The sequence below is a fragment of the Vibrio sp. Vb1166 genome, assembly GCF_033338695.1.
Classification (GTDB): Bacteria; Pseudomonadota; Gammaproteobacteria; order Enterobacterales; family Vibrionaceae; genus Vibrio; species Vibrio alginolyticus.
Map to the genome: position 1 here is coordinate 1 of NZ_JAWOTE010000005.1, position 57,671 is coordinate 57,671.

Sequence of the window (57,671 nt, forward strand, 5' to 3'; positions counted from 1 at the left end):
GTTCTTTTAGTTGTTGATTTCATAACACTCTCCAATTTTGGGGGGTGGAAAGTGTCAACCTTATTTAGGACGGCACATAACACGAATAAAAAGGGATGAGCTGAGCTCATCCCTTTTTCTATTGTCTTCAAGCACGGCGATTATAGCTTCTTCAAAATTGCGTCTGATGCCTCTTCGATTAAATCAAGCACCAGTTCAAAGCCATCTTCCCCACCATAATATGGGTCCGGGACTTCGTCGTAACCTGACTCAGAATGACTTAAAAATAACGATACTTTGTGTCGATACTTCAACGGACAAATATCCAATAAATCGGCCAAATTTGCTTTATCTGCGGCTAATATAAGGTCAAACTTTTCAAAGTCATCAATGGTGACTTGGCGCGCTTGCATTCCTTTAAAAGAATAACCTCGCTGCTTTCCTGCTGCCATCGCTCTTGAATCTGGTCGGTTTCCTGCGTGGTAGCCAATTGTACCTGCCGACTCAACCTCTACTTCAACGCCTAGCTTTTGAGCTTTCGCTCTTAACACTGCCTCTCCAGTTGGTGACCGACAAATGTTTCCCATACAAACAACAAGTATTTTCTTCATTTTATTCCCTGAATTATCGGTGGTTTTTCTTCACGATATGTTGGTCTATCATAGCGAGATAAATCAATGAACCCAAATTAGCTTGGGCAGAGCACGAAAAGGAATTGAGGAAGTATTATGTCTATCGAAGAAAATAAAGAAGCACGCCATAAAGCTCGCCAACAAAAAGTCAAAGAACAGGTAGACGCAAAAATCGCTGCTGCTCAAGAGGAAAAAGGTCTGCTACTGATCATTACCGGAAATGGTAAAGGTAAATCGACATCAGGATTCGGTACGATCGCACGCGCAGTGGGTCATGGTTTGAGTTGTGCTGTCGCGCAGTTTATTAAAGGTACTTGGGACAACGGTGAGCGCAACCTACTTGAGAAACTCGGCGTTGAATTCCAAGTAATGGCAACCGGCTTTACATGGGAAACTCAAAACAAAGCCGCTGATACCGAAGCAGCGCAAGGCGTATGGCAAGAATGTAAACGCATGCTGCAAGACGACTCTATCGATGTCATCTTGTTTGACGAGCTAACTTATATGGTGAGCTACGGCTACATCGACTTAGACGAAGTGGTCGAAGCACTGAGCAACAGACCTAAAATGCAGTCGGTTATTATTACTGGGCGTGGCGCACATCGAACCCTGATTGAAATGGCCGATACCGTTTCTGAAGTGAAAAATGTAAAGCACGCATTTGAATCTGGCGTAAAAGCCCTCAAAGGCGTCGATTGGTAACACTCGCAGAGTAATTTAAAAAGGGTTGGCAAAATGCCAACCCTTTTGATTTTCACGCACGGTTAGTTGAAAAGATTCTTCAATAAACCATCGACCGCATCTTTGGTTTTCTCGTCTTTGATTTTGTCCGTTAGCTTCTCTACGCCACGATCGATTTCTTTCTGAGCTTTCTGCTTCAGAACATCATCGAATACGAGCTTGAATTTAGGTTCTGCCCACTTACCAGACACATTGATTGGAATCGTGATGTCTTTCAGCTCATCTATATCTTTACCGCCCTGGCCTTCTAGGCTGCCTACAACTGACGTGCTGATAGTAAAGTCGACTGTTTCATTAATGTAGTTTGCGGTACCTTTACCACGAACACGTAACAATGGAGACTGAGCTTGCATATTATCCGTTGATACAACACCTTTGTTGAGTTTCAATGTCGCCGTCATCGCACTGAAGTCTGTTTTCTTAGCTTCATTGGTGCCTTCAACTTTTTGCCCTTTAAATTTCGCATAGTTTTCACGAATCAACTGAGCAACGTTGATGCCATTCACCGCACCGTCAGCAAAATTGATAACAACCGTACCAGATAGATTCTTCTTGATACCGGTAGGCGTGAGACTCTTACCTGTAACATTCACATCAATGTTACCTGTCCCTTCAAGTTTGTCGTTTTCAGCAACGTCTATAAGTAGCGGTTGAACTTTCACGCCTTTGATTGACTTTTTAACACTGTAAGTCGCTGGTGATTGGCGTGCATCTAACTTCGCTGTCGCTGAGATTGAGCCTTGGTACAACTTCGAACTAAAAGATGTAAGCTCAAACACGCCACGATTTACAGTGAAGCTCGTTTTTACCGCTTCCATCTTCGCATTTGCCGCTTTGAATTTGTCGATGGTAATGTCACCCTTTACATCTAACGTTTTCAACGCAGACAAATCAGGCTCAACCTCAGGTCCGGCAGGAGCACTCTCGCCACCAGAAGCAGGCTTATTACCTTCGGCAGCTTGCTTATCTAACCCTAAGAACTCATCAAGATCGATATTGGGGCTATGGAGAGCAAAGCGTACTTTAGGAATATCACCGAGTGCCACATCAGCCTTACCATCTAAGGCGATAGCATTCGCTGTTAACTTCTCTAGAACAAAACTCAGATGGTTTTTCGTTAGGTCGAAAGACAGATCAGACACCATGTCGACTTTCATCGGGGACTGAGGTAAAGCATCACCCTCAAAAGTCGATTTAAGAGTTAACTTATCCAACTGTACTTTGCTGATAGCCTTGTCCACGCTAAGTTGACCAGCACCCTGCATATCTAACTTCATACCACCAGCGTCACCCTTAATGGCATAAGTCAGGTTATTTACTTTATCGAATTCAAACGTGTCTAAACCGATCGTTGCCGATTCAATTTTATTGGCAGGGTCAGAGTATGTCGCATCAAAGTTGATGTTCTTTAGCGCGTAGTTTGCCAAACCTTTTTCTAGCTTAAAGTCTGCCTGACCTTTCGCGGTGAACTTTTGGTCGTTCATTTCGCCCTTCACGCCAAAATCAGCCGTTGTCCAGTTGTCAAAAGCGAATTCGGAAAGGTTTAATGAAATATCATAAAGTTTGGTGTAACTACCGGCTTGCTTATCCTGCATTTCTAATGAACCGTTAGAAACCGTAACGCCAGCAAGATTAATACTCCAATCAGAACCAGAAGTTTGCGTTTCACCATTTTGCGTAGGCGCAGCATTGTTCTCTTGTTCTGCTTGTTGTGTTTGGGCTTTCGTCAATGCATCAATATTCTTGCTGCCACCTTTCTTGGTTTCAATGTAGAACTCAGCACCATCAAGCGTGACGTTTCCAATTTCAAGCTGTTGACTAAAAAGTGGCATAACAGAGATGTCTACACCAACGGTATCAACTTTGAATAAATTGGGTTTACTAAAGCCTTGTGGGTTTCGCAATTCTGTATGTCCCAACTCAAAGCCAATTGATGGGAAAAATTGCCAACTGATATCCCCTTCAATCACCAACTCTAATCCCGTTTGCTTTTGCGCTTGCTCAACAATAAGGGGTTTAAACTGATTCGGATTGACGAAGATGGTTAACGCTAAAATTGCGACCAAAATGACCACAATCGGTATTGCTAGAATTAAGAGCAGTTTCTTCATTTGTTTTTCCTTGCTCGAGTGTTTTTACAATTATAAGCGCAGACTCCATTTGCCGCTGACAGTTCCACAAAAGCGTGAAAAGTGTCTGGTTTTAACCTGCAACTGACTAATTTAAAAACAAAAAAAGAAGTGGCACTTAAGGTGCCACTTCTTCTCCTAAAAATAAAGCGATATAGCCGTCTATAGGCTTAAGCTTTCAAAAGTCTTGCAATGTGAGCTTTTAATACATCAATTGCGATACGGTTTTTACCACCGCGAGGAACAATAATGTCCGCATATTGCTTAGAAGGTTCGATAAACTGCATGAACATCGGACGTACTGTTTGTTGGTATTGCTTAAGAACAGACTCCATAGTTCGGCCTCGCTCTTCCACATCACGCTTAACACGGCGAAGCAAGCAAATATCTAACGGTGTGTCCATAAATACTGTCGCATGCATCAAATCACGAAGACGAGGGTCTGTAAGAAGAAGGATACCTTCTAGAATGATCACCTTTTTAGGTGTCATTGTGGTGGTGTTAATTGTTCTTGTGTGCTCAGTGTAGCTGTACTCAGGCACTTCTACTGCTTCACCACGTACCAATTTTTCTAGGTGCTCACACAGTAGGTCGTGGTCCAACGCACTCGGGTGATCGTAGTTCGTCTTTACTCGCTCTTCCATGCTTAGGTGGCTTTGGTCGTTGTAGTAGCAATCTTCCGTGATGACACCGATTTGATGATCGCCTACTTTCGCGCGAAGCTCATTATAAATAGTGCTCGCGATCAGACTTTTTCCAGAAGCAGAAGCGCCAGCAATACCTACGATGACGCATTGATTATTATCAGACATTAGTTTGCACCCGATGATGATTTCTAGTCACATAAAAAGATAAACTGCCTGATTATAGGGAGTTCACCCCATAGTTACTAGTTGGAATTAGGGTTTAGTCATAAGTTTCTGCCTGCTCAGAGGATTAACCTCCGAGCAAACGTTAAAATGTGCAATTATCAACCAACAGGCATAGTAAACTTAGTTCACCATTGTAAAGCTAATCGCATCTGGTTTTGCTTTGCCTTGCCAAAACATCGTGCTACATACGCGATCGGCAAGTTGCTTATAATACCCTGCATGCTCACTTTCTGGGCGTCTTGCTACCGTTGGCACACCAGCGTCAATATCTTCTCTCATAGAGATATGAAGCGGAATTTGTCCTAACAATGCTAAGCCAAATTCTTGCGACATTTTTTCAGCTCCGCCCATACCAAAAATATGCTCTTTCGCGCCACATTGACTACAAATGTGATAACTCATGTTTTCCACAACACCAATAACCGGGACATGGACTTTGTTAAACATTGCCGCTCCCTTCCTTGCATCGGCAAGGGCTAAATCTTGCGGTGTTGTGACTAACACGCTACCTGTTACCGGAATTTGTTGTGACAGCGTCAATTGAATATCCCCCGTACCTGGCGGCATATCAATCACCAAATAATCCAAATCTGGCCAATCTGTTTCAGTTAATAACTGCGACAACGCTTTTGAAGCCATTGGACCGCGCCATATCGCCGCTTCTGATTTATCCACCAAATAACCGATAGAATGAGTATAGATGCCGTGAGCAAAAATGGGTTCCATCCACTTGCCATCACGAACTTCTGGTTTAGCATCTTCTTGCCCCAACATCATAGGTACAGACGGACCATAGATATCTGCATCCAACAATCCCACTTTCGCCCCAGATTGAGCAATTGCCAACGCTAAGTTAACTGCGGTAGTAGATTTACCAACGCCACCTTTCGCAGAACTGACGGCAATGATGTTCTTAACACCCTTAACCGAGTTAGCCACTTGAGTTTCTAAAGCTTTAACTCCAAGGCGAATATTAAATGGGAATTCAGATACTTTACCCGAGGCTTGCTGCTGTTTGATCCAGTCATGCAGTACGGTTTGAAGCTCATTACTTGCGAATGGCAACGTTATATCAATAGAACCCTGTGTCGTAATCGAAATTGCGCCATGAATATCTGCCCAGTTTTCCACCAACTGTGGATGTTGGAATTGGTTAAACAAGTGACAAAAATCTTGTTTTGAAGTGAACTGATGCATAAGCCCTCCTTTTAGATGTCATGCTACCACCGTCCAGGCTCAACCAGAACCCCAAAAAAACTAAGGCATTCCGCAGTTTGACACCTTGGAGTTAGTCAGTTCATGGGGTAGTATTATCCATCAAAATTTATTTATACCTATCAAGAAAAGCGAATATTAAGTATGGCAAACGATCCAAAAAACTTTCCGTCAAGGAAAATGCTGGTAACTTGTGCCCTTCCGTACGCTAACGGTTCGATCCACCTTGGTCATATGCTTGAGCATATCCAAGCGGACATTTGGGTTCGTTACCAACGCCTACGCGGCAACACTGTAAACTTCATCTGTGCTGACGATGCTCACGGCACGCCAATCATGCTTAAAGCGCAACAGATGGGTATTACTCCTGAAGAAATGATTGCCGCAGTTAGCGAAGAGCACCAAAAAGACTTCGCTGGATTTGATATCAGCTTTGATAACTACCACAGCACACACTCAGATGAGAACCGTGAGCTAGCGTCACACATTTATCTTGAGTTGAAGAAAAATGGCTTTATCTCTAGCCGCACTATCTCTCAGCTGTTCGATCCAGAAAAAGAGATGTTCTTACCGGACCGTTTCGTAAAAGGTACCTGTCCAAAATGTAAGTCTGAAGACCAGTACGGTGACAACTGTGACAACTGTGGTGAGACTTACAGCCCAACAGAACTGATCAATCCTAAATCTGCGGTTTCTGGTGCGACGCCAGTAATGAAAGATTCAGAGCACTTCTTCTTCGACCTGCCTCAGTTTGAAAGCATGCTAAAAGAGTGGACTCGCTCTGGCTCGCTACAAGCTGAAACAGCGAACAAAATGCAAGAATGGTTCGAATCTGGTTTGCAGCAATGGGATATCTCACGTGATGCACCATACTTTGGCTTCGAGATCCCTGGTGAGAAGAACAAATTCTTCTACGTATGGCTAGACGCGCCTATCGGCTACATGGGCTCTTTCAAAAATCTATGTGACAAGCGCGACGACCTAGATTTCGACGAGTATTGGAAAAAAGACAGCTCAGCAGAGCTGTACCACTTCATCGGTAAAGACATCGTTTACTTCCACAGCCTATTTTGGCCAGCAATGCTAGAAGGTTCTGGCTTCCGCAAGCCTAACAACGTATTCGTACACGGTTACGTAACCGTAAACGGCGCGAAAATGTCGAAGTCTAAAGGTACGTTCGTAAAAGCAAGCACTTACCTAGAGCACCTAGACCCTGAGTGTCTACGTTACTACTACGCTGCGAAGCTAAACAGCCGTATCGATGATCTAGATCTTAACCTTGAAGACTTCACTCAGCGCGTAAACGCTGACGTTGTTAACAAGATCGTTAACCTGGCATCTCGTAACGCAGGTTTCATCGCGAAACGTTTTGAAGGCAAACTGTCTGACAACTTTGCAGAGCCTGAACTTTACAACGAATTTGTTGCTGCTGCTGACCGTATCGCTGAGCTTTACGAAACGCGTGAGTTTGGTCGTGCAATCCGTGAAATCACGGCATTGGCAGACAAAGCTAACCAATACGTTGATGAAAAAGCACCGTGGGTTGTAGCAAAAGAAGAAGGCAAAGATCAGGAACTACAAGACATCTGTTCTGTCGGTATCAACCTGTTCCGCGTACTGATGACTTACCTGAAACCAGTAATGCCATCGCTAGCTGCGCGTACTGAAGCGTTTCTAAACCAAGAGCTAACTTGGGAAAACATCGCTGCTCCACTAACAGGCCACGAGATCACTAAGTTCAAAGCACTGTTCAACCGTATCGATCCGAAGAATGTTGAAGCGATGATCGAAGCGTCTAAAGAAGATGCGGCGGCAGAAATGGCGGCGAAAGAGAAAGCTGAAGCGGAAAAGAACAAGGCTAGCCAAACCGAGCTAGACAAAGAACCAATCGCTGAAGAGATTGAGTTCGATGCTTTTGCCGCAGTAGATATGCGTATCGCTCGCATCATCTCTTGTGAAGAAGTACCAAAAGCCAACAAACTGCTTAAGTTCCAATTGGACATCGGTGGTGAAACTCGTCAGGTATTCTCTGGCATCAAGTCAGCTTACAAACCTGAAGAGCTAGAAGGCAAGCTAACAGTAATGGTAGCAAACCTAAAACCTCGTAAGATGAAGTTTGGTATGTCTGAAGGTATGATCCTAGCGGCAGGCCCTGGTGGTAGCGACCTGTGGATCCTTGAGCCACACGAAGGCGCTCAACCTGGCATGCGCGTAATGTAAGTATCTTTATTGAAAAGGCTTAACTAAATCAGTTAAGCCTTTTCTCGCAGTTAAGCTTATCGATTAAGCTTGATTGTACTACAAAGAGAATTCTTCTGGACCCCAAGTAATAATCGCGCCACATGCAAGGAAAAGTACAAAGCTGATCGTGACTACAAAAGCGAGAACTCGATCAAATGTCGTTGCGTATTTTAGTATTAACTGATCATCTACAAGTGATACTTTCGCAGGCTTGCCTCGCATTAAAACTGTAGTATACATTGGGAATCTAACCCCCCAGGTATCTCTATCCCAACCGACAGGGCCATGACCATCCTTCGACATCTTTTTCTCGATCCGCTTTACCGAAACACGAATGAAAAGCAAAGTACTAACTAACCAAGTACATCCGATAATCATATTTGTCATATCAAAATAAGACACGTTGATCCCTTTAATTCCAATGAATGTTAGAACTAACTTCATAGGCACCTTTGGCTAAATTTTGCCCTGCACTATCAGCCATCTTAGCTGCTGCATAGCCGACACCTAAGCCTACACCAATTAATACTACGACTCCAAATGGGCCAGCAGCCAAAGCGATTCCCATTCCAGATGCAATCACTTTGGATGTGGTCCAAACGCCAGCAGCGTTGCTCGCACCAAACCCTGCAACTTCCATTGCTGCTCTTTTTTGCCAATTTTCTCCGTTATTCTTGGCATTTCGAACATTGTTAAAGCGAACACCAGCATCAATCATGATGATCTTTTTACCCACAATACTAGAGCTTTGTTCAAGAAATCGAATTGAGCGGATGTTAGCTATAGATGTTAAATGTAACTTAGTTATATCCCTGCCACTTCTCGCGATATTGGCAGCTCTATTCGGGTTGCTCCAAATGTTTCCACGGCTACTTTTAACTCGTCCTGCATAATGGGTAAGCTCTTTTGTAAATTTTGCATTCAAAGAATTGTGAGCTTCTTTAACTCTATATCCAAGCTTCACAAGCTCCTTTTTCTGCGCACCATTTCGTGAGGCTGTACGTACATCTAGTAAGGCATTTTGATATTTGAGCAAAGCTTTCCCGAAATTACTCAATCTGACTTGCTTTTCATTAACAGCAGTAGCGGCAGCACCTACTGCAGTATACTCATCGATTTTCCCCCCCATAGTATGATTAGTAGCATCTAAAAAAGGCTTAATCTCTTTTTCATAGAGGAGGGCTACCGCTTGTAAGTTTTCATCGCCAAACTCACTTGTTAGATTGGCTACATTTCTTTTGGTTTCTTGTGACCAACTTTTTACAGTATCAAGAGCACAAGCTATATCAGGTCTCTCGCTACGCAACTTAGCTATGTTGATCACAGAGCCTTCGTTCAGTATGAAAGGAGTACCTGCGGGAATAAAACTACCAAATATATGTGGGTTGTCCTTACGAAACTGAAGGTACCTATACTCATCATTTGTATCGATAGGGAGCGTTATCTTTGAGTGAGTACTGAAGCATAGGTCGAATTTATTAGACAAATTAATTACCTCGAACAATCAACAAAATAGACAACTTATATCATATGAAGTGTTCGAATATTTTAATTTCTAAACATTGTGACTTGAATCAGACTAAAAAGTAATCAATATGTAACTCACAAAGAATAACGCGTACACCAAGCATCGACACCGAATAATCAAACATATTCACAAATTTGGTGAATCCATGCACCAACAACGACCATTCAAAAAGAACATTCAATATAACCAATTGTTTAAATTGAGTTTTTGTTTGGCATCAAAACTGCAATCTTCCTTGTTAGGTCCAAACACTAACAAGGAGTTGGTTATGTTTGTTTTGATTTCCACACTATTGTCCATCGCTATTTTAGCCGGAATATATCACTTATCTTCTAAACGAGAGCAGCAACACGCGCGTAAATATCAGCTGTTAACATTATTGCGAGATGTTGTTCATCTGCTGAGACGCCATCGAGCTGCGACGCACTACTCACTTCAATTTCAACAAAATAACGAACAAGAATTAGAAGTCCTTCATAACGATCTCACCAACAAGCTTCATCTTTTAGTCGAAACCTCACGGTTTGAAAACAAACCCATGTATCGCGTATTACAGATTAAAGTAGGGAAACTACTTGAACAATGGGATGACCATAGTGTTGCAAGAAACCAGATGGAGCATGGTAAGTTGATTCGTCATTGCTTGTTCTTGATGGATGAAGTAACCATCGCATGGCTAGCGGTTGAGCAAAGAGATGACTTGCATAATGAGTATCACATGAACTGGCAAAACATTATGGATAGCTTGGAGACCCTGACTCAGTTACGAATCAGCATTCAAGATTTAGGAGAACAAGGCGGAAATGAGCGTTTCAAAAACTATGCATCTGTCATGATGCGTAAGCTAAACCAACTAGCGGTTATCGCTCCACTTAGCATTACCTCTCCTGCTTCCACGCGCTCAATACAGACGCTAAATGAATACGTGACAGGGAGTCATGTAGACTTAACAGAAGCAGAGCTTTATGGCGTCACATCGGACTTGTCATTGACCATCTTCAATACTTACGACCATGTCCTTTCAGATGTCGTAGAGTCATTATATCTACCGTTACCCAGACTCTCGCTAGCAGGATAAACGTTCCATGCCTTATTATTGGTGCTAGGTCCGTCGCCGACTTATAAATAAAAACAAAAAAACCGCAGGCCTAAGGCACTGCGGTTTTCGTTTATTCAACTTGTCAGCGCTTAGCTGTCGTCTTCCGTGAAGTTCGTTGGTAATTGCTTTTTCATTTCGTTCCAGATCAACGCACTTTCCATACCATAATGACGAATCACTACTGGTAGTTGCTCACGCTGGCCACTTTCACAAGTTTCGAGCAATTGATGGTAAAACTTCAGAGCTAGCTCACGAGAAGCTGGATTTGAGAAGTAGTAGCTACCGACACGATCGTAGAGCTTCTTCAAACCATTAAAGATCAAACCGTAAATTTGATTTCCTGAATGGAATGCTAGGCGCTGGAAAAGCATATAATCGTAAAAGTTGAACGTTTTAGCAATCAAGATTTCTTGACGCTTCGCTTCATCTTTCTCGTTATCTTCTTTCACATTCTGCAGAACTTTTTCGGCATACGGCGAGGAAGCGATGAATTCGTCCCAGGAAGCCGCATTCATTAAAGCTTCACAAGATTCGATTACGTTCTTAATTGTACGCTCAGAGCTCTCTTTGTTCGCTTTAAATGCATAGCGCATAAAGATAGGACTGATGTTAGTACGTGCCGCAAGCAGATCTTCTACAATGTTTGTCGCATTATCAACGTCTAGCGTCATTAAAGTATCCAAAATATGCAGACCAGAGGTCTCCATAAATTGGTTAACTTTCGTAGGTTTGCCGTGCTGGATAGTCAACCATCCGTCACGGGCTAGTCGTTGAAGAACCTCTCTTAAAGTCGTTCGAGTAACACCAATCAGTTCGGACAGCTCGCGCTCAGCAGGTAAAATTGAGCCTGGAGGAAAACGGCCGTTCCAAATGCTCTCGATAATATATTTTTCTGCGAATCCCGCAGGGCTTTTCGCCTTTATGACCATTCTACTTTTTATCCAATATTGATTTCTGAGGGTCGATACTACTCATCATACCACTACTTAGCGGTTTGAGAAAATTTACGATCAATAGTGGAAACGACTCCATAACATAGAGTTAATACTCTATATGTTGTGTCAATTTAAGAGGCTCTAACATGCGAGCGAAAGCAGTAAAATATGAATTTTCATTTAATTAAACAGCTCACAAATCTCGGAGAAATAAAGACAACCGTGTCACATTTTTATATTCAAAATATGAAAAATTACTTTGTATATCACAGTTAATATTCTTTCTTAATTTGCCTTTTCTCGTCACTGACCGTCATTTAAAATCCAAGAGGATTTTTTTAAGACTTTCATGGTATAGTAACGCCGTTTTGATCGCGTTATTACATTTAAAAAGTCATTTTAGTCGGTAGCATCACGTTTTGTTATTGACTAATAAATGCCTGAGTGTAGAGTTTGCGGTCGAAAGTGAGCGGTGCTTGAGTTCAGGGGAAGTAACTTGGCAAGACTACAATAAACAAAGGATTGTTGTTTTACTAAGTTATTGTTTTTAAAGACTAGTTAATAAGTCTAACAAACAGATACTTAAGCACTATTGTAGTGTCTATTCATAATTTTGTTATAAAGAGAATTATCATGCCGATATCGCTCGGAAACGCTTTTATCAAGAACTTCCTTGGTAAAGCGCCTGATTGGTACAAAGTTGCCATTATAGCCTTCTTAATAATTAACCCGATTGTATTCTTCCTAATAAACCCATTTGTAGCTGGATGGTTGTTGGTCGCTGAATTTATTTTCACGCTAGCAATGGCATTAAAATGCTACCCATTACAACCTGGCGGTTTACTTGCTATTGAAGCCATTGCTATCGGCATGACTAGCCCTGCGCAAGTTAAGCACGAATTAGTAGCAAATATCGAAGTACTGCTACTTCTGGTATTTATGGTTGCGGGCATCTACTTCATGAAGCAGCTGTTGCTGTTCATTTTTACCAAAATTTTACTTGGCATTCGCTCTAAAACCCTTCTATCACTCGCGTTCTGCTTTGCTGCGGCATTTTTGTCTGCATTTTTGGATGCCTTGACGGTTATCGCCGTTGTTATCAGCGTGGCGATCGGCTTTTACTCTATCTATCACAAAGTAGCGTCTGGTAACCCTATCGGTGACCATGACCATACACAAGATGACACGATCACTGAACTAACGCGTGATGACTTAGAAAACTATCGTGCGTTTTTGCGCTCTTTGTTGATGCATGCTGGTGTAGGTACTGCCCTAGGTGGTGTAACCACGATGGTTGGTGAACCTCAAAACTTAATTATTGCAGACCAAGCGGGTTGGTTATTTGGTGAATTCCTAATCCGTATGTCTCCAGTGACACTACCTGTATTTTTCTGTGGTCTCATCACTTGTGCTTTAGTTGAAAAGCTTAAAGTGTTTGGCTATGGCGCGAAGCTTCCTAATAACGTTCGTCAGATCCTCGTCGATTTTGACCGTGAAGAGCGTAAAACGCGAACAAATCAAGATGTCGCAAAACTCTGGGTTCAAGGTCTTATTGCGGTTTGGTTGATCGTTGCACTCGCTTTGCACTTAGCGGCTGTCGGCTTAATTGGCCTTTCTGTGATCATTTTAGCGACCGCATTTACTGGTGTCATTGAAGAGCACTCCATGGGGAAAGCGTTTGAAGAGGCCCTGCCCTTCACTGCACTGCTTGCTGTATTTTTCTCGATCGTTGCTGTAATCATTGATCAAGAGCTGTTTAAACCAGTCATCGATGCGGTGCTTGCCGTTGAAGATAAAGGTACTCAGCTAGCTCTGTTCTATGTGGCGAATGGCTTGTTATCTATGGTGTCGGATAACGTGTTCGTTGGTACGGTTTACATCAATGAAGTAAAAACTGCACTCATTGAGGGCCTCATTACTCGTGATCAGTTCGACTTACTGGCGGTGGCAATCAATACTGGTACTAACCTGCCTTCTGTTGCAACGCCAAACGGTCAAGCGGCATTCCTATTCTTACTCACATCGGCTCTCGCTCCATTAATTCGTCTGTCTTACGGTCGAATGGTTATCATGGCGCTGCCTTACACCGTCGTTCTTGCGATTGTCGGTCTAATGGGAATCATGTTCTTCCTAGAGCCTGCAACAGCTTCTTTCTACGAAGCTGGTTGGATTTTACCTCATAGTGGTGATCTGACTCCCGTAGTATCCGGTGGTCACTAAAATTTGAGTTGATTAGGAAACTTATCCACGATAAAAAGCTCTGAGTATTCAGAGCTTTTTCTATTTCAGACAGGAACAAAAACGTGACTATTTTAAATTCACTTAACCAGTTTTCAAAGGGACGTTTATCGTGGCTACTGCTTCTGCTATTCGTCGTTTTCTTTGAAGCATGTGCCCTCTATTTTCAGCACGTCATGATGCTTGCACCATGTGTCATGTGTATTTATGAAAGAGTCGCGATGATGGGAGTGGGCGTCGCTGCAATGGTTGGTATATTGGCACCCAAGAACCCAATTTTCCGCTGGCTAGGTTTGATAGGCTGGGGATTAAGTGCTTACAAGGGTTTGTTACTTGCGATGCAGCACGTTGACTACCAGTTTAATCCATCACCATTCGCGACTTGCGATTTATTCGTCACATTCCCTAGCTGGGCTCCGCTCAATCAGTGGGTTCCTTGGATGTTTGAAGCATATGGTGATTGCTCTAAGGTTGTATGGCAGTTCCTTGATTTATCAATGCCACAATGGTTAGTCGTAATTTTTGCAGGCAATTTAATCGCTTTGGCATTAATTGTAATTGCACAATTCTTCCCTGCAAAACGCGTTAATCCAATTCGTTAATCCTACTGACGCGTAAAAATTAACAAAAAGCCGACCATCTGGTCGGCTTTTTGTTAAGTGGATAGCGCGGCGATTCGATTTAGCCGCGTGATTGACCACAGCACTGCTTGAATTTTTTTCCGCTCTCACAAGGACAGGGATCATTGCGCCCGATACCTTTGAATGGGTTTAGGCTTTGAGCTTTATTGCCTACCATCAACTCATCCGCGCCCAGCGCGACTTCACCGACCATTAAATCAAGCTGATCGACTAAATCTGTCAGGGCCGGTGGCGTTTCAATACCTGCGTCGCGCATCTGTTGCTGCGTTGCTGGCTCATCGATAGCCAGCATCAAAGTGGTCAGTAATGCTTGCAGCATACGCTGTAACCCATCATTGAGCTCAACGTCTTGCCATTGTTCTTCAATCATTGGCCAAACAGACATAAAGCCTTCGGCAAAATCAGCAAGTTGTTCAGGTTCTTTGCCTGTTAGCTCTAGCACGGAATATTCGTTTCGTTGAATTCGGTTATGCTGCTTGTGAATTTGCTCTTCCACAGCTGGTTGAATCGCTTTGAATCCCTCACCTAATAGCGGCTCTAACCACTTTTCAGGAGCGAGTGGTTTTGTCGTCAGATTCGCAGCTAACACTGCGCCTTCGATAAATAGGCAAGATTCATCGACGTGAACTTCACCTTTTTCAATCAATGTGTATTGCATGACATCTGATTTCCCATAAATTTGGCGGCATTATACCTCAGAGCTCAAAAGCACGTAACCTAACGTTGTGTGTTTGACTGCATTGGGCGCTTCGACTCTTTTAATGACAAACTTAACTTACATCGCTACAATCGCCCTCCTTTTTACCACCAAACTGTATTAGGCAAGCTATGCGAGTTGTACTAGGCCCAATGGAAGGCGTTTTAGATCATTTGATGCGCCAAATCCTGACCGAGATAAACGACTATGACCTGTGTGTTACGGAGTTTGTTCGCGTAATCGACCAGCTATTACCCGATCATGTATTTCACCGTTTATGCCCGGAGCTGTTGCAAGGTTCTCAGACTGCATCTGGTGTGCCAGTACATGTGCAATTGTTGGGACAAGAACCAAACTGGATGGCTGAGAACGCAATTAAAGCGGCAAATCTTGGCGCCAGAGGTATTGATATAAACTTTGGTTGCCCAGCCAAAATGGTCAACAAAAGTAAAGGTGGAGCAGCGCTACTCCAACATCCAGAGCTCATTCACCGTGTTGTTAAAGCTTGTCGAGAAGCCGTTCCAGAAGCCATTCCCGTAACTGCAAAAATTCGTCTTGGCTGGGAGAACCCTGAAGATTGCTTTGAAATTGTCGATGCCATTCAGTCTGCTGGCGCAAATGAATTGACCGTACACGCACGTACTAAACAAGGTGGTTATAAAGCTTCTGAGATAAAATGGGATTACATCAACCAAATTCGCGAACGTTTCGATATCCCACTGATAGCGAATGGTGAAATTTGGAATTATGAAGACGGTCAACGTTGCATTGAAACGACTGGCGTTAACTCTTTGATGGTGTGCCGAGGCGCTTTCAATATCCCTAACTTAGGCAATATGGTAAAACATAACCACCAGCCAATGTCATGGCCCGAGGTGGTTGAGTTGCTCATCTATTATTCCAAGTTTGAGATGAAAGGCGATAAAGGCTTGTATTACCCAAACCGCGTAAAACAATGGTTCTCTTACTTACGTCAGGCTTATCCTGAAGCAAAAGACCTATTTAGAGAAATCAGAACGTTCAACAAAGCCGCACCAATTGTTGAGCATATTCAACGCTACCGCGATGACTTAAACTCTCAGGTTGCATAACTCCCGAACACAAAAAAGGACGAATATCTCGTCCTTTTTTGTATCTAAATCCTAGTAACAGATCTTATTTTTGCCGGTACTTTTGGCTTGATATAACTTTTCATCCGCCGCTTTAAACAATTCATCAAAGTTTTCTACTCGGCTCTCTTTACTAAACACCACACCGCCAGAGATCGTAAAGCCTTCTTTCGTTACGCGTATCGAGCGCTCATCTATGGCTTTTTTTACTCTGTCTAAAATGAGTTTAATGCCTTCTGAATCTTCGTCATAAATCGCTAAAACGAATTCTTCGCCACCAAACCTTGAGGCAACATCGGTATGGCGAATATTTTCACGTATACATTTTGCAACAAGCTGAATTGCAGAATCACCGACATCATGACCATAGGTGTCGTTGATCTTCTTGAAGTTATCAATATCGAACACTGCCAAAGCAACCTGTTTTTTTGTCATCTTATTACGCCACACGGTTTGCATACCTCGACGATTCAATAAGCTGGTCATTGGGTCTCTTGCTGCCAGTTCTTTAAAGTAACGTCGCTCGCTATGCATATTCACATAGAACAAGACGACGGTACTCAGCACGTAAATAAATAGTGCGACAATAAGGCTGTATTTTTCAAAAACCGCTAGGTTCTTAGCTTCATCCCAAAGGTTGTACTCGTAGTACATGCTGTGATTCGCACTCAATCGCTCTAATTCGACTGGTTTGATTCGTGTACTGTTTGAAGGAATGGATTGTAAATTGGAAACCAAATGAAACTGACCAACAAGACCTAGCGACGAAGCCATGAGCGTATTGATGTCAAAATCAATAGACAAAACACCTTGATGTTCTCCTTTCTCATAGACGGGTACCGTCATACTAATGACTTGACCTTCCATCGAGTCCAACACAGGCCCTGGTCCAGCCAAGGTAATGTTCACTTTATCTTGCGCGGTTTTTTGCCAAAAAGGTCGGGCTTTTAGCGTTGACAAAAGCTCTCTAGTGAAATTTTTTGCGTAGGTATCGGGTGAGGAGATAACGTAACCGCGCTTGTCAATGTAATGGATTCCAACAATGTGCGATTCAATATCGTGCAGAAATGACAATGACGGCGCAAAACCCGCCTTTTGTTCAGCTAACTGGTTAATCGTTGAACCTTGCTGACATAAGCTTTCATCCCCTACGATCATATAATCAAGGTCAACCGCAGGTAACCCTTCACTATAAACACTTTCGAGTAATAACACATCTATAGGCCAAAGATAACAAAGCCCTTCTTTGACTAAAGAATTATGTTCTTCAAACAGTGGGTTAGCGTAATTGGTATAGTTGGTGAAGCTGTAATCTAAAGCCGTGAGTACTTTAATACCGCGAGACATTGCACGCTCGATACGCGAATACTCAGAATCGATATAGCGGTTAACCGCATCATAGTAATTTTTCGTTGTCACGAGTAAAACCACTACAAATAACGCCAGAGGAAAAAAGATGACAAATGAGAGGCTAAATCGCCTTTGGTTTACCATTGAGTACCATGCATATGAAAGGTCAATAGTCTCTTATGACTGCTATTAAATTGATACTCGTTATCTGGTGACGCATGCAATGCAGCACCAGATAACAAGAGACCAAACAAATGTGTGCGCGCTGTTTGAGACCGTTTATATATTAAAGGAGTTTAATCAATATAGAGTGTGGTGTCACTTTAGTCGCCATAATTTGCAGCTCTGTGCCGACATATTGACAGAGATATGACCTTTATAATCAACCTGTTCTGTGTCATCTAACAACGATATAACTTGGCTAACCTCCAAGCCCAGTTGCCACATAGGTAAATCGATTGAACATTCATTACCACTGAGATTAATCATAACAACGACTGCTTCACGACCCAGTACACGTGCGTACGCCAACTGGTTGTTAGTGCAATGCAGCCATTGAATACAGCCCGACTGTAAAGGCTTACATTGTTTACGTATCTTGACCCATTGTTGGTAAAGCGATAGCCATTGTGAACTTTCAATTTCATTCCAAGGAAAACAACGACGATTATCCGGGTCTAGCCCTCCTTCTAGACCGACTTCACTCCCATAGTAAATACAAGGCGTGCCAACGTAAGTCATAAGCATTGCTAGCGCGATGTTCATTTTACGCTTATCACCATCAACCAATGTGATAAACCGAGCAGTATCGTGACTATCGAGTTGATTTAGCTGCGATAGCTGATTCGAAAATGGGATTTTTGCTCTGGCTTCGTCCAACCATACTTTAAACTCCAAACCATCAATGTTGATTGGATCGTACATAATGTCTTGTCGTGCGATAAAAGCTCGGACTGGATGAGCAAAACCGTAGTAGTTCATCGCCCCATCCTCTTGATCACCTTGCAACCACTGCGTTGCTTCAAAAAAGTGCTCACCTAACACATAAGCATTCGGGTTTACTGACTTAGTTGCATGACGAAACGCTGCCACATAATGAGCATTGTTTTTCGCGCCGTCCCCTTCGCCAAGCATATGGATTACATCAAACCGCCAGCCATCAACCAAGTACGGTGGCTTCAGCCAATACTTGATGACAGAATCTTCACTTTGGTAGATGTAGTCGCGCACCTGTTCATTTTCGAAGTTCAGAACCGGTAAGTTACCAATGCCTTTCCAACCCATGTAGTGATTGGTTTCGCCTTCGAAAAAGTAGTAATCACGGAACTTTGACTGCGGATTGCCATACGCTCCTTCTCCTTTTTGTTCGATATCAAACCAAGGATGATGCACTGACGTGTGGTTAAACACCGCGTCTAAGACAATCTTCATATTCTTACCACGGATTTTCTCACACAGTTCAGCAAACTGATCATTGGTGCCGAACATAGGGTCAACAGTGAAGTAATCAGTGGTGTCGTATTTATGATTACTTGGTGAAGAAAAGATCGGATTAAAATAAAGCGCAGTAACGCCGAGCTGTTCAAGATAGTCCAACTTTTGCTCCACACCTTTGAGGTCGCCGCCAAAGAATTCACGCGCCCCGGTATTTTGGTGAGAGCCTACCGCGTCTCCCCACGGCTTGACGATCGATGCAGAATCATACTGAGCATAAGCGTGGCGAATATCAGACTCACTTTTACTAGCAGAAAAACGGTCAGGAAAGATTTGATAGAAAACTTGCTCTTGGACCCAGCTTGGTGGTTGATGCTCTACATTCAACTTAAAGTGGAACTCTTTGGGTGGAATACGCTTTTGTACGCCTCGTGCATCGAGCCAGTATTGTTGTCCGTCTTTGAGGAGCTTAAACACATAATGTGTGACATCTCGATCTTGATTTGGTCGAAACGATGCCTCCCATAGTAATAATTCACCAGCCGTTCCTACTTGAGCCATGTCGACCAGATATTCTTCATTGTCCGGCTCAATACGCACATAGACGGAATCAAAATCCAATGTCTCGGTTTTCAGTCTGACTGTAACTTGCTCGTCATTAAAAGCTAAACCATCAATAGTTTGACTATGAAAAATAAATGGCAGGTTCATTATGGGCACTCCTCGTCATCGGATATGCCACTATGTTATTGAAGAATTAGAGACAAGAAATCCTCCCTGCGAGTTGACATATCAGCCAATTTTCTCAAGGAGGATCACACTTAGTAGGCGTAGTGACTTGTCGGATACCGCTTAGTTCAACAAAAGACTGTCATCTGCCAGCTCTTCACCACGCACTTTAGAGAACATATCCAGCAAGTCTGGTACTTGCATGTTAGCACGCTGCTCTCCAGCCACATCAAGCACAATTTCACCTTGGTGAAGCATTACGGTCCTATCGCCACATGCTAATGCGTCTTTCATCGAATGCGTCACCATCATCACGGTTAAGTCGAACTCATCGACAATACGTTTAGTTAAGTCGATAACAAACGCCGCCATACGAGGATCAAGCGCAGCCGTGTGTTCATCAAGCAATAACAACTTACTCTCCGATAACGTCGCCATCACAAGGCTAACGGCTTGTCGTTGCCCACCAGACAGCAACCCAATGCTATCGCCCAAGCGGTCTTCTAAACCAAGACCAAGGATGCTAATTCTCTCTTGGAACAGCTTGCGACGTTTAGTAGAGAGCGCCAACCCCCAGCTGCGTTTTTTACCACGCATGTGCGCTAGAGCCATGTTCTCTTCTATCGTCAGTTCACCACAAGTCCCGGCCAATGGATCTTGAAACACTCGGGCACATTGCGTCGCACGTTGGGCTACCGTCTGCTTGGTGACGTCTTTGCCATCAATGATCACCTGACCACCTATCATCGGCGTCTCACCTGTCACCGCACCAAGCAACGTCGATTTTCCTGCGCCATTAGAACCAATCACGGTAAGAAATTGATGCTCTGGAACCTCTAAAGAGACGCCTTTCAATGCACGATTTTCCAAAATCGTCCCTGGGTTGAACGTGACCTGAATGTTATTTAGTTCGATCATAATGCCTCCCCAGAACCATTTTTTGATGCCGCTTGTTTAGCATCAGTAACGCGTTGTTTCGCTCTCATGCTCTGTTTTAGCTTTGGCGCAATAAGCGCCACGGCCACCAATACTGCGGTAACCAGGTTGAGGTCTGAAGCTTGTAAACCAAACATGCCAGAACTCAAAGCGAAAGCCACTGCAAGACGATAAAGTACCGAACCGATGATGACCGCAAATACCGCAACCCAAATCTTGCGCCCGGGAATGAGGGTCTGGCCCAAAATCACAGCAGCCAAACCAACGACAATGGTGCCCACGCCAGAGGTCACATCCGCAAAGCTGTTCGTTTGTGCAAACAACGCGCCTGCGAATCCCACAAACCCGTTGGATAAAGCCAAGCCAAAGTAGGTATAAAAGCCAGTGCTAGCCCCTTGCGCAGAAACCATACGCGCATTCACACCCGTGGCTCGTAAACCAAGACCAAAGTCGCTGTTCAGCAGGCGAATGACAAAGAAAGCGGACAGAAGAACTAAGACCCCAACAACCAGAGGGCGAATAAACATCGCATCGCCCAATGCTTCAAACGGAGTGAGAATAGTATCCTCTCCAAGCAACGCCATATTAGGTTTGCCCATAATACGAATATTAATTGAAAATGCAGCGATCATGGTAAGAATGGAAGCTAACAGGTGTAAAATACCACACCGAACAGCCAGAAAAGCGGTTACCCACCCCGTCATACTACCAGCTATCATCGCCATTATTGTCGCAAACCAAGGATTAATACCTGCGACAATCGCCGTTGCAGCCACCGCAGCTCCCATTGGAAAGCTGCCATCCACACTCAAATCGGGGAAATCTAGAACACGGAACGTAAGATACACACCCAGAGCGACTAGGCCATAAATCAAGCCAATTTCGAGTGCGCCAAAAAAAGCAAATGCAGACATAACTGCTCCTTTCTGCATACTCAGGCTGGCTAATACCAACCTGAACGTAAGACTTCTAACGTATACTCCCCTTCTTCTCTAGCAGAATGCTCTACACGAGAAATCCGGCGAGTATCAATTTTGGGGCAAGCCTCTATCAACCAACGTGACAGGCTTAACCCCAAAAAGCGTTACTTATTGCATGCTTGTCGCACGTTCAATCACAGAACTTGGCAGCTTGATACCGAGCTTAGATGCTGCGCTTTCATTAATTACAAGGTCAGAGCCCGTCGCGACTTTTACATCCAGCTTGCCTGGTTCTTGACCATCAAGAATCGCCGCAACGTAATCCGCGGTTTGTACACCAACCTGGTAGTAGTCAAAACCTAAGCCTGCAATCGCACCTTTTTCGACATATGACGTCGCGCCACCAAATACAGGTTTCTTCGCTTGATTCGCTGCCACAATCATCCCTTCAATCGCACTTGCAACTGTATTGTCTGTTGGGGCGTAAAGAATGTCTGATTTCGCTGCAATCGCTTGAGTCGCAGACTGAACATCAGCACTTTTTAGTGCGGTCGCTTCAACCACTTGTATGCCTTTTGCTTTTGCGCTTTCTTTTAGTAATTCAACTAAAGTCACGGCATTAGCTTCACCGGGATTAAATACAACCCCGATGCTTTTCACCTGAGGAAGAATTTCTTGGATGAGATCGACATGCTGAGCAACGGGTGAAAGATCAGACAGGCCAGTTACGTTTTTGCCTGGTTGTTCCATCGACTTAACCAATTTCGCACCAACCGGATCTGTTACCGCAGTAAATACAACAGGAATAGAGCGAGTAGCCGACACCAAGGCTTGTGCCGAAGGTGTCGCGATGCCAACTAACACATCAGGATTTTCGCCGACGTACTGACGGGCAATTTGCACCGCAATCGCTGGATTACCCTGTGCGGTCTTATAATCAAATTCTAGATTTTTGCCTTCTTCGTAGCCTTTCGCTTTCAAACCATCAAGTAACCCTTGGCGCGTCGCGTCTAACGCCGGGTGTTCGACAATCTGTGAAACTGCGACAGTTGCAGTGGCGGCCAGTACATTGGTAGAAGAGAAAATAGCAGTAGCTGATAGAACGGCAGTGGCTAATAAACGTTTCGTTTTCATCATAACTCCTTGATGTGACTTCGTCCTTGTTTCACGAGCTTTCAATATGTGTATCGACTCGTGAATTCAAATGTTTGAAGGCGGTATTGTTGTGTTCATATAACTGTGCACTTCTTGCGCATCTTGTTTTTATTATTACTACTAAGTCTTAGTAAAGAAAAGAAAGATTTAACACTAAAGCAACATTTGTGATCGGGGGGACTTCTTCATCCGGAAAGAATCTTTGGTAAACAAAGCTTCGCTCGCTTCATCAACGACCGTCAAAGTAGGTAATAGAGGCAGGATCAAAAATGGAGCGGCCAGTGCACACTCCATTTCAAACAATTTAAATTAGAACCAACGCTCTAATGACGATTTATCGAGCTGGCGAAACGCTCGGTTCAGTATTATCGCAAGCTCTTTGTAACGAGGGCGAGCTTTGACAGGCTCTAATGCAAAACCTGTTTCCACAATTTTTTGATGCAACTCCCGATACCAAGAGGCCAAAGAAGGCGGCAATTTCGTGTTGGATCGAGCACCAAGCCACCAAATGCCTTGAAGTGGCAAGCTAATCGCAAACAAGGCGACAACAATGGATTGAGGTAACGCGTGGTAATTGTTGAATGCCATTTGAGTGAGTACGCTGATCGCAGCAACGGCCGGCATGACTTTAATGCCAAAGCGAGTCGCCTTAATGATACGCTGTTCCGGAAATATGGCGCTTAGCTCTTTACGAACCGGCCAGATCTCCATGTAATTCTGGCCATCTTTCAGGCTATGGATCAATCCGACTTTATTACTCATACCGCTCTCTCACTAAAAAATAGTTGAACATTTCAACTGAAGGTACAAAAAATTGATGAAAGTTAATATTCTTTCAAATTTTTTTTGTTATCATTGCTTATTATCGCTATCCTTTGCAGACCCTCAATCTCATTGTTGCTGTTATTTACAATTTAAGCAACTCCGAGATATCTATCTGCACGGATCGCATCATAGTGATGGAAGGGTTCATCACTATTTCTTTATATGGAATTAGAACAATTTTTGACCAGGATTAGTACGCAGCCTTCTGGGTATCGGCTATTCTTGTGATTAATTTTTCATTCTTTAACTGATTTTTTATCAGACGAATAACAGGTAGTCATACATGTCTAAGCTAGTTTTAGTTTTAAACTGCGGTAGTTCTTCTCTTAAATTTGCCGTTGTTGATGCCGAGAACGGCGACGAGCACTTGTCAGGTCTTGCTGAGTGTCTTCACCTTCCTGAAGCTCGCATCAAGTGGAAACTTGATGGCAAGCACGAAGCTCAACTAGGCAATGGTGCAGCTCACGAAGAAGCACTAGCGTTTATGGTAGAAACTATTCTTGCTTCTAAGCCAGAGCTTAAAGCTAACCTAGGCGCAATCGGTCACCGTATCGTTCACGGCGGCGAGCAGTTCACTCAATCTGCACTAATTACTGATGAAGTTCTAAAAGGTATTCAAGACGCTGCAACATTTGCACCTCTTCATAACCCTGCTCACATCATCGGTATCGAAGCGGCTAAGAAAAACTTCCCAGAGCTGAAAAACGTTGCTGTATTTGACACTGCGTTCCACCAAACTATGCCTGAAGAGTCTTACCTATATGCTCTTCCATACAACCTATACAAAGAACACGGTATCCGTCGTTACGGCATGCACGGTACTTCTCACTTGTTCATCACTCGTGAAGTTGCAGGCCTACTAAACAAACCAGTTGAAGAAGTAAACATCATCAACTGTCACCTAGGTAACGGCGCATCTGTATGTGCGATCAAGAACGGTCAATCTGTAGACACTTCTATGGGTCTTACTCCACTTGAAGGTCTGGTAATGGGTACTCGCTGTGGCGACATCGACCCTGCTATCGTCTTCCACCTACACGACGCTCTAGGTTACTCTGTTGATCAAATCAACACGATGCTAACTAAAGAGTCTGGTCTTCAAGGTCTAACTGAAGTGACTTCTGACTGTCGTTTCGTTGAAGACAACTACGGTCAAAAAGAAGAAGCAACGCGCGCAATGGACGTGTTCTGTCACCGTCTAGCTAAATACGTTGCTGGCTACACTGCTTCAATGGAAGGCCGTCTAGACGCAATCACTTTCACTGGCGGTATCGGCGAGAACTCTGGCCCTATCCGTGAAATGGTTCTAAACCGTCTTGGCATCTTCGGTATCGAAGTAGATAGCGAAGCTAACCTTAAAGCTCGCTTCGGCGGCGAAGGCGTTATCACGACTGAAAACAGCCGTATCCCTGCAATGGTTATCTCTACTAACGAAGAGCTAGTCATCGCTGAAGACACTGCTCGCCTGACAGGTCTTTAATTGAATTCCTGGCTAGCCACTCGGCTAGCCAGATTTTCAATCAAACGAATTTCTTAGGGGCTCAACTCCTATTCTTCGAGCTTCATGGAATAAGAGTTGAGCTTTTATCCCCCAAATAGCTAAAGGTACTCTACGAATGTCTCGTACTATTATGCTTATCCCTACTAGCGCAGGCGTTGGCCTAACAAGCGTTAGCATGGGTGTTCTTCGCGCTATGGAGCGTAAAGGCGTTAAAGTTTCTTTCTACAAGCCAATCTGTCAGCCACGTTCAGGTGGTGATCAGCCAGATCTGACTTCAACTATCGTTGGTCGTAACAGCGATATGAAGATCGGTGAACCAATGGCGATGTCTGTTGCTGAAAGCCTAATCGGTAACGACAACATGGACGAGCTGCTAGAAACCGTTGTTGAACGTTACAACCAAATCAACAAAGACGCAGACGTTACGCTAATCGAAGGTCTTGTACCTACTCGTAAGCACCCATTTGCAAACCAAGTAAACGCGGAAATCGCGGCAACACTTGGTGCAGAAATCGTGCTAGTTGCGACTCCAGGTACTGATAACCCTGCGCAACTGAAAGAGCGTATCGAAGTAGCATGTTCTAACTTCGGCGGCACTAAAAACAAAAACATCTCTGGTGTTATCATCAACAAACTAAACGCTCCTGTTGACGAAGCTGGCCGTACTCGCCCTGACCTATCTGAAATCTTTGACGATGCAGACAGCGCGAAACAAAACGAATTGAAAGTGATGGAAATTTTCAACACTTCTCCAATTCGTGTACTAGGTTGTGTGCCATGGAGCATTGATCTGATTGCGACTCGTGCAATCGACATGGCTAAACACCTGAAAGCAGATATCATCAACGAAGGTGACATCAACACTCGTCGCATCAAGAGCATCACTTTCTGTGCACGTTCTCTGCCAAACATGATTGAGCACTTCAAACCGGGTTCTCTACTTGTTACTTCTGCAGACCGTCCTGATGTTATCGTTGCTGCTTCTCTTGCTGCAATGAACGGTGTGGATATTGGTGCAGTACTGCTAACTGGCGGTTACGATATCCCTAGCGAAATCGAAGGCCTATGTAAACCAGCATTCGACACTGGTCTACCTATCTTCAAAGCACAAGGTAACACTTGGCAAACGTCTCTAAACCTACAGAGCTTCAGCATAGAAGTACCTGCAGACGATAAAGAGCGTATCGAGTTCATCAACGAACACGTTGCTGGCCACATCGACGGTAACTGGATCGAGTCTATGACTGAAGGCACTCAGAAGTCTCGTCGTCTAAGCCCACCAGCGTTCCGTTACCAGCTAACCGAACTTGCTCGTAAAGCAGGTAAGCGTATCGTTCTTCCAGAAGGTGACGAACCACGCACAGTTAAAGCAGCAGCAATCTGTGCTGAACGCGGCATTGCAGACTGTGTACTTCTAGGTAACCCAGATGAAATCCGTCGCGTAGCGGCTCAACAAGGCGTTGAGCTAGGTACTGGTGTAACCATCATTGATGCAGATGCTGTTCGTGAAAACTACGTTGCTCGCCTAGTTGAGTTGCGCGGTGCGAAAGGCATGACTGAAGTTGTGGCTCGTGAGAAGCTACAAGATTCAGTATTCCTAGGCACAATGATGCTTGAGAACGACGAAGTTGACGGCCTAGTTTCTGGTGCTGTTCACACTACGGCGAACACTATCGTTCCTCCGTTCCAAATCATCAAGACGGCACCAAATGCGTCTATCGTATCTTCAGTATTCTTCATGCTTCTGCCTGATCAAGTACTGGTTTACGGTGACTGTGCAATCAACCCAGATCCAACTGCTGAACAGCTTGCTGAAATCGCTATCCAATCTGCTGACTCTGCAGCAGCATTCGGTATCGAACCACGCGTTGCAATGATCTCTTACTCTACTGGTGAATCTGGTAAGGGTGCAGATGTTGATAAAGTACGTGAAGCAACAAAACTGGCTCAAGAGAAACGTCCTGATCTTATCATTGACGGTCCTCTACAGTACGACGCTGCTATTATGGAAAACGTTGCTGCTTCTAAAGCACCAAACTCTCCAGTTGCAGGTAAAGCGACAGTGTTTGTATTCCCAGACCTAAACACGGGTAACACGACTTACAAAGCGGTACAACGTTCAGCTGACCTAGTATCTATCGGTCCAATGCTGCAAGGTATGCGTAAACCTGTAAACGACTTGTCTCGTGGCGCGCTAGTAGACGACATCGTGTACACCATCGCTCTAACAGCTATCCAAGCAGACCAAGAAGCTAAATAATCGCTTCTGACATCTAGTTGGATATAGATACAAAGCCCTCGATTCGTCGAGGGCTTTTTCTATTGCTGGCCAGAACACTTATTTGTTTTTTATACCAATCACTGCACAACCTATAATTACTGGTGCACAAAGCTTTTCTTCCTACCGCACCCCATACCTAATCGACATTGCTCGTGCTTGTTCTTACACCGATTGACCCACTCCCCAAAATGCATTGGCTCCAAAGCAGCACGGTCCCTGTTCAATTTATCGACATTATTTACGTTTTAGCTAAACTTTTTTGCTAGGAAATACGTAAAAGCTACTGCAATGCACAAACTCATTGACTGCTAAGGAATATATATGAAGGATTTCATCAATACATCACTGATAAAGTTTGGTTTAGCTGCGTTTCTGATTAGTTTTTCTTCATTCAGCTTTTCCGCCCCGAGTATTAAAGGCGTCGATCAAGATATGTCCGGAGGAACGGTGACCGCTGAAATGGCTCATGCTGATGACAATGGGTGGATGGTTGTCCACCGAACAGACGAATCAATGAAGCCTGGTCCTGTTATCGGCTACGCTCCGTTAAAAATGGGAAAGAATGAAAACGTAAATGCAATTTTGATGGAACCAGTAGAATCAGGCGATATGCTGATGTTAATGGTCCACGGAGAGAAAGGTGGCATGAAGACTGGTGTGTTTGAGTATACGCTCGGCGCTAAAGAGGACGGTCCTGTAAAAGTGGACGGAAAGCTAGTGATGGACATCGTACGCGCTAAGTAAGGTGGCGATGAATGAAAAAGTAAACTTCCTACTCCCGGTATTTAGATGACACAAAAGTACTTAACGGCATTGCTAACCGTTAAGTACTTTTTCATTTGCGATGGAAGCAGCAAACTAGCCAATCCTTTCTCTTCCATGAGGAGTATTTAGGTCTAAATCAGGCCCTTTTGGTACAACTTGCGTCGGATTAATCCCAGTGTGGCTGAAGTAGTAGTGGCGTTTAATGTGATAGAAATCCGTCGTTTCTTCGACGCCTTCGACTTGATATAACTCTTTTAAGTAGCCTTGTATATTTTCGTAGTCTGCGATGCGCTGCTTGTTACACTTGAAATGCCCCACATACACCGCATCAAAACGAATAAGAGTCGTAAACAAACGCCAATCCGCCTCAGTAATTGTGTTCCCTGCTAAGTAACGATGCGTAGCTAGGTGAGCATCGATTTTATCTAACGCATTAAACAAAGAATCAAACGCTTCTTCATACGCCTCTTGCGTAGTCGCGAAGCCACAACGATACACACCGTTGTTGACATTCGGATAAACAAAATCGTTCCACTCATCAATAACGTGTTTTAGATGTTCTGGATAGTAGTCGTCGTGATTCCCTGTTAACGCATTGAACTCCGAGTTAAACATACGAATGATCTCTGACGACTCGTTCGACACAATAGTATTGGTCTTTTTATCCCAAAGTACAGGCACGGTTACGCGGCCCGTGTAATCGGGTTTGGCCTGCGTGTAAATTTGATACATGCGCGTGTGACCAAACAATGGCTCAGGAAGCCCCATTTGCCAACCTTGGCTGAGCATATCAGGGCAAACGACCGTGACATCAATATGTGGTTCTAAACCTTTCAGCTTGCGGAAAATGAGGGTTCGATGTGCCCAAGGACAAGCAAGAGAGACATACAAATGGTATCGACCGGACTCTGGCGTAAACTCCGCATCAGGGTCGTTTTTAACCCAGTTACGGAATCCGGCATCTTCGCGCACAAATTTGCCACCATTTGATTTTGTGTCATACCAGACATCTTGCCAAACACCTTCAACCAACTTACCCATGATTGCTCTCCTCTCGTTCTGTTTGTGTCTATATTAGCGTTTCCTATCAAACAGAGAATCATCGAACTTAGGACATCATGTTCAAGAAATTCGAATGTATAAATCAGACACATAAAAAAAGCGCGACCCGATGAAGGTGTCGCGCTTAAGCCCGTCACAGGCTGAATTTATACACTAACGTGTAAACAAGATACCGCGTGAACGTCATTACCTAAAATGGTTGGCTTCGTCTTCGCACACTCTTCGGTTGCTTGTGGGCAACGAGTGCGGAATACACAACCCGACGGTGGGTTGATAGGTGAAGGAAGATCACCCTCTAGCATTTGGATTTTCTTATTGCGCTCAATATCCGGGTCCGGGATCGGAACCGCAGACATCAGCGCACGCGTATATGGGTGCTTAGGATCAGCAAACAGAGCCTCGGCCTCGCCAAGTTCCACGGCATTACCTAAATACATAACTAAAACGCGATCTGAAATGTGTTTAACGACAGACAAGTCATGCGCAATGAATACCAGAGAAAGCCCTAACTCTTTTTGAATCTCTTTAAGCAGGTTAACAACCTGAGCTTGAATAGATACATCAAGCGCCGATACTGGCTCGTCACAAATGATCATCTTAGGCTTAAGGATAAGCGCACGCGCTATCCCGATACGCTGACACTGACCACCCGAGAACTCGTGTGGGTAACGGTTAATCACGTTAGGTAATAGGCCAACTTTCGCCATCATCTCTTTAACGCGATCTTTCACTTCCTGCTTAGACAGTTCTGGATAGAATGTCTCAAGAGGTTCAGCGATGATATCACCAACAGTCATACGCGGATTCAGCGATGCCAATGGGTCTTGGAAAATCATCTGAATTTCTTTACGCGTCTCACGGCGCTGAACGCTTTTCATTTTAGTAAGGTCTTGACCCAACCAAACTACTTGGCCGTCAGTAGCTTCAACCAGACCAATGATGGCACGAGCAAACGTCGATTTACCACAACCTGATTCACCTACTACACCAAGCGTTTCCCCTTCGTATAGTCGAACGTTCACGCCATCTACCGCTTTCAGGCTCGAAGGCTTTGACCACGGCCATGCCGACTTTGAGGCAATGCTGAAGTGAACTTTCAGCTCAGAAATGTCCAGAATTAGTTTTTTGTCTACTGCGTTCATTTGTTCCAAGCCTCCCATTCAGAAAAACATGCACGCTGACGACCATCACCAAATGGTGTCAGAATTGGCGCCTCGCGCTTACAACGATCCATCACACGGTGACAGCGCTCTTGATAAGGGCAGCCCGGCGGTAGACGAAGCAAGTTTGGTGGATTACCAGGAATGGTCGGCAGAATTTCACCCTCAGTATCGAGGCGAGGAATCGCCTTCAGCAGCCCCTCCGCATAAGGATGGCTTGGATTGTAGAAAATTTCGTTTACGTTACCGTACTCCATAGTACGGCCTGCATACATCACCAGCACCTTGTCACACGAACCTGCAACCACACCAAGGTCGTGCGTGATCATGATGATCGCTGTGTTGAACTCAGATTTCAGCTCATTCAACAAGTCCATGATCTGTGCTTGTACCGTCACATCAAGTGCTGTTGTTGGCTCATCGGCAATAAGCAGTTTAGGACGACATAACAACGCCATCGCGATCATTACACGCTGACGCATACCGCCTGAAAACTCATGCGGGTACATCGTGATACGCTTACGCGCTTCAGGGATTTTTACCGCTTCCAGCATGCGTACTGATTCTTCAAATGCTTCCGCTTTGCCCATGCCTTTGTGCAGCATAAGCACTTCCATCAACTGATCACTCACTTTCATGTAAGGGTTCAGTGATGTCATTGGGTCTTGGAAGATCATTGCGATCTGTTCCGCACGCACTTTGTTCAGTTCTTTTTCTGGTAAGTTTAGGATTTCTTTGCCTTCAAACTTTGCGCTACCAGAAATAATACCGTTCTTAGCCAAAAGGCCCATGATTGCGAATACGGTTTGAGATTTACCTGATCCCGACTCTCCAACGATACCTAAGGTTTCGCCTTGGTTGAGAGAGAAGTTCAAATCGTTTACTGCGGTTACGATACCATCTTGCGTGGTGAATTCGACGCGCAGATCTTTGACATCTAATAAGCTCATCATTGCTTCCTTAATCTTATCTTTTAATTATCTGTCTTTTGGATCCAGCGCATCGCGCAGGCCGTCACCAACGTAGTTGAAGCAGAATAGCGTCACAACCATGAACACTGCTGGGAATGCCAGCTGCCAGATTGCTACTTCCATTGTCTGTGCACCTTCTTGTAGAAGAGCGCCCCAACTTGTCATTGGTTCCTGAACACCAAGACCAAGGAATGATAGGAATGATTCCGTTAGAATCATACTTGGGATAAGCAGCGTAGAGTATACCGCTACAATACCCAGTACGTTCGGTACGATATGACGAGTAATGATTTTCCAGTTGCTTACACCACACACATGTGCCGCTTCGATAAACTCCTTGCTACGTAGACTAAGAGTCTGACCACGTACGATACGCGCCATATCTAGCCATGCGATAGCACCAATCGCAACGAAGATCAGCATGATGTTACGACCGAAGAATGTTACCAGTACAATCACCAGGAACATAAACGGTACCGCGTATAAAATTTCTAGAATACGCATCATTACGCGGTCAACTTTACCGCCGATGAAACCAGATGCTGCGCCGTAGAGCGTACCAATCAGTACCGCTACAAATGCACCCATAACACCTACCATCAACGAAATACGACCTCCAATTAGCGTACGCACGTATAAATCACGGCCTAAGCTGTCAGTACCAAACCAATGGTCAGCATTCGGTGCAACGTGCATCGCGTACCAGTCAGTATCATCAAATGTGTACGGTGCGATCATTGGCAGGATAATAACCGCCAAGGTCATTAGAACAAGAAGGAATAAGCTCACCATCGCCGCTTTGTTGCGCATGAAACGGATACGAGCATCTTGCCAAAGACTGCGACCTTCAATCTCCAAGTTTTCGGAGAATTTCTCAATCGCTTCTAGGTTTTCTTTTTTCGTTAACATAACCAAACGTCCCTGTTAGTAGCGAATTTTCGGGTCAATCATTGCAAGTAAAATATCTACAATCGCGTTGAATAGAATGAATAGGAAACCAATCAGAATGGTTACCCCCATTACTAGCGAGTAGTCACGGTTAAACGCAGCGTTAACGAATAGTTTACCAATACCAGGCAGACCAAAAATGGTTTCGATAACAACGGAACCGGTGATGATACCTACGAAAGCTGGGCCCATGTAAGAAACAACAGGGAGAAGTGCCGGCTTAAGAGCGTGTTTGATAATGATATAACGGTAACTTAGACCTTTAGCACGTGCCGTACGAATAAAGTTACTGTTTAGGGTTTCGATCATCGAACCACGCGTGATACGAGCAAAGGTAGCAACATACAGTAGCGACATACCAATAACAGGAAGCACTAAATACTGCCAGCTACCATCTTGCCAACCGCCCGCAGGGAAGATATTCCAATGAAGCGAGAATATGTAGATAAGCGCAGGCGCTAATACAAAGGATGGCATTACGACACCAAGCATCGCAGTCGACATAATGGTGTAATCAATCCAAGTATTTTGCTTGAGCGCAGCAATGGTACCGACGGTAACCCCCATTATCAAAGTAAAGATAAAGGCGATGAAGCCCACTTTAGCCGAAACAGGTAAGGCAACCGCGATCAGCTCGTTTACTGAGTAATCAAGGTATTTAAATGACGGTCCGAAATCACCTTGGATAACATTGGTCAAATACGTGGTGTATTGTTCAAATACAGGTTTATCCAAGCCATATTTAGCTTCGATGTTTGCCATTACTTCGGGTGGCAATGGACGCTCTGTCGAGAAAGGGTTTCCCGGTGCAAAGCGCATAAGAAAGAAAGATACGGTGATCAAAACCAACATTGTTGGGATCGCCTCAAATATCCTTTTTGCGATGAATTTAAGCATAAACTCACTCTTTCAGTCTGTGACAGTTAAATTAAAGAAGTCGTCCAGTTCTTTTGGACTAAAGATAGGCGCTACATGCAATTTCTCACATGTAGGGCCTCATTTTTATAGTTCTATCGAGTTACGAATTACTCTGTGATGTAGAGATCTTTAGAGTAAATCTTGTCTTCCGCGTTATTTACTGGGAAGCCACCAACTTTCGGTGATAGTAGACGTGATTTCACGTACTGGTAGATAGGTGCGATTGGCATATCTTTTGCCATCAACTTCTCTGCTTCTAGGTAAAGTGCTTGGCGCTCTTCGTCAGAAGTTGAAGCAAATGCTTTGTTCATGATCGCATCGTACTCTTTGCTGTCGTAGTGAATACCACCAGTAGTGTTATTACTCATCATCAGCGTTAGGAAAGATGAAGCTTCGTTGTAGTCGCCACACCAACCTGCACGAGCAACCTCAAAGTTGCCAGAATCTTTGGTAGATAGGTAAGTTTTCCACTCTTGGTTTTCTAGCGTAACGTCTAGACCAAGTGTCTTCTTCCACATTGAACCCAGTGCAACCGCAAGTTTCTTGTGGTTCTCTGATGTATTGTATAGAAGGTTAAATTCAAGAGGGTTGTCTGCGCCGTAACCCGCTTCTTCCAATAGACGCGCAGCTTCTGCGTTACGCTCTTCTTGCGTCATTTTGCCGTATGCAGGAATTTCTGGGTTGAAACCTGCCGTAATTTCAGGTGTTAGGAAGTAAGCTGGCTTTTGACCTTGACCTAAAATCGCATCGGTCACAATGTTACGGTCAATCGCATAAGAAATCGCTTTACGCACACGAACATCATCAAACGGCTTTTTCTTCGTATTGAAGATGTAGTAGTAAGTACATAAGTTACCGGTTACAGACACTTCTTGTGGGTGCTCTTTCTTCAGACGCTTGAAGTGCTCTGTAGGCAGCTCGTTCGTGAAGTCGATTTCACCCGCTAGGAAGCGGTTCATTTCCGCTACTTGGTTCTCGATTGGTAGGAAAGTAACTTGGTCAAGCGTCGTGTTTTCGTTGTCCCAGTACTGTTCGTTACGTTTTAGAACCAAACGCTCGTTTACAACCCAGTTGTCAACAACATAAGCACCGTTACCTACAAAGTTCTCTGGCTTCGTCCATTGATCGCCGAACTTTTCAACAGTTGCTTGATGAACAGGTTTCACTGTCGTGTGGCCCATCATCATTACAAAATATGGTACTGCAGTATCTAACTCAACCACTAACGTGTGATCGTCAACCGCTTTAACACCTAACTCGCTCTTATCTTTTTTACCCGCAACAATGTCTTTTGCGTTCTTCATCTTGGTGTATTCCATGTACCAAGCATATGGAGAGGCGGTTGCTGGATCGACTGCGCGTTGGAAGCTGTAAACGAAATCACCTGCAGTGACAGGATCACCGTTTGACCATTTTGCGTCTTCACGTAAGTGGAAAGTGTATGTTTTGTTGTCTTCAGTTTCCCAAGATTCTGCAACACCAGGGATAGTGTTACCGTCCGCATCTTGGTTTACAAGGCCTTCAAGAAGATCGCGAATCACGTGGGATTCTGGAACACCTTGAGATTTATGAGGGTCTATTGTCGCAACTTCTGTACCGTTACCACGCACCAATTCTTGAACAGCAGCAAGTTTTGGCTCTTTAGAATCAGATTTAGCTTCAGGGGCTGGAGCCGGAGCAGGCTCAGCAGCTTGTTTCTCCGCAGGCTTTTCACCACAACCAGCTAGAGCGAGAGAAAGACCAGCACCAATAAATAAAGCGCGCGTGATTTTATTCTTATACATGCGTAAAACTCCAAATTTTTTCGTTAGCATCCATGACTTCTTTGTAAGGGCCTGGAACGGTCAGAGTTTTAGATTTTTTTAGTGCACTTTCTGAGCACAAAAGTCTAAAACCTTACAAAGACTGCGGCACACATTAGCAATCATTGAAGTAATTTGCCATAAAAATGTAGCAAAAAAACCAATAATGCTGACTAAACCACACATATCTAGCAGTAAACTCTAACCCCAAAGCATTCACCAGCCAAATAAAGACCAGAAGCGACATTTAACAGGCGAAACTTTCGATTAATCTGAGTTTAAACCATTTACTAGCATCTTATGCTAGATATTTACACATCATTTAACATTTATGACAAATCAAGTCTAACAAATAATTGTTTATATATTGGGCAAAAAACTTTTATTGTGAAGAATATCACCAGACAAAAGATAGGAAATATTGAAACAAAGTGAGCAATACAATGAAGATAAATACAAAAAAAGCTAAGTACCATTAGCACTTAGCTTTTTTCACTAGAATGCGGGTTAGTTCTATTTTTCCCAACGCTGTGCAGCTTGATGATCGGTGTCGCGCGACTCAACCCAACGATCTTCATTCGTCGTACGCTCTTTTTTCCAAAATGGAGCTTGGGTTTTCAGATAATCCATGATGAACTCGCACGCATCAAATGCCGCGCCGCGGTGCGCACTGGAAACGCCCACAAATACAATTTGATCACCGCTATCCATGTCTCCGACGCGATGAATCACGCGTACACCTAATAGTGGCCAGCGAGACTCAGCTTGATCGCAAATGTCGCTCAAGCTCTTCTCTGTCATCCCCGGATAGTGCTCTAGATGTAAACCAATCACATTATCCCCAAGGTTCATATCTCGAACTTTACCAACGAATGTAACGACAGCGCCGGCAGCCGTCCCTTCAGATAGACGTTGATATTCTTGCTCAACCGAAAAGTCTTCAATTTGTACAGAAACACGAGAATCCATCTTAACCCCCAGTTACCGGCGGGAAAAACGCAACTTCATCACCTGCTTTTACTTGTGTATCCAGAGGGACGATAGATTGGTTCACTGCAGCAAGTAGCTTTCCTGACTCGAGTGCTAAATCCCACTTGCCATCTTTCTTAGTGCCTTCTTCCACTAGATGTGCACGAATTGATTCAACCGTTTCAAACGGCCCGTCTAACTCAACACTGTCGATGCCAATCAGCTCGCGAGTTTGAGCAAAGAAAAGTACTTTAATCATGATTCCACCTTAAAGTGACCAGATTTACCACCCGTTTTCTCTAATAGACGAACTTGACCAATGACCATGTCTTTTTGTACTGCTTTACACATATCGTAAATCGTTAGAGCAGCAACGGAAGCTGCCGTGAGCGCTTCCATTTCCACACCAGTTTTACCCGCAAGTTTACATACTGATTCGATGCGAACTTTGTTCTCTGCTTCGATAGCTTCCAGTTGAACTTCAACTTTAGAGAGTAGTAGCGGATGACAAAGTGGAATCAAATCCCAGGTTTTCTTCGCAGCTTGAATACCAGCAATACGAGCCGTCGCAAATACATCACCTTTATGGTGCTGGCCAGAGACAATCAGTTGAAGTGTTTCTGGGGCCATGTGAACAAATGCTTCAGCACGAGCTTCACGAACCGTCTCCGTTTTTGCTGACACGTCAACCATGTTTGCTTCGCCAGAAGCATTGATATGTGTAAATTGGGTCATTGTTTTTCCTTCGCTTTTAGGAAAGGTTATACAGATAGGTGTGGCATGAAGTTACAAGGGCGATGACTTGCATCCAACTGCTGTTTAATAATTTTTGTCCAGCCTGTGCGGCACGCACCAGTTGAACCTGGCATTGCGAAGATCACGGTGTGGTTAGCAAAACCAGCAATCGCACGAGACTGAATCGTAGACGTACCGATCTCTTCGTACGACACCATACGGAACAACTCACCAAAACCTTCAACTTCTTTATCAAATAGAGGCTTAAGTGCTTCTGGCGTGCTATCACGTGAGGTGAAACCTGTACCGCCAGTAATCATGATCGCTTGTACGCTTTCATCAGCAATCCATTGAGAAACAATCGCGCGGATCTTGTACATGTCATCAATAACAATTTGCTTGTCTACTACGTTGTGACCCTCTTCTTGAGCATGCTCAGCTAGGTAACGACCAGAGGTATCGTTTTCTTCAGTACGAGTGTCAGATACCGTTAGAACGGCAATATTTGCAGGTTGGAATTTGCTTTCAGCGTGACCCATTTGTTCACCTATTCTCTTAATTAGCTTTGATACGCTTGGTATCGATTCGGAAAAAGTTAGAGCCAGCTTATCACTAAGCTCGCTCTAAAAGTTGAATGAAGTTAGCCGCCGATAGACGCGAGGTGTGGCGTCATACCAGTATTGCCATCATGCAAGAAATGGCTTACCGACTTGGTTTGTAACTGCGCCTGGATACGTTCAATAAGCTCACTCTCTTGCTCATCACGTTCCAAAAGATCACGCAATTCTACACCGTAGTCTCCAAACAGACATAGGTGCAGCTTACCCATCGCAGAAACGCGCAGTCGGTTGCAGCTTTCACAAAAGTCTTTTTCATAAGGCATGATAAGACCTATTTCACCCTTGTAATCAGGATGAACAAATACTTGCGCAGGACCATCATTATGCGAGCGTACTTTCAGCAACCAACCATTTGCAATTAGCTGGTTACGAATTGCCACTCCGGATACATGGTGCTTATTAAATAGCTCATCCATCTCACCCGTTTGCATCAACTCAATGAAACGCAGTTGGATTGGACGATCTTTTATCCAGTTAAGAAACGCTGGCAGCTCGTGATGGTTCAGATCTTTCATCAACACCACATTAACTTTTACTTGCTCATAACCGACCTCGAACGCACGTTCGATACCATTCATGACTTCAGTAAACTTATTTTCACCTGTGATTTGATGAAACATACGCGGGTCAAGGCTATCCACACTGACATTAATGTGGGTTAAACCCGCTTCACGCCAATCTGCGACTTGTTTTGCCATGCGATAGCCATTGGTTGTCGTTGCAACTTTTTGAATGCCAGGCGTCGCCGCTACTGAATGGATAATGTCGGTAAAATCTTTGCGTAAGCTAGGCTCACCACCAGTGATGCGCACTTTTGACGTGCCACAATCAGCGAATGCTTTTACGACCCGTTTGATTTCAGGGAGAGATAAAAAAGACGAGTTTTTATTGCCCGAAGGCTTATAGCCATCAGGAAGGCAATAGGTACATTTGAAATTACATACGTCGGTCACAGACAGACGCAAGTAATAAAACTTACGATGAAATTTGTCTTCGAATTGTTGCGCCACGGAACACCTTTCCAAACACGGGAGGCATGGCCATTTCCAATCATGCCCTTGTGACAGTATGCCACTGGCTCAAAACGCTTATCCAAGGACTTAGCAATAGTGAGCTCGGAGTTATGGCAACCAGAGATATGAAATCTCTGATAGCTTTGCGGTGTAAAATACTTAATATTTGTAATGGAATCCAGACTTGAGTGATAAAAAACTCTCTAGAGACACAATTTACCGCTAAGTGAGTACCTTTAAGACACTCCTTAAGATAAATTGTAGCCGTTTTTTATTAGATTATTAGAAGAACATAATGAATATCTACACAGATAAAAAAGTGGTCGCTGTTGGCGGTGGTCATGGCTTAGGTCGAATGCTGGCCGCATTACGAGATTTTGGCAGCAATGCAACTGGGATTGTTGCCACGACTGACAATGGTGGTTCAACAGGAAGAATTCGTCACTGCCAAGGAGGAATCGCTTGGGGAGACACACGTAACTGTATTAATCAGCTCATTACAGAGCCTTCGATCAGTTCTATGATGTTTGAATATCGCTTCAAAGGCACTGGCGAACTTGATGGTCATAATCTTGGTAATTTGATGCTTACTGCACTCGATAACTTATCGGTCAGACCTTTAGATGCCATTAATCTGATTCGCAATATGTTAAAAGTCGACGTTAACATCCTTCCTATGTCCGAACACCCTTCCGATCTTTCCGCGTTATCCGTAGATGGGAAGTGGGTTACGGGAGAAACAAATGTCGACGAAATGAAAGCAGACTTGCGACGTTTGGATCTTTCACCAGAAGTGCCTGCTACCAAAGAAGCCATCACAGCTTTGGCGGAAGCGGACGCGATTATTCTTGGCCCTGGCAGTTTTTTAACTAGTATCATGCCTCCTTTATTGCTGCCTGAACTCGGCAAAGCGATTGCAGCAAACACAAAAGCAAAAGTCATTTTTGTTGCTAACCTGAGTCCAGAATACGGCCCAGCGGGACGAATGACGATGGCTCAAAAATTAGAATGGTGTGAACGTGCCTGTCAAGGAAGAAAAATAGACGTGGTTCTAGCAGAGAAAACCGAGCAAGACGTCTTAAGTCAATGGAATGTAGTGACGGAGTCACTCGCCTCCTCTAACCGAGACTGGCGTCACGATAGAAACAAGCTCAAACTAGCGATTGAAAATCAGCTACAACTTTCTATTTAAGAGCACGTTACCTGGCTAGCGCCCTCTTTTAAGGTGTTTATTGATAATGAAAACCCTTCTGTCATCGAAGGGTTTTAGTTCAGGCATCCAGTAAAAACAGATGTTTACTAAGAAAAAATGGTTAATAGAAAAAATAGCTACTGTCGCCAAGAGCGATAAGCATCTCGAGTTTCGTGCAAAAGATCGAACATAGCCTCTAACTCCTCAGACTCCGCAGTCAACTCACCGGCTTTCGCTTTTTTGTCTATGGACATAGCCAGTTCACAAAGGCGATCTGCCCCAAAGCTCGCAGCACTACTTTTCAACGCGTGGCTGATTTCTTTTGAGTAAGCTAATCGCTCTGCCCCCTGCAGTTGGGATAAGTTCTCGATATAGGTATCCATTTCTCCTAGGAAGATATCGAACAGTACAGGTACGTTGTCACTGCCAATTTCCATCGACAGTTCATCTATTTTTTGCTGATTTAATACATTTACACTCATACTTTTTGCCGCTCTTCCTTGCCGTTCCATGCCTGTAACTTGCGGTAAATCGTCGACGGACTGACATCAAGATATCCCGCCGCTCGAGGAATATTGCCATCACATGCTTCAATCGCTTGCTCGATTGCCATTTTTTCCGTCATCCATAATGGCATAATCTCAGATGCGGTCATCGCTTTCGGCTCAATTAATTTAGCCACAGACGACGGACGGTCAAGCGGTTGATTCAACGGTGGCGGTAACATGTCCAACGTAATCTCTTTACCGTTGTTTAGAACAACGATATTGCGTAGCACGTTTTGTAACTGACGAACGTTACCCGGCCACTCATAGCTGTTGAATCGCTCGATGACATCAGGCGCAAAACGTATGAAGCTTTTTCCTTCTTCGTGTGACATGTAACCTAGCAGTGAGTATGCAATTTCAATAACATCTTCGCCTCGTTCGCGTAAAGGCGGTAAATGCAAAGGAATGACATACAAACGATAGTACAAATCTTCACGGAATCGACCTTCTTGTACCTCTTTCCAGGGATCACGGTTAGTGGCACAAACAAAGCGCACATCCACGCTCTTCATTTTTGAGGAACCCACTTTTTGGAATGTGCCCGTTTGAATAAATCGTAGCAACTTGGTTTGTAAATCCAAGTCCATCTCACAAAGCTCATCTAGAAAAAGTGTGCCGCCATCCGCTAACTCAGCTGCCCCTTGACGATCATTCGCAGCGCCAGTAAAGGCCCCTTTTACGTGACCAAACAGTTCACTCTCAATCAAATCTTTTGGAATTGCAGCACAGTTAATTGCAATAAAAGGTTTGTCACCACGTTTACTTGCTGCGTGAATAGCCTCGGCACATATCTCTTTACCAGTACCACTTTCACCTGTGATAAAAATACTCGCTTTACTGCTCGCCGCTGAATCTATCGTACGGTAAACCTGCTGCATGGTTTGGCTACTGCCGATAAACCCCTGATAGCTCTGATTGCCTGGATTATCGGCTTCATTTTTTAGCTTGGTCGCTTTACGAATTGCATTGTTAACCGTGACACGTAAACGGTCCGCTTCACACGGTTTAATTAGAAAGTCTTGTGAGCCATGACGCATGGCCTCGACAGCGGTATCGATAGAACCATGCGCTGTCATAAAGATTATAGGTACGTCGGGATGGCTCTTTTTAACGGCATGTAAAACGTCCATCCCCGTCATATCTGGCAGACGGAGATCGAGTAAAATAAGATCTGGAATTCGATGATTTAGGCTCTCAATGGCATCCCTACCTGTGCCTACAATATTGATATCTATGCCAAGCGGTGTCAGGTATGAGCGGTACAGAGCCGCAACAGATGCGGTGTCCTCGACCATTAAAAGGTAACGAGACTTTGGACCTTCGGGTTTTTGTTGCATAACCTAGCTATTATTTTGTTGTGTTTTAAACAATAATCGCATTACGCTTTGCATTTTGCAAATGACATTAGCTAAATTATGGGCAAAGGAAAAAATTCAAAAATAATATCAATTATTTAAAAAGTGGCACAAACCATGCTGTAACGATAGTGACCCCTCGGGTCACCTAGCCAACTGACGTTGTTAGTGAACGATATGTTCACAAAACAAGCCAATAGACCCGACTGCCTATTGGCTTCTTTTTTTTACAAGCGACCTAAAATGCTTGGATAGCTAAATCGGTAAGTTTGTTCAACTATTTGCGATGAACTGCGCTCGTAGTTTTTCAATCTCGTCACGCTTTTGTGCCGCTAACTCAAATTCTAAATCTTGCGCATGCTGATACATCGCCGCCTCCAGTCGACTGATTTCTTTTTCTAGCTGCTGAGGGGACAGTGCCTCGTAAGTTTGCGAAGGCTCCGCCACTTTCGATAATGGTACCTGTTTAGTGTTACGCTGGCGTTTAGACTTAGTGATATCGCCAAGTTCCATGATGTCTTTGATATTTCGTTTGAGCGCTTGTGGCGAAATACCCATTTCTTCGTTGTACGCTTCCTGCTTCTCGCGACGACGGTTAGTTTCATCCATCGCCTTTTTCATTGAGTTGGTGATTCGGTCAGCGTATAGAATCGCCTTACCTTCGATGTTTCGCGCAGCACGACCAATGGTCTGAATGAGTGAGCGTTCAGACCGCAAGAAGCCCTCTTTATCCGCATCCAAAATTGCAACTAACGAGACCTCTGGCATATCCAGGCCCTCTCTCAATAAGTTTATTCCCACCAGCACGTCAAATTCCCCAAGACGAAGGTCACGGATAATTTCCACACGCTCAACAGTATCAATGTCTGAGTGTAAATAACGTACCTTAACATCATGTTCGTGAAGGTATTCGGTGAGATCTTCAGCCATTCGTTTGGTCAGTGTTGTAACCAGAACTCGTTCATCTTTAGCTGCGCGAATACGGATCTCAGACAATAGGTCGTCGACTTGGGTCGCTACTGGGCGAACTTCCAACTCAGGGTCAAGCAAGCCTGTAGGACGAACGACTTGATCCGCTACATCACCCGCCGATTTTTCTAGTTCGTAATTTCCAGGAGTAGCAGAGACGAAAATCGTTTGTGGCGCTAGTGCTTCAAACTCCTCAAACTTCAGTGGACGATTATCCAAAGCTGAAGGTAACCGGAAACCAAACTCCACCAGCGTTTCTTTACGCGAACGGTCGCCTTTATACATGGCACCTATCTGCGGTACTGTCACGTGAGATTCATCGATGATCAACAAGCCATCATGAGGTAAGTAGTCAAACAGGGTTGGTGGCGGCTCACCTTCCGAGCGTCCACTGAGATAACGAGAATAGTTTTCGATACCGGAGCAAAAGCCCAACTCATTCATCATTTCGATATCGAATTGAGTGCGCTGGCTAATTCGCTGCTCTTCCAGTAGCTTGTTGTTATCTAGAAGCTGCTTTTTGCGCACTTCTAGTTCGACTTTAATATTTTCAATCGCTTCAAGAATGCGATCTCTTGGCGTCACATAGTGCGTCTTGGGATAGATGGTATAGCGCGGCAAGTCTCGTTGTTTCACCACGCCTGTCAATGGATCGAACACACTGATGCAATCCACCTCATCGTCAAACATCTCAACGCGCACAGCGTCTTGGTCTGATTCAGCAGGGAATATATCAATCACCTCGCCACGGACACGGAACTGCCCTCGCTCAAAAGCAACATCATTGCGCGAGTATTGGAGCTCCGCTAGGCGACGAAGCATATCACGCTGATCAATCACATCTCCACGTCGCAAATGAAGCATCATTTGTAAGTAGGATTCCGGATCACCCAAACCATAGATAGCTGAAACCGAAGCAACGATAATAGCGTCTTTCCGTTCCAATAAAGCTTTAGTGGCAGACAGTCGCATTTGCTCAATGTGGGCGTTAACCGAAGCGTCCTTTTCAATGAAAGTATCTGTTGTGGGAACGTATGCTTCAGGTTGGTAGTAATCGTAGTAAGAAACAAAATACTCAACCGCATTATTAGGAAAGAATGACTTCATCTCACCATATAACTGAGCAGCAAGCGTTTTGTTTGGCGCAAGTAATATTGCAGGTCGTTGGGCTTGAGCAATCACATTCGCTAGTGTGAAGGTTTTACCTGAGCCTGTGACCCCCAACAAGGTTTGATGTGCTAGCCCAGCATCGAGCCCCTCAAGCAACTGATTGATCGCTCCTGGTTGATCGCCCGACGGCTGATAATCGGAGACCAATTCATAGACTTTACTCATACCCTTCCTCAATTTTACTGCGCTTTGGCTGTATATATATACACCTTAGCTAATGAAATCTACGTCTATCGAGAATTTAACCATCATTGTTAATAAATTTTCTTGTTTGTCTAGAATGCTATAGCCATACAAAAGTGACTCTGATATAGTACTTCGCCCTAGTTGAAGAGCTACGCACATTCTTCACATTATAATTTCCACAACTTTTCCCCAAAAATTAGCTTAAAACTTTCTTATCCCCAAAAGATTGATTTTTATCCACTTTGAATACCTTTTGATTAAGATCGATAAATCTCTGTTTTATTTGCTTATTTTACGCATAACTCCGACTAAAAATTCATTAAATAAAAACTTAGTTGCATATCAATTTTCTTTACCCAGATCTCATCAACATACTTATCCACAAATTTAGTGGATAACTAACCTCGAGCCTTTACTGGCAAGCCATACAGAAAAGTAAAGCCCTTAACTCAATATTTTTTGCTAAAAATGTATTTTTTTACTGTTGACAGTAGTTTGAGTGCTCGGTAAGATTCTTCCCGCTTTCAAGCAAAGCAATTCCTCCTTAGCTCAGTTGGTAGAGCGACGGACTGTTAATCCGCAGGTCGCTGGTTCGAGCCCAGCAGGAGGAGCCAGATTATAGAAAAGCCGTGCCGCAAGACACGGCTTTTTTTGTATCTTAATCGCCATGAAATCTAAGCCAATCTAGGCGTCATAAAATCACACCGAAATAAGTTCAAATTACAGAACTCATAACATTGTCATAGATAGTGTTCTCACAGCACCACACATTTAATTCTGTCTCTTTTCTAGCAAAAAACAATCATAACCAATTGAATCTATTATTAATGCAATTTAATCATTGAAAAAATGAAAAGCATTCATTTTACTCATACCAAATAAATCCATACGATTAAAAGGGTTAAGAATGGTTCCGTCCTACTCGTCGCCTCCATTCTAATTATCAATAACTTAGGGATTTACTTATGACTATTCCGACAACTGACATGCTAGATGCATGGGCTGGATTTACTGCTGGTGAATGGCAAAACTCTGTCAACACTCGTGACTTCATCCAAAAAAACTATACACCCTATGAGGGAGACGAGTCTTTCTTAGCCGAGGTTAGCAAATCCACTTCAGCATTATGGAACCAAGTGCTTGAAGGCATAAAACAAGAAAGCCGCACACACGCCCCTATTGATTTTGACACAGACTTGCCCTCAACAATCACTTCCCACGATGCAGGCTACATCAACAAAGATCTGGAAAAGATCGTTGGCTTACAAACTGATCAACCGCTAAAACGTGCAATCATCGCCAATGGCGGGATTCGCATGGTCAAAAACTCTTGCGAAGTTTATGGCCGCGAGCTGGATCCAACGGTTGAAAAAATCTTCACTGAATACCGTAAAACTCACAACAAAGCGTGTTTCGACCTTTACACCAAAGAAATCCTAGCGTGTCGTAAATCCGGCATCATTACGGGTCTTCCTGATGCCTATGGCCGTGGTCGTATCATTGGTGACTATCGCCGTCTCGCCCTATACGGTATCGACTTCTTAAAAGCAGACAAAAAAGAACAATACAATTCAACACAAACGTTCTTAGAACAAGGCAACGATCTTGAGAAAACACTTCGTCTTCGCGAAGAAATAGCCGATCAAGTTCAAGCACTTGAAGACATTCGTCAAATGGGTCTGAAATACGGCATTGATATGTCGCTACCTGCAAAAACAGCACAAGAAGCGATCCAATTTACCTACTTTGGCTACCTAGCGGCGGTTAAATCGCAAAACGGCGCAGCAATGTCACTGGGCCGTACTTCGACTTTCCTAGACGTCTATCTAGAGCGCGATATCGCAAACGGTTTGATTGATGAATCACAAGCGCAAGAAATGATTGACCACTTCATCATGAAGCTACGCATGGTTCGCTTCCTACGCACACCAGAATACGATTCATTGTTTTCTGGCGACCCAATCTGGGCAACCGAAGCCATGGCAGGTATGGGTGTTGATGGCCGTACACTAGTATCTAAAACGACATTCCGATACTTACATACGCTACATACTATGGGCCCTGCTCCTGAACCAAACATGACGATTCTTTGGTCAGAGCAATTGCCTGAAGCATTCAAACAATATGCTGCAAAAGTGTCGATTGATACCTCTTCGGTTCAATACGAAAACGACGATCTAATGCGTCCTGATTTCGACAATGACGACTACGCGATTGCCTGTTGTGTGAGCCCGCAGGTTGTTGGTCAGCACATGCAATTCTTTGGTGCACGTGCCAACCTTGCAAAAGCGCTGCTTTACACCATCAATGGTGGTATCGATGAAAAATCGAAAGCGCAAGTGGGTCCGGTAGTGGACAAAGTTCAAGATGAAATTCTCGACTTTGACGCTTTGATGCCTCGTTTCGACAACATGTTGGAATGGTTAGCAACGCAATACGTCACAGCGTTGAACATCATCCATTACTCACATGACCGTTACAGCTACGAAGCATCACTGATGGCATTGATGGATCGCGACGTGCACCGCACCATGGCGTGTGGTATTGCAGGTCTGTCTGTTGTCGCTGACTCTTTGGCGGCAATTAAATACGCGACCGTGAAACCTGTTCGTGATGAAGATGGCATCGCCGTTGATTTTGAAATCGAAGGTGATTATCCAAAATTTGGTAACAACGATGCCCGTGTTGATGACATCGCTTGTGATCTAGTTGAGCGCTTCATGAAGAAAATTCAGAAGATGCACACCTACCGCGAAGCAGTGCCAACTCAATCGATTTTAACAATCACATCTAACGTGGTTTACGGTAAAAAAACGGGTAATACACCTGATGGCCGTCGCGCAGGTATGCCTTTTGGACCGGGTGCAAACCCAATGCACGGTCGTGATGAAAAAGGGGCGGTTGCGTCTCTGGCATCGGTTTCTAAATTACCGTTTGCTTACGCTAAAGATGGTATTTCTTACACTTTCTCAATTGTGCCGAGCGCATTGGGTAAAGATGACTTGAGTCAGAAGAAGAACCTAGCTGCGCTAATGGATGGTTACTTCCATCACGAAGCAAGCAACGAGGGCATTGCGATTGAAGGTGGTCAACACCTTAACGTCAACGTTCTAGACCGAGAGATGTTATTGGATGCGGTTGAACATCCAGAGAAATACCCTCAGTTGACGATTCGAGTATCTGGTTATGCGGTACGTTTTAACTCTCTAACGACAGAGCAACAGCAAGACGTCATCACTCGTACCTTCACGAGTAAGATATAAACACAGTCCATCAAGCACTCAGAAAGTTTAAATAATTAGCTTGTAAATATGCATTGCCCGCCTCTCTTTTCTACCTGGGAGAGGCGGGCTTTTTTTAAAATCACACATTAGATGAAAATTAATAGGTAGTATCCTCTCGCTAACAATACATTCAGCAAACGATTCAATTTCTTATTGATTCATCAAAATAGATCAAATAGACGACTATTTTTCCATCGTGTATGTAAAACCACATCGTTCACTGGTTGTTATTGGTGTCACAAAACACGATAATATCAAGATCGGATTTTAAGAACGTAATAACTATGACCGAATATGTTTTGTTGTTGGTCGGCACTGTGCTGGTGAACAACTTTGTACTGGTGAAGTTTTTGGGCCTATGTCCTTTCATGGGCGTGTCCAAAAAACTGGAAACAGCAATAGGTATGGGCTTAGCGACAACTTTTGTGCTAACGCTCGCGTCAGTGTGTGCGTATTTAGTGGAAAGCTACATCCTTCGTCCACTGGGTATTGAGTACCTTCGAACCATGAGTTTTATTTTGGTGATAGCCGTTGTGGTGCAGTTCACCGAAATGGTTGTGCACAAAACCAGCCCGACGCTTTATCGCTTGCTTGGCATTTTCTTACCGCTGATCACAACAAACTGCGCAGTATTGGGCGTGGCACTTCTTAACATTAATGAAAACCATAACTTTATTGAATCGATCATCTACGGCTTCGGCGCCGCTGTTGGTTTCTCATTGGTGTTGATACTTTTTGCATCCATGCGAGAGCGCATAGCCGCCGCCGACGTTCCTGTACCTTTTAAAGGTGCATCAATAGCAATGATTACAGCAGGTTTAATGTCACTCGCCTTTATGGGCTTTACAGGTTTGGTGAAGTAAGCGATGAGTACGATTTTAATTGCGATTATCGCGTTAGCGGTTCTGGCTGCGATTTTCGGCGCGATACTTGGTTTTGCTTCTATTCGCTTTAAAGTTGAAGCGGACCCTATTGTGGATCAAATCGACGCCATTTTACCGCAAACTCAATGCGGTCAATGTGGCTACCCTGGTTGCCGCCCTTATGCTGAAGCAATTGCAAATGGCGACCACATCAACAAATGTCCACCTGGTGGTCAGGCAACAATCGAAAAGCTCGCCGACTTAATGGGTGTTGAGCCAGAAGAATCTGCGCACGATCTCGACAGCAAAATTCCAACCGTTGCGTTTATTCATGAAGACATGTGTATTGGCTGCACTAAGTGTATTCAGGCGTGTCCGGTGGATGCAATTGTAGGCGGAACAAAGGCGGTCCATACCGTAATCAAAGACGAATGTACGGGCTGTGACTTGTGTGTTGCCCCATGTCCGACTGATTGTATTGAAATGATTCCTGTGGCAACGACCACAGAAAGCTGGAAGTGGCAACTTCACTCCATTCCGGTACTTAACATTACGGATGCTGCCGACAATGCAGCGAACGTGAAAGATTCAATTAAGTAAGGTTTCACATGTTGTCTTTGATTGAACAAATTCGTACAGGCGCGCTTTGGGATTTCCCAGGTGGTGTGCATCCGGCAGAAAATAAAAAGCAGTCCAACAAAACTGAACTCGCTCATGCGGCTATCCCGTCAGAAATTGTATTGCCGCTAAAACAGCACATTGGTAAAGCGGGTAACCTACTGGTTGCCGAAGGTGACTACGTATTAAAAGGTCAGCCATTAACGCAATCGGAGACCGGCTTTACGGTTCCAGTGCATGCTCCAACATCAGGTACGCTCACCGCGATTGAGCCACGAACTGTCGCGCACCCTTCTGGGTTAAGTGAGTTGTGCGCAGTCATCACGCCTGATGGGAAAGATGCATGGTGTGAAAGAAACCCCGTCGCAGATTACCAACAAGAAACCCCTGACGCACTGATTGATATTATTCGTCTCGCTGGTATTTCTGGTATGGGTGGCGCAGGCTTCCCTACTGCAAAAAAAATCCAATCAGGTTTTGCTCGTACCGAGATTCTTATCGTTAATGCAGCAGAGTGCGAGCCATACATCACGTCTGATGACAAACTCATGCAAGAACATGCCGAAGAGCTTATTCAAGGTATCGAAATTGTCGAACATATCCTGACACCAAAGCTCACGATTATTGGCATTGAAGACAACAAACCAGAAGCAATCAAAGCGCTAGAAGCTGCGGCTATAAACAAAGATATCGTTATTCGCGTTATCCCAACTAAATACCCTTCTGGCGGTGAAAAACAGCTGATCAAAATTTTAACCAATAAAGAAGTGCCAAGTGGCGCGATTCCAGCCGATATTGGTATTTTGGTCCAGAATGTTGGTTCTCTTTACGCTATAAAACGCGCAGTCATCGACGGTGAGCCGATGATAAAACGCATCGTAACTCTCACTGGTAAAACCTTCAAACAACCACGCAACGTTTGGGCATTATTAGGGACACCAGTACAAGCACTGTTGGATGAGTTTGGCTATAAAGCAGATAAGAAGTTACAGCGTTTAATTATGGGTGGGCCAATGATGGGCTTTACCCTTCCTCACTCCCAAGTGCCGATTACCAAGACAGCAAACTGTATCCTTGCTCCGACTCGTCGTGAGATCTCTCCGCACCAGTATGAGATGGAATGTATTCGCTGTAGCCAATGTGCAGAAGCGTGCCCTGCTTCGCTGCTGCCTCAACAACTGCAATGGCATGCAAAAGCAGAAGAGTATGACAAACTCGAAGAATTAAACTTAAAGGATTGTATCGAGTGCGGCGCTTGTGCGTTTGTATGTCCAAGTGAAATTCCGCTCGTACAGTACTACCGCCAAGCAAAAGCAGAAATTAGAACTAGGACACAAGAAGCGGAAGCTGCAGAGCGAGCAAAACTGCGTTTTGAAGAGAAAAAAGCGCGTATGGAACGCGAAAAAGCAGAACGTGAAAATCGCTTCAAGAAAGCTGCCGATCAGCGCCGTAAAGAGATGAAGTCTTCTGGCGGCGATGATGCGATAGCAGCAGCAATCGCACGAGTGAAAGCTCAAAAGACAGAAACCACAGAAAAAGCAGAGCCAGCAGTAAAACCAGCCGTAGCGGCAGCCATTGCCAAAGCGAAGGCGAAACAAGCGGCAGCAGCTAAAGCAGGCTCTAGTGAACCTGATAACTCAGAAATGGCAAAACTGCGCGAAGAACGCAAACGTCTTGCTCGCGAACGTAAAGCGCAAAAAGAACAAGGCGAAACGCCAGACAATAACGCTGATGATAAAAAATCGGCAGTTGCGGCCGCCATCGCCCGAGCTAAAGCGAAAAAAGCACAACAAGAAGATTCAACTGAATCTGTAGAATCGGAAACGTCTACACAGCAAGACAGCGATCCGAAGAAAGCCGCGGTTGCTGCTGCCATTGCACGTGCCAAAGCACGCAAAGCGAAGCAAGCAGACTCAACTGAAGCGGAAGAAGCTGAAGCACCTGCTGAGCAAACCGACGATCCGAAAAAAGCCGCCGTGGCTGCTGCGATTGCACGTGCCAAAGCACGTAAAGCGAAGCAAGCAGACTCAATTGAAGCGGAAGAAGCTGAAGCACCTGCCGAGCAAACCGACGATCCGAAAAAAGCCGCAGTTGCCGCTGCAATTGCTCGAGCCAAAGCGCGCAAAGCGAAGCAAGCAGACTCAACCGAAGCGGAAGAAGCTAAAGCACCTGCTGAGCAAACCGACGATCCGAAGAAAGCCGCAGTGGCTGCTGCCATTGCACGTGCCAAAGCGCGTAAAGCGAAACAAGCAGACTCAACTGAAGCGGAAGAAGCTGACGCACCTGCCGAGCAAACCGAAGATCCGAAGAAAGCCGCCGTGGCAGCTGCCATTGCACGTGCCAAAGCGCGTAAAGCTAAGCAAGAAACGCAAACAGAGCCTGTTGAAGAAGCAACTTCCGAAGAACCAGAAGTGGATCCGAAGAAAGCCGCGGTTGCCGCAGCAATTGCGCGCGCGAAGGCTCGTAAAGCGAAACAAGCAGACTCAACTGAAGCGGAAGAAGCTGAAGCACCTGCCGAGCAAACCGACGATCCGAAAAAAGCCGCCGTGGCAGCTGCCATTGCACGTGCCAAAGCGCGTAAAGCTAAGCAAGAAACGCAAACAGAGCCTGTTGAAGAAGCAGCTTCCGAAGAACCAGAAGAGGATCCGAAGAAAGCCGCGGTTGCCGCAGCAATTGCGCGCGCGAAGGCACGCAAAGCGCAACAAGAAGCTAATAAAAATAATACTGAGGAGAACGAGTAGTGTCGTTTTTTATTGCCAGTTCACCGCATACCCACAGTCGTCGTAGTACGCCAGACTTAATGAAATGGGTGGCACTTTGCGCACTTCCAGGTTTAGTAGCTCAAACCTACTTCTTTGGCTGGGGTACGCTTATTCAGCTGATTTTTGCCATTGCAGTCGCTGTATCCCTTGAAGCCTTAGTCATGATCTGTCGTAAACGCTCACCAATGAGAGCGCTACGTGATAACAGTGCAATAGTTACCGCTTGGTTATTAGCCGTTGCTATACCACCATGGTCTCCGTGGTGGATTATGGTGATCGGGCTTATTTTTGCGATAGTAATCGCTAAACACCTCTATGGTGGCCTTGGACAAAACTTATTCAACCCTGCAATGGTCGCTTATGTGGTCTTGTTGATCTCTTTCCCAGTACAAATGACGAGTTGGAGTGCACCGACATCACTCATACCTGATCATGTAAATTTTGCAGATACACTCTCTTTAATTTTTACGGGCTATGATTACGACGGCTTATCACTTCAGCAAGTTCGCTCAGGAGTTGACGGCGTGACAATGGCGACACCACTTGATGCATTTAAGACTGGCATTCTTACAGGTGCCACTCCAAGCGAAGTAATGTCGCAGCCAATATTTGATGGCTTAGGTGGTATTGGTTGGCAATGGGTAAACCTTGCTTACCTTCTTGGCGGCATAGTCATGATCAAAAAGCGTATCATCCAATGGTATATTCCAGCAGGTTTCCTTGCGAGTCTGACTCTGTTTAGCCTAGTGTTCACGTTGCTGACGCCAGGGGAAACTGCGTCGCCAGTTTTACACTTGTTATCTGGTGCAACCATGCTTGGCGCATTCTTTATTGCAACCGATCCCGTTTCGGCGTCTACCACCGTCAAAGGACGTTTAATCTTCGGTGCGCTTATTGGTGCTTTGGTCTTTATCATTCGCAGTTGGGGCGGTTTCCCAGATGGTGTTGCATTTGCAGTGTTGCTTGCAAATATGTGTGTGCCACTGATCGATTACTACACCAAACCTAGAACTTACGGTCACTGAGGTAAACATGTTAACCGCTATTAGAAAAAATGGTCTGACACTCGCGATATTTGCCTGTGCAACAACCGGATTAGTCGCCCTTACTCAGTACCTAACAAAAGACCAAATCAAGGTACAAGAGCAAAAACAATTACTTTCTGTTTTGAATCAAGTCATTCCAGAAAATATGCATGACAACGCACTCACGCAAGCTTGTACAATGGTCACGTCTCCAGATCTGGGGACATTACGTGCGATGCCAGCCTACCTCGCCACGAAGAATGGTGAACCAACAGCAATCGCAATAGAATCTATCGCGCCAGATGGCTACAATGGTGAGATAAAAGTAATTACTGGGATTGATAATCAGGGCAATATTTTGGGGACACGCGTCCTAAACCACCAAGAAACCCCTGGTCTGGGCGATAAAATCGATCTTCGTGTCACAGACTGGATCCTGAGCTTTACAGGAAAACAAGTCACGGAAAACAATTGGAATTCGTGGAAAGTTCGTAAAGATGGCGGCGATTTCGATCAATTTACTGGTGCAACGATCACGCCAAGAGCCGTCGTAAAAGTGGTGCGAAATACCGTTAACTACGTAAACCAATCTCGTGAAGACATTCTTAGCCAGCCGTTAGGCTGTGAAGGAGAGCAGTAATGAATGAGAATAAATTACTGATGAAAAACGGTATGTGGAGTAATAACCCCGCTCTCGTACAACTGCTGGGCTTATGTCCACTGCTAGCGGTTTCTTCCACGATAACCAATGCATTAGGTCTTGGTATTGCAACCTTACTCGTGCTAGTTGGATCCAACGTAACAGTTTCTCTTATCCGTAACTATGTGCCAAAAGAGATCCGTATACCTGTATTCGTTATGATCATTGCCTCACTCGTTACCTGCGTTCAGTTGTTAATGAATGCCTATGCGTACGGTTTGTACCTGTCTCTAGGTATCTTTATTCCTCTGATTGTAACGAACTGCATTATTATTGGCCGAGCAGAAGCTTACGCGTCAAAAAATGATGTTGCACCCGCTGCGCTAGATGGTTTGTGGATGGGCCTTGGTATGACGAGCGTCTTGGTTGTTTTAGGTGCCATGCGCGAATTAATTGGTAATGGCACACTATTCGACGGGGCAGATCTGCTATTAGGAGACTGGGCATCCGCTCTACGGATTCAAGTTTTCCAATTTGACAATAGCTTCCTGTTAGCGCTTCTCCCACCTGGTGCATTTATCGGTGTTGGGCTGTTGATAGCGCTCAAAAATGTCATCGATAATTCAATTCAGGCACGTCAACCTAAAGAAGAAAAACCAACCATAGAACGTGCTCGCGTCACCAACGCATAACAAGATAAGGCTCTGTCATAGGAGCCTTTTTCATAAACCGCAGAGACGGTATTGGAAGTCAGCAATGAACAAAATAAAAAGAATCGAAATTCTTGAGCGATTACGAGAAAACAATCCGAATCCTCAAACTGAGCTTAACTGGAGATCCCCTTTTGAACTGCTAATCGCGGTATTACTATCAGCTCAAGCAACCGATGTAAGCGTCAATAAAGCCACCGACAAGCTTTTCCCTGTAGCGAATACACCTCAAAGCATTCTTGATTTGGGAGTCGATGGCTTAAAAGAATACATAAAGACCATCGGTTTGTTTAACTCAAAGGCAGAAAACACAATCAAGACTTGTAAGATCTTGTTGGAAAAACACAATGGTGAAGTTCCTGAAGATCGTGCAGCGTTAGAAGCACTGCCAGGCGTAGGTCGCAAGACCGCAAACGTCGTGCTCAACACCGCTTTTGGTTGGCCAACTATTGCCGTCGATACGCACATTTATCGCGTGTCGAATCGCACTAAATTTGCGATGGGAAAAACGGTTGATGATGTCGAGCAGAAGCTATTAAAAGTTGTGCCAAAAGAGTTCAAACTCGATGTGCACCACTGGCTCATTCTTCATGGTCGTTATACGTGCGTAGCAAGAAAGCCTCGCTGCGGTAGCTGTATTATCGAAGATTTGTGCGAATATAAAGAGAAAGTATACCCAGATAGCTAACGCTATTTGTAAATCAAAGCTAGGAGCAAAAAATGTCAAACGGTCGAATTCTCCACACTATGCTTCGCGTAGGTGATCTAGACAAATCCATCAAGTTTTACACTGAAGTTATGGGCATGCAGCTGCTTCGTACTAACGAAAATAAAGAGTACGAATACACGCTAGCGTTTCTTGGTTATGGTGACGAATCCCAAGGTGCAGTGATCGAACTGACTTACAACTGGGGTAAAACTGAGTATGACCTAGGTACTGCTTTTGGTCATATCGCCATTGGTGTTGACGATATCTACACAACTTGCGACGCTATCAAAGCGGCGGGCGGTAATGTGACGCGTGAGCCAGGTCCAGTAAAAGGCGGAAGCACGCACATTGCATTCGTAAAAGACCCAGATGGTTATATGATTGAGCTTATTCAAAACAAGCAAGCTTCAGCAGGTCTTGAAGGCTAAGCGGCACTTCTAATAATCACTTGTACTGCAAGTTGAACTCCGATTACAGGCAGGTCTGCGATCTGCCTGTCCTTTTATAAACAAAACTCTTTACTTGATAATGGTTATCGTTTAGATTTGTCCGCAACTTCGATATGCGGGATTACGATAATGATCAGTGAATGGGAAAAACACACACTTCTAGCCGATACGGCACTTCAACTAGATGACCCTGTTCGCAGCATTCTTCATTACCAGCAAGCCCTAAGCCTGAGTGAAGATATTAGCGAATGTGTGGAAATTGAAGCAGACGAGCGATTATTAATTTCTGTGATTTCTTGTCATAACTTAGCTCAGTTCTGGCGTTGGGCCGGAGATACTGACTATGAACTCAAATACCTTCAACTGGCCTCTGAGAAAGTCTTAACACTTATCCCACAATGCCCAAATAAAGAGTGTGCAAGCTTTATCGACTCGATAGGATGCTGTACTAAGGCGTTGATAGACTTTATGAAGCGTCACCCTAATCCAGCTATTGCCAAACAGGTTGAAAAAATAGATACCGCAACCAATTGCGAAGTCATTGCCAAATTCCGCTTAAACTAACATTCAAATTATACAGCAGGAATCACCGAAAGGTGCTTGGCAAAATACCACTAAAATATTATTAACAACGTCAGTAAATCAAAAACGCCGAAGCTTTCAGCTTCGGCGTTTTTATAAGCATCACACTTGGGTTCGCCCTAGAGATATCACGACTCGGCGGTTTTTGTCTTTTCCTATTGGCGAACCGTTATCTGCAATAGGACGACGCTTGCCGTACCCTTGCACTTGAATTCGATCTTCCGGTAGCCCTAGAGACTGAAAATAGTCACGAAGTGACTCTGCACGTCGCTCTGATAAACTTTGACTCGCACTTTTACCATCGGTTGAATCTGTGTACGTCGCCACCAGCACGAGATCGATATCTTGATTATGTCGGATATAATCTGCAATTTGTGATAAACGCTTTTTAGAAGCCTTGGTTAACTGATCACCTTGTCTTTCGTAGTGCAAAATCGTAAAAGCAATGTCCTCAAAACTATATTTCAATAAGTTGGAAATACAGTCGCTAAACGCGTTGTACTTGTTTTGAAATAGTACTGATGACAATGCGACTTCAATTCTCTGATCTCGGCTCTGCCAATCTTGGTAACTAAAAGTCGGATAACGGCCTTTTTCCAGCTCAGACAAAATGCCCCATGCTGTTTGCCCTCCGACATAACCATCAAACTGTTTAAAAAACTTTAGGTTTGTAATTCGATCGGCGTGTTCACCTGGTCGCCAAGGTGGCGGCATAGAAATGAGACTGACGTTACGTGTTTCTCCCATCGGGCGACGCATTTTTAACTCAAAGTCTAAATTGATTTTTTTATTTGCACGAGATGAAAATACCGCATCTCCAAAGCTTGGAATGGGGTGTACAAGCTGACATTCTAATGGTGTATTGACCACCATTTCCCATTGAGATTGCTGTGGAGTTGCAGCATAACGTTTGCCCATCAAAGCGAAGCTGCTTGTGCTAAACAACGAAAATACAACACCACTGGTAATCAGCCATTTCTTCATCTAATACTGTCTCTTAAACGGCAGTCTGTTGCCGTCAAATTGCATCAATAAAACCACTTCAACGGGCATGCAAAAATCTCGCCAATATCGGAATATCTGTCACTCTGCCATTAATGTGAGCCATAGTGTTCCAATCACCTTAACCGCCACTTAGCGTTTTACTTCCTCATGTTTTATCGGTTTACATGATGCAAAGTATGGCGAATAAACGTCTACATAATATGCAATACAAACTTATTGATTGGATGCAAAATAGAATTCCGGTTTTCTCTTAAATTGCGGTTTTTCTCATCGGTATAATCTGCAATAATGTAGCCTTCGTCACACAAAAATAAGCCAACATGACACTAGAAAATGAAGCTCTAACCTTGAAAAAACGCTTTCGTGGTTATTTCCCTGTGGTAGTAGACGTTGAGACCGCTGGTTTCAATGCTCAAACTGATGCACTTTTAGAAATCTGTGCCGTTACGTTGAAAATGGACGAACATGGCGTGTTGCATCGGGCCTCCACCATTCATTTTCATGTGGAACCATTTGAAGGCGCTAACTTAGAAAAAGAAGCGCTTGAATTCAATGGTATTCGTGACCCTTTCAGCCCTCTTCGAGGTGCTGTTTCTGAGCAAGAGGCGCTAAAGGAAATTTATAAGCTTATTCGCAAAGAACAAAAAGCCGCAGATTGCTCACGTGCAATTATGGTTGCTCATAACGCAGCATTCGACTTGGGTTTTGTAAATGCAGCAAATGAACGCTGTAAACTAAAAAGAGTCCCTTTTCATCCCTTTGCTACTTTTGATACCGCAACATTAAGTGGCCTTGCTTATGGCCAAACAGTTCTCGCTAAAGCATGCAAAACAGCCGGGATGGAATTTGATAACCGTGAAGCACACTCTGCGCTTTACGATACACAAAAAACAGCAGAATTATTCTGCGGTATTGTCAACAAGTGGAAGGCCCTCGGCGGTTGGCCGCTTGTCGACGAAGAATAATAAGTAAACACAACATATTAGGAAAAGTATGAATCCTGTCGTTATATCAGTGTGCGTCATGCTCGTGTTAGCATTGATGCGCGTAAACGTGGTGGTTGCCCTCACGTTTAGTGCCATCGTAGGCGGCCTAGTCGCAGGCATGAGCCTTGGGGATACGGTTGCCGCATTTGAAAGTGGTCTAGGTGGCGGTGCAACTATTGCGCTAAGCTACGCCATGTTAGGTACTTTCGCTGTTGCCATCTCGAAATCAGGCATCACGGATCTACTGGCCAAAAGTGTTATCAAGCGCTTAAATGGTAAAGAAAACTCGGCGTCAACTACCGGGTTAAAGTACGCGGTGTTAGTCGCGCTCGTTCTTGTCACTATGTCATCTCAGAACGTAATTCCGGTCCATATCGCCTTTATTCCAATTTTGATTCCACCTCTTTTGGGCGTATTTGCGAAACTTAAGCTCGATCGACGTTTGGTCGCGTGTGTTCTTACCTTCGG

51 protein-coding genes, 1 tRNA gene and 1 riboswitch (1 of these 53 running past the window's edge) are annotated in these 57,671 nt (G+C 44.3%); of the genes, 23 read left to right on the forward strand and 29 right to left on the reverse strand.

The genetic code is table 11. The annotated features are described in order from the left end of the window. Positions 1-140: 140 nt before the first annotated feature. Entirely contained in the window at positions 141-590 is a 450-nt protein-coding gene (locus tag R7E51_RS07320; protein WP_130545874.1) for a low molecular weight protein-tyrosine-phosphatase, read from the reverse strand. Between the two features lie 117 nt (positions 591-707). Here R7E51_RS07320 and cobO point away from each other — a divergent pair, with 117 nt between their 5' ends. Next, positions 708-1,313, forward strand: coding sequence for a cob(I)yrinic acid a,c-diamide adenosyltransferase (gene cobO / locus R7E51_RS07325; RefSeq protein WP_062730506.1), 606 nt, complete (start codon positions 708-710; stop codon positions 1,311-1,313). Positions 1,314-1,375: 62 nt separating this feature from the next. Here the strand turns inward: cobO and R7E51_RS07330 are convergent, their stop codons facing one another. From R7E51_RS07330 to apbC, 3 genes are all read right to left on the reverse strand, one after another. Next, on the reverse strand, positions 1,376-3,463 hold the full coding sequence (locus tag R7E51_RS07330) for an AsmA family protein (RefSeq protein WP_182016254.1): 2,088 nt from the start codon (positions 3,461-3,463) through the stop codon (positions 1,376-1,378). A 188-nt stretch (positions 3,464-3,651) separates the two neighbouring features. Further along, the gene (udk, locus tag R7E51_RS07335) at positions 3,652-4,293 is read right to left on the reverse strand and encodes a uridine kinase (protein ID WP_005380833.1); all 642 of its coding nucleotides are present in this window, start codon (positions 4,291-4,293) and stop codon (positions 3,652-3,654) included. Between the two features lie 180 nt (positions 4,294-4,473). Beyond that, complete coding sequence (apbC, locus tag R7E51_RS07340) at positions 4,474-5,550, reverse strand: iron-sulfur cluster carrier protein ApbC (protein WP_054729788.1); 1,077 nt, start codon at positions 5,548-5,550, stop codon at positions 4,474-4,476. 162 nt (positions 5,551-5,712) lie between these two features. On the opposite strand from apbC, the gene metG reads away from it, so the two are divergent. Then, positions 5,713-7,788 (forward strand): methionine--tRNA ligase, encoded by a 2,076-nt coding sequence (gene metG / locus R7E51_RS07345; RefSeq protein WP_005387290.1) that lies wholly within the window; start codon positions 5,713-5,715, stop codon positions 7,786-7,788. A 78-nt stretch (positions 7,789-7,866) separates the two neighbouring features. On the opposite strand, the gene R7E51_RS07350 is transcribed toward metG, so the two are convergent. Beyond that, on the reverse strand, positions 7,867-8,112 hold the full coding sequence (locus R7E51_RS07350) for a hypothetical protein (RefSeq protein ID WP_226975267.1): 246 nt from the start codon (positions 8,110-8,112) through the stop codon (positions 7,867-7,869). Between the two features lie 109 nt (positions 8,113-8,221). Further along, on the reverse strand, positions 8,222-9,133 hold the full coding sequence (locus R7E51_RS07355; protein ID WP_258490986.1) for a hypothetical protein: 912 nt from the start codon (positions 9,131-9,133) through the stop codon (positions 8,222-8,224). A 472-nt stretch (positions 9,134-9,605) separates the two neighbouring features. On the opposite strand from R7E51_RS07355, the gene R7E51_RS07360 reads away from it, so the two are divergent. Further along, positions 9,606-10,415, forward strand: coding sequence for a hypothetical protein (locus tag R7E51_RS07360; protein WP_025767216.1), 810 nt, complete (start codon positions 9,606-9,608; stop codon positions 10,413-10,415). A 110-nt stretch (positions 10,416-10,525) separates the two neighbouring features. On the opposite strand, the gene fadR is transcribed toward R7E51_RS07360, so the two are convergent. Continuing rightward, on the reverse strand, positions 10,526-11,365 hold the full coding sequence (gene fadR, locus R7E51_RS07365; protein ID WP_005380824.1) for a fatty acid metabolism transcriptional regulator FadR: 840 nt from the start codon (positions 11,363-11,365) through the stop codon (positions 10,526-10,528). A gap of 639 nt (positions 11,366-12,004) precedes the next feature. Between fadR and nhaB the strand changes: the two genes are divergently transcribed. Together nhaB and dsbB are read left to right on the forward strand one after the other, a co-directional pair. After that, entirely contained in the window at positions 12,005-13,591 is a 1,587-nt protein-coding gene (nhaB, locus tag R7E51_RS07370) for a Na(+)/H(+) antiporter NhaB (protein WP_005380822.1), read from the forward strand. An 83-nt stretch (positions 13,592-13,674) separates the two neighbouring features. After that, complete coding sequence (dsbB, locus tag R7E51_RS07375; RefSeq protein ID WP_017821379.1) at positions 13,675-14,211, forward strand: disulfide bond formation protein DsbB; 537 nt, start codon at positions 13,675-13,677, stop codon at positions 14,209-14,211. 79 nt (positions 14,212-14,290) lie between these two features. On the opposite strand, the gene R7E51_RS07380 is transcribed toward dsbB, so the two are convergent. Next, positions 14,291-14,908, reverse strand: coding sequence for a YecA family protein (locus tag R7E51_RS07380; protein ID WP_005380818.1), 618 nt, complete (start codon positions 14,906-14,908; stop codon positions 14,291-14,293). 170 nt (positions 14,909-15,078) lie between these two features. Between R7E51_RS07380 and dusC the strand changes: the two genes are divergently transcribed. Beyond that, on the forward strand, positions 15,079-16,038 hold the full coding sequence (gene dusC, locus R7E51_RS07385) for a tRNA dihydrouridine(16) synthase DusC (RefSeq protein WP_017633856.1): 960 nt from the start codon (positions 15,079-15,081) through the stop codon (positions 16,036-16,038). 51 nt (positions 16,039-16,089) lie between these two features. Here the strand turns inward: dusC and R7E51_RS07390 are convergent, their stop codons facing one another. The 6 genes from R7E51_RS07390 to yfbV all read right to left on the reverse strand — a co-directional run bounded on the left by R7E51_RS07390 (position 16,090) and on the right by yfbV (position 23,342). Beyond that, the gene (locus R7E51_RS07390; protein ID WP_005387278.1) at positions 16,090-17,550 is read right to left on the reverse strand and encodes a sensor domain-containing diguanylate cyclase; all 1,461 of its coding nucleotides are present in this window, start codon (positions 17,548-17,550) and stop codon (positions 16,090-16,092) included. 174 nt (positions 17,551-17,724) lie between these two features. Then, complete coding sequence (gene malZ, locus R7E51_RS07395) at positions 17,725-19,551, reverse strand: maltodextrin glucosidase (protein ID WP_206958074.1); 1,827 nt, start codon at positions 19,549-19,551, stop codon at positions 17,725-17,727. Positions 19,552-19,692: 141 nt separating this feature from the next. Continuing rightward, positions 19,693-20,487 carry an ABC transporter ATP-binding protein gene (locus R7E51_RS07400; protein WP_005387275.1) on the reverse strand — a complete coding sequence of 265 codons (795 nt, stop codon included), beginning with the start codon at positions 20,485-20,487 and terminating at the stop codon, positions 19,693-19,695. Then, complete coding sequence (locus tag R7E51_RS07405) at positions 20,484-21,419, reverse strand: ABC transporter permease (protein WP_085569758.1); 936 nt, start codon at positions 21,417-21,419, stop codon at positions 20,484-20,486. Before R7E51_RS07405 ends, R7E51_RS07400 begins: the two co-directional genes overlap by 4 nt. A 174-nt stretch (positions 21,420-21,593) precedes the next feature. Continuing rightward, positions 21,594-22,559, reverse strand: a complete 966-nt coding sequence (locus R7E51_RS07410; RefSeq protein WP_005380811.1) for an ABC transporter substrate-binding protein — start codon at positions 22,557-22,559, stop codon at positions 21,594-21,596. Positions 22,560-22,889: 330 nt separating this feature from the next. Next, the gene (yfbV, locus tag R7E51_RS07415; protein ID WP_005380809.1) at positions 22,890-23,342 is read right to left on the reverse strand and encodes a terminus macrodomain insulation protein YfbV; all 453 of its coding nucleotides are present in this window, start codon (positions 23,340-23,342) and stop codon (positions 22,890-22,892) included. A 346-nt stretch (positions 23,343-23,688) separates the two neighbouring features. Here yfbV and R7E51_RS07420 point away from each other — a divergent pair, with 346 nt between their 5' ends. The 3 genes from R7E51_RS07420 to R7E51_RS07430 all read left to right on the forward strand — a co-directional run bounded on the left by R7E51_RS07420 (position 23,689) and on the right by R7E51_RS07430 (position 27,931). Further along, on the forward strand, positions 23,689-24,885 hold the full coding sequence (locus R7E51_RS07420; protein ID WP_005380807.1) for an acetate kinase: 1,197 nt from the start codon (positions 23,689-23,691) through the stop codon (positions 24,883-24,885). A gap of 136 nt (positions 24,886-25,021) precedes the next feature. Continuing rightward, entirely contained in the window at positions 25,022-27,166 is a 2,145-nt protein-coding gene (gene pta, locus R7E51_RS07425; RefSeq protein WP_005380805.1) for a phosphate acetyltransferase, read from the forward strand. Positions 27,167-27,508: 342 nt separating this feature from the next. After that, positions 27,509-27,931 carry a DUF7282 domain-containing protein gene (locus tag R7E51_RS07430; RefSeq protein WP_005380804.1) on the forward strand — a complete coding sequence of 141 codons (423 nt, stop codon included), beginning with the start codon at positions 27,509-27,511 and terminating at the stop codon, positions 27,929-27,931. 114 nt (positions 27,932-28,045) lie between these two features. On the opposite strand, the gene R7E51_RS07435 is transcribed toward R7E51_RS07430, so the two are convergent. The 11 genes from R7E51_RS07435 to moaA all read right to left on the reverse strand — a co-directional run bounded on the left by R7E51_RS07435 (position 28,046) and on the right by moaA (position 38,147). After that, positions 28,046-28,993 carry a glutathione S-transferase family protein gene (locus tag R7E51_RS07435; RefSeq protein ID WP_206958076.1) on the reverse strand — a complete coding sequence of 316 codons (948 nt, stop codon included), beginning with the start codon at positions 28,991-28,993 and terminating at the stop codon, positions 28,046-28,048. A 167-nt stretch (positions 28,994-29,160) separates the two neighbouring features. Beyond that, entirely contained in the window at positions 29,161-30,174 is a 1,014-nt protein-coding gene (gene oppF / locus R7E51_RS07440) for a murein tripeptide/oligopeptide ABC transporter ATP binding protein OppF (RefSeq protein ID WP_005387265.1), read from the reverse strand. Further along, positions 30,153-31,124, reverse strand: coding sequence for an ABC transporter ATP-binding protein (locus tag R7E51_RS07445; RefSeq protein ID WP_005380792.1), 972 nt, complete (start codon positions 31,122-31,124; stop codon positions 30,153-30,155). Before R7E51_RS07445 ends, oppF begins: the two co-directional genes overlap by 22 nt. 27 nt (positions 31,125-31,151) lie before the next feature. Further along, on the reverse strand, positions 31,152-32,054 hold the full coding sequence (gene oppC / locus R7E51_RS07450) for an oligopeptide ABC transporter permease OppC (RefSeq protein ID WP_017633861.1): 903 nt from the start codon (positions 32,052-32,054) through the stop codon (positions 31,152-31,154). A gap of 15 nt (positions 32,055-32,069) precedes the next feature. After that, the gene (gene oppB, locus R7E51_RS07455) at positions 32,070-32,990 is read right to left on the reverse strand and encodes an oligopeptide ABC transporter permease OppB (protein WP_005380786.1); all 921 of its coding nucleotides are present in this window, start codon (positions 32,988-32,990) and stop codon (positions 32,070-32,072) included. Positions 32,991-33,118: 128 nt separating this feature from the next. Further along, positions 33,119-34,795, reverse strand: a complete 1,677-nt coding sequence (locus R7E51_RS07460; protein WP_017633862.1) for an ABC transporter substrate-binding protein — start codon at positions 34,793-34,795, stop codon at positions 33,119-33,121. Between the two features lie 531 nt (positions 34,796-35,326). After that, positions 35,327-35,782, reverse strand: coding sequence for a molybdopterin synthase catalytic subunit MoaE (gene moaE, locus R7E51_RS07465; RefSeq protein WP_017821374.1), 456 nt, complete (start codon positions 35,780-35,782; stop codon positions 35,327-35,329). A 1-nt stretch (position 35,783) separates the two neighbouring features. Then, positions 35,784-36,041, reverse strand: a complete 258-nt coding sequence (gene moaD, locus R7E51_RS07470) for a molybdopterin synthase sulfur carrier subunit (protein WP_042523112.1) — start codon at positions 36,039-36,041, stop codon at positions 35,784-35,786. Next, the gene (moaC, locus tag R7E51_RS07475) at positions 36,038-36,517 is read right to left on the reverse strand and encodes a cyclic pyranopterin monophosphate synthase MoaC (RefSeq protein WP_005380779.1); all 480 of its coding nucleotides are present in this window, start codon (positions 36,515-36,517) and stop codon (positions 36,038-36,040) included. Before moaC ends, moaD begins: the two co-directional genes overlap by 4 nt. Before the next feature lie 26 nt (positions 36,518-36,543). After that, a complete protein-coding gene (gene moaB / locus R7E51_RS07480) occupies positions 36,544-37,056 on the reverse strand; it encodes a molybdenum cofactor biosynthesis protein B (RefSeq protein ID WP_206958078.1) in 513 nt (170 codons plus the stop codon). A 101-nt stretch (positions 37,057-37,157) separates the two neighbouring features. Continuing rightward, complete coding sequence (moaA, locus tag R7E51_RS07485; RefSeq protein WP_005380776.1) at positions 37,158-38,147, reverse strand: GTP 3',8-cyclase MoaA; 990 nt, start codon at positions 38,145-38,147, stop codon at positions 37,158-37,160. Further along, a riboswitch (molybdenum cofactor riboswitch) is annotated at positions 38,136-38,270 on the reverse strand. (Overlaps the previous gene by 12 nt.) 175 nt (positions 38,271-38,445) lie before the next feature. On the opposite strand from moaA, the gene R7E51_RS07490 reads away from it, so the two are divergent. After that, entirely contained in the window at positions 38,446-39,342 is an 897-nt protein-coding gene (locus tag R7E51_RS07490; protein WP_005388931.1) for a YvcK family protein, read from the forward strand. A gap of 137 nt (positions 39,343-39,479) precedes the next feature. On the opposite strand, the gene luxU is transcribed toward R7E51_RS07490, so the two are convergent. From luxU to uvrB, 3 genes are all read right to left on the reverse strand, one after another. Further along, positions 39,480-39,824: a quorum-sensing phosphorelay protein LuxU gene (luxU, locus tag R7E51_RS07495; RefSeq protein WP_017636054.1), complete on the reverse strand. Its 345-nt coding sequence runs from the start codon at positions 39,822-39,824 to the stop codon at positions 39,480-39,482. Beyond that, positions 39,821-41,227: a quorum-sensing sigma-54 dependent transcriptional regulator LuxO gene (gene luxO, locus R7E51_RS07500; protein WP_318128181.1), complete on the reverse strand. Its 1,407-nt coding sequence runs from the start codon at positions 41,225-41,227 to the stop codon at positions 39,821-39,823. Before luxO ends, luxU begins: the two co-directional genes overlap by 4 nt. 291 nt (positions 41,228-41,518) lie before the next feature. Continuing rightward, complete coding sequence (gene uvrB, locus R7E51_RS07505; RefSeq protein ID WP_017636056.1) at positions 41,519-43,549, reverse strand: excinuclease ABC subunit UvrB; 2,031 nt, start codon at positions 43,547-43,549, stop codon at positions 41,519-41,521. Positions 43,550-44,108: 559 nt separating this feature from the next. Here uvrB and R7E51_RS07510 point away from each other — a divergent pair. The 11 genes from R7E51_RS07510 to R7E51_RS07560 all read left to right on the forward strand — a co-directional run bounded on the left by R7E51_RS07510 (position 44,109) and on the right by R7E51_RS07560 (position 55,194). Beyond that, a tRNA-Asn gene (locus R7E51_RS07510) sits at positions 44,109-44,184 on the forward strand. Between the two features lie 351 nt (positions 44,185-44,535). Then, positions 44,536-46,833 carry a formate C-acetyltransferase gene (pflB, locus tag R7E51_RS07515; RefSeq protein ID WP_206958080.1) on the forward strand — a complete coding sequence of 766 codons (2,298 nt, stop codon included), beginning with the start codon at positions 44,536-44,538 and terminating at the stop codon, positions 46,831-46,833. Positions 46,834-47,138: 305 nt separating this feature from the next. After that, entirely contained in the window at positions 47,139-47,717 is a 579-nt protein-coding gene (gene rsxA, locus R7E51_RS07520; protein WP_005380762.1) for an electron transport complex subunit RsxA, read from the forward strand. 3 nt (positions 47,718-47,720) lie between these two features. Beyond that, complete coding sequence (gene rsxB, locus R7E51_RS07525) at positions 47,721-48,317, forward strand: electron transport complex subunit RsxB (RefSeq protein ID WP_005380760.1); 597 nt, start codon at positions 47,721-47,723, stop codon at positions 48,315-48,317. An 8-nt stretch (positions 48,318-48,325) separates the two neighbouring features. After that, positions 48,326-51,076, forward strand: coding sequence for an electron transport complex subunit RsxC (rsxC, locus tag R7E51_RS07530; protein WP_170893544.1), 2,751 nt, complete (start codon positions 48,326-48,328; stop codon positions 51,074-51,076). Further along, positions 51,076-52,122: an electron transport complex subunit RsxD gene (gene rsxD / locus R7E51_RS07535; protein WP_005390256.1), complete on the forward strand. Its 1,047-nt coding sequence runs from the start codon at positions 51,076-51,078 to the stop codon at positions 52,120-52,122. The genes rsxC and rsxD overlap by 1 nt, the downstream gene beginning before the upstream one ends. Before the next feature lie 7 nt (positions 52,123-52,129). Further along, on the forward strand, positions 52,130-52,762 hold the full coding sequence (gene rsxG / locus R7E51_RS07540; RefSeq protein ID WP_005380747.1) for an electron transport complex subunit RsxG: 633 nt from the start codon (positions 52,130-52,132) through the stop codon (positions 52,760-52,762). Beyond that, positions 52,762-53,454 carry an electron transport complex subunit E gene (locus tag R7E51_RS07545; protein WP_005380745.1) on the forward strand — a complete coding sequence of 231 codons (693 nt, stop codon included), beginning with the start codon at positions 52,762-52,764 and terminating at the stop codon, positions 53,452-53,454. The genes rsxG and R7E51_RS07545 overlap by 1 nt, the downstream gene beginning before the upstream one ends. Before the next feature lie 64 nt (positions 53,455-53,518). Next, on the forward strand, positions 53,519-54,160 hold the full coding sequence (nth, locus tag R7E51_RS07550) for an endonuclease III (RefSeq protein WP_206958084.1): 642 nt from the start codon (positions 53,519-53,521) through the stop codon (positions 54,158-54,160). Between the two features lie 32 nt (positions 54,161-54,192). Next, positions 54,193-54,609: a lactoylglutathione lyase gene (gene gloA, locus R7E51_RS07555; protein ID WP_005380739.1), complete on the forward strand. Its 417-nt coding sequence runs from the start codon at positions 54,193-54,195 to the stop codon at positions 54,607-54,609. A 150-nt stretch (positions 54,610-54,759) separates the two neighbouring features. Beyond that, a complete protein-coding gene (locus R7E51_RS07560; RefSeq protein WP_005384886.1) occupies positions 54,760-55,194 on the forward strand; it encodes a DUF2753 domain-containing protein in 435 nt (144 codons plus the stop codon). A 120-nt stretch (positions 55,195-55,314) separates the two neighbouring features. Here R7E51_RS07560 and motY read toward each other — a convergent pair whose 3' ends face one another. Beyond that, positions 55,315-56,196 carry a flagellar protein MotY gene (motY, locus tag R7E51_RS07565; RefSeq protein WP_005384887.1) on the reverse strand — a complete coding sequence of 294 codons (882 nt, stop codon included), beginning with the start codon at positions 56,194-56,196 and terminating at the stop codon, positions 55,315-55,317. Between the two features lie 341 nt (positions 56,197-56,537). Here motY and rnt point away from each other — a divergent pair, with 341 nt between their 5' ends. Beyond that, positions 56,538-57,182, forward strand: a complete 645-nt coding sequence (gene rnt / locus R7E51_RS07570; RefSeq protein WP_206958086.1) for a ribonuclease T — start codon at positions 56,538-56,540, stop codon at positions 57,180-57,182. 28 nt (positions 57,183-57,210) lie between these two features. Continuing rightward, positions 57,211-57,671, forward strand: partial view of a Na+/H+ antiporter family protein gene (locus R7E51_RS07575; protein WP_017821192.1) — the 5' end (the start) only. The gene runs 865 nt beyond the window's last position; the window shows 461 of its 1,326 coding nt (coding positions 1-461); its start codon is at positions 57,211-57,213; its stop codon lies beyond the right edge, outside the window.

Coding starts and splice junctions, on each gene's coding strand:
- R7E51_RS07320 (WP_130545874.1), bottom strand. CDS start 590: ATGAAGAAAATACTTGTTGTTTGTATGGGAAACATTTGTCGGTCACCA.
- cobO (WP_062730506.1), top strand. CDS start 708: ATGTCTATCGAAGAAAATAAAGAAGCACGCCATAAAGCTCGCCAACAA.
- R7E51_RS07330 (WP_182016254.1), bottom strand. CDS start 3,463: ATGAAGAAACTGCTCTTAATTCTAGCAATACCGATTGTGGTCATTTTG.
- udk (WP_005380833.1), bottom strand. CDS start 4,293: ATGTCTGATAATAATCAATGCGTCATCGTAGGTATTGCTGGCGCTTCT.
- apbC (WP_054729788.1), bottom strand. CDS start 5,550: ATGCATCAGTTCACTTCAAAACAAGATTTTTGTCACTTGTTTAACCAA.
- metG (WP_005387290.1), top strand. CDS start 5,713: ATGGCAAACGATCCAAAAAACTTTCCGTCAAGGAAAATGCTGGTAACT.
- R7E51_RS07350 (WP_226975267.1), bottom strand. CDS start 8,112: ATGTCGAAGGATGGTCATGGCCCTGTCGGTTGGGATAGAGATACCTGG.
- R7E51_RS07360 (WP_025767216.1), top strand. CDS start 9,606: ATGTTTGTTTTGATTTCCACACTATTGTCCATCGCTATTTTAGCCGGA.
- fadR (WP_005380824.1), bottom strand. CDS start 11,365: ATGGTCATAAAGGCGAAAAGCCCTGCGGGATTCGCAGAAAAATATATT.
- nhaB (WP_005380822.1), top strand. CDS start 12,005: ATGCCGATATCGCTCGGAAACGCTTTTATCAAGAACTTCCTTGGTAAA.
- R7E51_RS07380 (WP_005380818.1), bottom strand. CDS start 14,908: ATGCAATACACATTGATTGAAAAAGGTGAAGTTCACGTCGATGAATCT.
- dusC (WP_017633856.1), top strand. CDS start 15,079: ATGCGAGTTGTACTAGGCCCAATGGAAGGCGTTTTAGATCATTTGATG.
- R7E51_RS07390 (WP_005387278.1), bottom strand. CDS start 17,550: ATGGTAAACCAAAGGCGATTTAGCCTCTCATTTGTCATCTTTTTTCCT.
- malZ (WP_206958074.1), bottom strand. CDS start 19,551: ATGAACCTGCCATTTATTTTTCATAGTCAAACTATTGATGGTTTAGCT.
- R7E51_RS07400 (WP_005387275.1), bottom strand. CDS start 20,487: ATGATCGAACTAAATAACATTCAGGTCACGTTCAACCCAGGGACGATT.
- R7E51_RS07405 (WP_085569758.1), bottom strand. CDS start 21,419: ATGTCTGCATTTGCTTTTTTTGGCGCACTCGAAATTGGCTTGATTTAT.
- R7E51_RS07410 (WP_005380811.1), bottom strand. CDS start 22,559: ATGAAAACGAAACGTTTATTAGCCACTGCCGTTCTATCAGCTACTGCT.
- yfbV (WP_005380809.1), bottom strand. CDS start 23,342: ATGAGTAATAAAGTCGGATTGATCCATAGCCTGAAAGATGGCCAGAAT.
- R7E51_RS07420 (WP_005380807.1), top strand. CDS start 23,689: ATGTCTAAGCTAGTTTTAGTTTTAAACTGCGGTAGTTCTTCTCTTAAA.
- pta (WP_005380805.1), top strand. CDS start 25,022: ATGTCTCGTACTATTATGCTTATCCCTACTAGCGCAGGCGTTGGCCTA.
- R7E51_RS07430 (WP_005380804.1), top strand. CDS start 27,509: ATGAAGGATTTCATCAATACATCACTGATAAAGTTTGGTTTAGCTGCG.
- R7E51_RS07435 (WP_206958076.1), bottom strand. CDS start 28,993: ATGGGTAAGTTGGTTGAAGGTGTTTGGCAAGATGTCTGGTATGACACA.
- oppF (WP_005387265.1), bottom strand. CDS start 30,174: ATGGGAGGCTTGGAACAAATGAACGCAGTAGACAAAAAACTAATTCTG.
- R7E51_RS07445 (WP_005380792.1), bottom strand. CDS start 31,124: ATGAGCTTATTAGATGTCAAAGATCTGCGCGTCGAATTCACCACGCAA.
- oppC (WP_017633861.1), bottom strand. CDS start 32,054: ATGTTAACGAAAAAAGAAAACCTAGAAGCGATTGAGAAATTCTCCGAA.
- oppB (WP_005380786.1), bottom strand. CDS start 32,990: ATGCTTAAATTCATCGCAAAAAGGATATTTGAGGCGATCCCAACAATG.
- R7E51_RS07460 (WP_017633862.1), bottom strand. CDS start 34,795: ATGTATAAGAATAAAATCACGCGCGCTTTATTTATTGGTGCTGGTCTT.
- moaE (WP_017821374.1), bottom strand. CDS start 35,782: ATGGATTCTCGTGTTTCTGTACAAATTGAAGACTTTTCGGTTGAGCAA.
- moaD (WP_042523112.1), bottom strand. CDS start 36,041: ATGATTAAAGTACTTTTCTTTGCTCAAACTCGCGAGCTGATTGGCATC.
- moaC (WP_005380779.1), bottom strand. CDS start 36,517: ATGACCCAATTTACACATATCAATGCTTCTGGCGAAGCAAACATGGTT.
- moaB (WP_206958078.1), bottom strand. CDS start 37,056: ATGGGTCACGCTGAAAGCAAATTCCAACCTGCAAATATTGCCGTTCTA.
- R7E51_RS07490 (WP_005388931.1), top strand. CDS start 38,446: ATGAATATCTACACAGATAAAAAAGTGGTCGCTGTTGGCGGTGGTCAT.
- luxU (WP_017636054.1), bottom strand. CDS start 39,824: ATGAGTGTAAATGTATTAAATCAGCAAAAAATAGATGAACTGTCGATG.
- luxO (WP_318128181.1), bottom strand. CDS start 41,227: ATGCAACAAAAACCCGAAGGTCCAAAGTCTCGTTACCTTTTAATGGTC.
- uvrB (WP_017636056.1), bottom strand. CDS start 43,549: ATGAGTAAAGTCTATGAATTGGTCTCCGATTATCAGCCGTCGGGCGAT.
- pflB (WP_206958080.1), top strand. CDS start 44,536: ATGACTATTCCGACAACTGACATGCTAGATGCATGGGCTGGATTTACT.
- rsxA (WP_005380762.1), top strand. CDS start 47,139: ATGACCGAATATGTTTTGTTGTTGGTCGGCACTGTGCTGGTGAACAAC.
- rsxB (WP_005380760.1), top strand. CDS start 47,721: ATGAGTACGATTTTAATTGCGATTATCGCGTTAGCGGTTCTGGCTGCG.
- rsxC (WP_170893544.1), top strand. CDS start 48,326: ATGTTGTCTTTGATTGAACAAATTCGTACAGGCGCGCTTTGGGATTTC.
- rsxG (WP_005380747.1), top strand. CDS start 52,130: ATGTTAACCGCTATTAGAAAAAATGGTCTGACACTCGCGATATTTGCC.
- R7E51_RS07545 (WP_005380745.1), top strand. CDS start 52,762: ATGAATGAGAATAAATTACTGATGAAAAACGGTATGTGGAGTAATAAC.
- nth (WP_206958084.1), top strand. CDS start 53,519: ATGAACAAAATAAAAAGAATCGAAATTCTTGAGCGATTACGAGAAAAC.
- gloA (WP_005380739.1), top strand. CDS start 54,193: ATGTCAAACGGTCGAATTCTCCACACTATGCTTCGCGTAGGTGATCTA.
- R7E51_RS07560 (WP_005384886.1), top strand. CDS start 54,760: ATGATCAGTGAATGGGAAAAACACACACTTCTAGCCGATACGGCACTT.
- motY (WP_005384887.1), bottom strand. CDS start 56,196: ATGAAGAAATGGCTGATTACCAGTGGTGTTGTATTTTCGTTGTTTAGC.
- rnt (WP_206958086.1), top strand. CDS start 56,538: ATGACACTAGAAAATGAAGCTCTAACCTTGAAAAAACGCTTTCGTGGT.